We start from the raw sequence: 57,671 nt of genomic DNA on the forward strand, positions 1-57,671 counted from the left end.
CCAAAGAAATGCCCTAAAAACAGTGCATCGCCCGATCTGCCAGCGCCAGCGAACATTTGCGACAGTGACTGTTGACATGATCTTTTAAAGACCATAAGAATCAAATCCACTGAATTGGTATTTGCCAATCAGGGCCGTTGATCAGCAATGGCAGGCGATGTCCGTCCTGGGAGGGAGACGGGCATCGGCACCCACGGGGGGCCGTACGGGGTGCTCGCACACAACAGATCGCAGGCGGTTCCGGATGTCCGGAACTGGTGGCCTGTGCGCGTGTGGGTGGGTTGCCCAACGCCGGATCTGTCATCGCTGATCGATCGGAATGCCAGCCGCGTCGTCGTCCAGCCATTCCACCTCAGGATCTCCCATGTCACCTGTCCCGCGTGCCCCGTTGCGTTGTTGTTCGCCTTCCTCGCTGTCCATTGCCATTGCGCTGTCGCTGCTCGCCTGTGGCGCCAACGCGCAGGCGCAGCAATCGCCGCCGGAAGCATCGGCGCAGATCTCCCAGCTCGACACCGTCAAGGTCACCAGCTCGTACCAGAAGAGCCTGATCACCGCCATGGACAACAAGCGCGACGACGTGCGCATGACCGACGGCATCTCGGCGCAGGACATCGGCAAGTTTCCTGCCGAGAACATCGCCGAAGCGATCCAGCGCATCCCCGGCGTGCAGATCTCCACCATCAACGGGCGCGGCTCCACCATCAGCGTGCGTGGTCTGGGCCCGCAGTACTCGGCCACCACCATCAACGGCCAGGTGATCAAGAGCGCCGATTTCACCGATGGATTCCGCTACGACATCATCCAGCCGGAAGTGGCTGCAGGGATCGAGGTGATCAAGTCGCCGTCGGCGGACATGGACGCCGGTGGCCTGTCCGGCACGGTCAACATCAACACCACCAAGCCGCTGGATTACCAGCAGACCAAGCTGCTGTTTTCGGCCAAGACCCAATATGCGGAATTTGCCGGCGGCTCGCCCACGCCCAAGGGGGTGCTGACCTATATCGACCAGTTCAAGTTCGGTGGCGGCGATCTGGGCGTGTTCCTCAGTACCGGCTACCAGAAGCTCAAGGACCGCGCCGATTATCTGTGGATCGACCGATGGTATACGCAGGACACCGACGCCGGCACCTTGTACATCCCGCGTCGCCCGCGCTATCGCTCGATCGAGCGCGAGACCACGCGCAAGATGTTCAATGGCGGCCTGCAGTGGAAGCCCAACGACCAGCTGGAAATGAACCTCACTGCGCTGTACTCGCAGGACAAGACCGCCAACGACATGAACCAGCTGGTGTATTCGTTCGAGCGCAACCCGCTGACGGTGCTACAGACCAACGGCTTGACCGCCACCCAGGTGTCGGCATCGGACTACTGGCTGGAAAACAATCGCCAGATCGAACAACACGATCTGTCCACGCAATTGTTCACCTACGACTTCAAATGGAAGGGCGATGCCTGGACGCTCGGTGGCGCGGCCAATTACACCCAGGGCAAGACCGACGAGAACGAACGCGCCGCAATCCTGGGCCGGATTCCCTCGGCGACATTGCTGGACACCTCCAATCCCGACGCGATTTCGCTGACCACCGATGCCGACGCCACCGATGCCAGCGCCTGGGACAAGGCCAATCTGGTGCGCAGCGAGTACCCCAACGGTTCCATCCAGTCGCTCAGCAACAAGGAATGGTCGCTGCAGCTGGATGCCGAACGGTATCTGGAGCTGGGTGCATTGAATGCGGTGCGCTTCGGCGCCAAGTACCGCCGCGAGACCTTCGAGCGCGACGTGCGCCGGCGCGACTTCCTGTATCTGCTCAGGACCGGTGCCGTGTCCGGCTTCGACATGTTCCCGGAGTTGTCGGCCGCCAACAGCACGGTCAGCAACTTCCTCGACGGGCAGCTGGCCTCGCAGGACAGCTGGGTCACCCCCGACATCGCGGCCTATGCCCGCTCGCTGGCGGCCGCCGGCATCACGGTGCCGGTGCTGTTCGCACCGCAAAGCAGCTACAGCATCGAGAACGATATTTCCTCGGCCTATGCGATGGCGCGCATCGATACCGACATCGGCAGCATGCGCCTGCGCGGCAACCTCGGCCTGCGGTATGAGAACACCAAGCGCACCACCGACACCTACCTGACCCAGGCGCAGGCGGCCAGCGACGATGCCAATGTGGTGATCGGTACTGCGCGCGCACCCTACGACTATTCCAACTGGCTACCCAGCCTGAATCTGGTGCTGGACATGCGCGAAGACCTGCTGCTGCGCTTTGCGGCCGCCAAGGTACTGGTGCGGCCGATTCTGGACAGCAATACCGCCATCGCCTCGACGATCTCCACCGGCACCAATACCGGCGGCACCACCACCTATGTCGTCACCCAGGGCCAGACCGATCTGAAGGCGCTGACCGCCGACCAGGCCGACCTGAGCCTGGAGTGGTACTACGGCAACGGCGGCGCGCTGACCGTGGCCGGGTTCTGGAAGAACATCAAGAACGGCACCTTCAACAGCATCGTTTGCCCGGGCGCCTTCAACGGCACTGCGCTGTCCAGCAACGCAGCCGGCGACTGCGTGGACAGTGGCGGCGACATCTACGAGATCACCGCCACCACCAACGACCCGAGCAAGGTCAAGATCCGCGGTTACGAGCTGGGCTGGACGCAATCGCTGGATGCCTGGTTGCCGATCGACGGCTTCGGGGTGACCACCAATTTCACCCGGGTGATTCCGCAGCGCGATACCGATTTCCAGATCCGCAACCTGTCCGAACAGACCTGGAACGCCACCGCGTACTGGGAGAGCGCGCATTATTCGGCGCGCGTCTCGCTCAACCATCGCAGCGAGTACGAACAGGACAGCAGCGACAGCTTCTTCGCGCGCGAAGGCCACACCATGAAGGCGCGCACCCAGCTGGATGCGGTGCTCGGCTATCAGGTCAACGACAAGCTGAGCTTCCAGCTCGGTGGTTTGAATCTCACCAACCGCACCGAAGAAGCGTACAAGGACATCGCCAGCCGCTGGCAGATGACCGGTGTCACCGGTCGCAGCTACTACCTGTCGATGCAGTGGGACATGCTGTGATGACGGGCGAGCGAGCGCGGTGCCAGCGCGCATCGCTGCGTGCCGCAGCCAGGAGCGCGTGCAACGCCGTCAGTCAGCGCAACGCCGCAGGCGCGATGGACGCGCGCCATGCGGCGGCCGCGCGGCGTGCGTCACGGGCTGCGCCTGCAGTGCAGGCGAGCGGGCGCTGCCATGCGCAGGCGTGAGTTCATCAAAGGCAGCGTCTGCGCCTCGTCGCTGCTGGGCGTACCGGCGTTGCTGCCAGGCGCGGCGAGCGCTGTCACCGCCCGCGCGAGCAGCGACGGCAAGCCGCGCCCGGCGCCGGCGGGCACCGATGACGGCGGCCAATGGCTGGACCTGGACGAGGGTTGGCGCTTCCATGCCGGCGATCTGCCGTTGCCGCGCCTGCTTGCGCAGGACGAGACCTACGACAATGCCAAGGCCGGCCGCGCCTGGGGTGCGGCGGCACCGGATTTCGACGACACCGGCTGGCGGCAGCTGCAATTGCCGCACGATTTCGTGGTGGAGCAGGCGGTGCGCGCCGACGCCAACATCGCGCAGGGCTATCGCCCGCGCGGCATTGCCTGGTACCGGCGCACGCTGCGGCTGGACGAGTCCGTGCGCGGCCAGGCGGTGGAGCTGCGTCTGGACGGCATCGCCAGCCACGCCACCGTGTGGGTCAACGGCATGCTGATGGCGCGCAGCTGGAGCGGCTACACCGGCCTGGTCATCGACCTCACGCCGGTCGCACGCTACGGCAATGCCTTGAACAGCATCGCCATCCGCGTCGATGCCGAGGCCATGGATGGCTGGTGGTACGAGGGCGGCGGCATCTACCGGCACACCTGGCTGGTGCTGCGTGCGCCCTTGCATATCGCCGGCGATGGTCTGGCAGCGGTGCCGCGCGAAGGGCCGGGCGATGTCTGGCAGGTGCCGGTGCAGCTGGAGCTGGTCAACAGCGGCGAACAGCCCGCCGACGCGTGGGTGGATGTGGCGCTGCACGACCCAAACGGGGTGGTCGTGGCAAGCGGCGGGACGCAATTGCGCGTGGCTGCATTCGGCACCGCGCAGGCGGCCATCAACGTGTCGGTGCCGCAGCCGCAGCGCTGGAGCCTGGACACGCCGGTGCTGTACCGCGTGCAGGCCAACGTGCGCGGCGCAGATGGCCGCAGCGACCGTGCCGAGTGCGACATCGGCTTTCGCAGCCTGCGCTTCGATGCCGACCACGGCTTCTTCCTCAATGGCCGCGCGCTCAAGATCAAAGGCGTGTGCCTGCATCAGGACCATGCTGGCGTTGGCGTGGCGCTGCCCGATGCGCTGCATGTGTTTCGCCTGCAGCGCCTGAAATCGATGGGCTGCAACGCCATCCGCCTGCATCACGCGGTGGCGCCGGAATTGCTGCAGGCCTGCGACCGGCTCGGCATGCTGGTGATGGCCGAGAATCGGCTGTTCAATCCTGCGCCCGAGTATGTGGCGTTGCTGCGCACCATGGTGCGGCGCCAGCGCAACCACCCCAGCGTGTTCCTGTGGTCGCTGCTCAACGAAGAACCGCTGCAGGGCACCGCCACCGGTTACGCGATCATGGCGCGCGCCGCCAGCGCGGTGCGTGCGCTCGACGACAGCCGCCCGATCACGGCCGGCATGAACGATGGCATGTTCGCCACCCGCGGCGCGGCCGACGTGGTGGACGTGCTCGGCTTCAACTATCGCCAGTACAACTACGACCGCGTGCATGCCGCCCGCCCACGCACGCCGATGTTGTCCAGCGAAGACACCAGCGCATTCCAGACGCGTGGTGCATGGTTCACCGACCTGCACGCGCATGTGGTGGCCGAAGACGACAGCCTGGCTGCAGACTGGGGCAACACCCATCGCCGCGCCTGGCAGCTGATTGCCGAACGCCCATTCGTCGCCGGCAGTTTCGTGTGGACCGGCTTCGATTATCGCGGCGAACCCACGCCGTTCGAGTGGCCGTCGGTGGGGTCGTTCTTCGGCATCATGGACCAGTGCGGATTTGCCAAGGGTGCCTATTGGTTGCGTCGCGCGTTGTGGATCGACGATACGCCGGTGTTGCATCTGTTGCCGCACTGGAACTGGCCCGGCCGCGAAGGCCGGCCGATCAAGGTGATGGCATTCTGCAATGCCGGGCAGGTGGAGCTGTGGCTCAACGGCCGCTCGCTGGGGAAACAGGCGGTGGATCGCGCGCAGATGAATCAGTGGCAGCTGGACTACGCGCCAGGCGTGCTCGAAGCGGTGGCCTGGCGCGACGGCCGCGAGGTGGCGCGTACGCGAGTGGAAACCACCGGCGCGCCGGTCGCGTTGCGGCTCACGCCGGACCGCACCCAGCTACGCGACGATGGCCGCGATGCGCAACCGGTGACCTTGGAGGCGCTGGATGCACAGGGCCGCCACGTGCCCGATTGCAATGCGTTGCTGACGCTGCAGATCAGCGGTGGCCGCTTGCTCGGCCTGGGCAATGGCGACCCGAATGCGCACGCCGCCGATCAGGGCACGCACGTGGCCTTGTTCAACGGGCTGGCGCAGGCGATCGTGCAGGCCGGGCGCGGCGCCGGCGTGTTACGGCTGCAGGCGCGCAGCGCAGGCTTGCGCGATGCGGTGCTCGAGATCGCGCGCGTGGCCGTGCCGCTGCCAGCCAGCGTTCCGATCGTGGCGCCGGTGATGGTGGTCGAAAGCTGGCGCCACACCGCCGCCTTCGCGCAGCCGCCGCCGGCGGATCTGTCGCGCCGCCCCAACGACAACAATAGCTGGAGCAACACCTTGCCCGGCACGCTGGAAACCGCGCCCGAACGCGCCGGCTACGTGTTGTACCGCACCCAGTTCACACCGTGGCAAGGCGTGCAGACCCACGGCGGCATGCTCGATCTGGGGCGCCTCAGTGGGCCGGCGCAGGTGTTTCTGGATGGCCGCGCCGTGGCGCAAGCGGCCGCTGGCACGCCGATCAAGTTGGTGCTTGCACCCGCGACCGGCACGCGCACGCTGGCGGTGATCCTGCAGGTTCCCGCCGACCAGCCGTTTGGATTCCACGACGTCGTCACCGTGCACCACCGGAACTCGCCATGATCGCCTCATCGTTCTTACCGTCGTCACCCGCACGTCTATTTGCCGGCGCGGTGCTGAGCGCGCTGCTCGCACTTCCGCACAGCGTGCTGGCCGCACCGCCCGCACAAGCGGTGGTGCAACGTTTGATCGGCCCGCGCGCCGCGCAGTTCGAGATGACCGTGGCGCCGCGCGGCGACGGCGCGGACTGGTACCGCATCGACGCCGGCGGCGACACCGTGCGCATTGCCGGCTCCTCGCAAGTGGCATTGGCACGCGCCGCCTACGCGTATCTCGGCCAGGCCGGCGCGGCCTCGATGAGTTGGGAAGGCGACCGCGTCGCACTGCCGGCGCAATGGCCGGCCTACCACAGCGGCCAGGTGCGTACGCCGTTTGCCCATCGCGCCTATCTCAACACCTGCACCTACGGCTACACCACGCCGTTCTGGGATTGGTCACGCTGGCAGCGCGAGATCGACTGGATGGCGTTGCACGGCATCGACATGCCGCTGGCGATGGAAGGACAGGAGGCGATCTGGCAGGCGCTGTGGCGCGAGTTCGATGTCAGCGATGACACGTTGGCGGAATACTTCTCCGGCCCGGCATTCACCCCATGGCAACGCATGGGCAATATCGAGGGCTATCGCGCGCCGTTGCCGCAGCAATGGATCGACAGCAAGCGCGTACTGCAGACGCAGATCCTAACGCGCATGCACGAGCTGGGCATGCAGCCGGTGTTGCCGGCATTTGCCGGTTACGTGCCCAAGGCGTTCGCGCAGGCGCATCCGAACGCGCGCATCTACCGCATGCGCGCCTGGGAAGGTTTCCACGAAACCTATTGGCTGGATCCGCGCGATCCGTTGTTCGCCAAAGTCGCACGCCGTTTCCTCGAGCTGTACACGCAGACCTACGGCGCAGGCGAGTTCTATCTGGCCGATGCCTTCAACGAAATGCTGCCGCCGGTGGCCGACGACGGCAGCGACGTGGCCGCCGCCAAGTACGGCGACAGCATCGCCAACTCCGACGCCGCACGTGCCAAGGCCGTGCCAGCGGCGCAACGGGATGCGCGCCTGGCCGAGTACGGGCAGGCCTTGTATCGCTCCATTGCGCAGGTCAATCCACAGGCCACCTGGGTGATGCAGGGCTGGCTGTTCGGCGCCGACCGCGAGTTCTGGCAACCGCAGGCGATCGCCGCGTTTCTGGGCAAGGTGCCCGATGCGCGCTTGATGGTGCTGGACATCGGCAACGACCGTTATCCCGGCACCTGGAAGGCCTCGCAGGCCTTCGACAACAAACAGTGGATTTACGGCTACGTGCACAACTACGGTGCCAGCAATCCGTTGTACGGTGACTTCGCGTTTTATCGACAGGATCTGCAGGCCTTGCTGGCCGATCCGGACAAACGCAATCTGCGCGGGTTTGGCGTGTTTCCCGAAGGCTTGCACAGCAACTCGGTGGTCTACGAGTATCTGTACGCGCTGGCCTGGGAAGGGCCGCAGCAATCCTGGTCGCAGTGGCTCACGCAGTACACGCGTGCGCGCTACGGCCGCAGCGACGGGGTATTGCTGCAGGCCTGGTCGGAGCTGGAAGCCGGCATCTATCAGACCCGGTACTGGTCGCCGCGCTGGTGGAACAAGCGTGCCGGTGCGTATCTGCTGTTCAAGCGGCCGACTGCCGACATCGTCGGCTTCGACGATCGCCCCGGCGATCCACAACGCCTGCGCCGCGCGATCGACGCATTGTTGCAGCAAGCAGACCGCTATGCCGATGTACCGCTATACCGCTACGACCTGATCGAAGATGCGCGGCATTACCTCAGCCTGCACGCCGACCGCCAACTGCAGGCGGTGGTGCAGGCCTACACGGCCGGCGACTTCGCACGGGGGGATGCGTTGTTGGCGCGCACGACACGATTGGTGCAAGGGCTCGATGCACTGGTCGGCGGCCAACACGAAACCCTGGCCGACTGGACCGGCCAGGCGGCTGCCGCAGCGGGCGACGATGCCGCGTTGCGTCGCGCCTATGTCGGCAATGCGCGTGCCCAGGTCAGCGTCTGGGGCGGCGACGGCAATCTGGCCGATTACGCGTCCAAGGCGTGGCAGGGCATGTACGCGGATTTCTATCTGCAGCGCTGGACGCGGTTTTTGAGCAGCTACCGTGCTGCGCGCAAGGCAGGCACGCCGTTCGACGCAGCGGCGGTCAATACCCAGCTTGCAGCGTGGGAACGCCAATGGGCCGAGCAGGGTGCGGTATCGAAGCGTCAGCCACCGCGCGATCCATTGACCTTGCTGCGCACATTGCTGGCGCAGGTGGACGCGCAGGATGACGTGCAGAGCGCAGCGGAAAGCGCCAGGCAAAGCGCAATGCAAGGCATCGCCAAGGAAAACGTGCAAGAGATTGCGCACGGCGCCGTGCACAGCACCACGCAAGGAACTGCGCAATGAACAGATCCGGATTGCACATGCTGCTCGTGCTGGAGCGTGGTAGCGCCGCTGCAAGCACGCAGCTCATAGGTGGCACAGACGCATGTCGGCCTCACCGGCAGACCCTGGGCAAGGCACTGCAATGAGCGCGCACACAGTCCCTGCTGCGGCTGGCACCGTACCCACACCGCCAAAGCGTGAACGCTTTCTCTCGCTGGACGTCTTCCGCGGCCTGACCATCTTCCTGATGATCCTAGTCAATACCGCCGGGCCGGGCGCGCAGGCGTATGCGCAGCTGACGCACGCTGCCTGGTTCGGCTTCACGCTTGCCGATCTGGTGTTTCCTTCGTTTCTGTTCGCGGTGGGTAGCGCGATGAGTTTTGCGCTGGCAACCGATACGCCACATTGGCAGTTTCTCGGCCGCGTGAGCAAGCGCGCGGCGCTGATCTTCGTGTGCGGCGTGCTGATGTACTGGTTCCCGTTTGTGCATCCGCAGCCCGGCGGTGGATGGGCGTTCACGGCAGTCGATCAACTCCGCCTCACCGGTGTGCTGCAGCGCATCGCGCTGTGCTATCTGCTCGCAGCACTGCTGGTGCGCTATCTGCCGCCACGCGGCATCGCGCCGGCCTGCGTGGCGTTGCTGCTGGGCTACTGGGCGGTGTTGTATCTGGTCGGCCAGCCCGGGGCGGAGTTGAGCAAGACCGGCAACGCCGGCACCCGGCTGGATCTATGGCTGTACGGGCGCGCGCACCTGTACCGCAAAGACGACGGCTTCGACCCCGAGGGCCTGCTCGGCACGCTGCCGGCCACCGTCAACGTGCTGGCCGGTTATCTGGGAGGACGCTTCCTGCAGCGGCGCGGCAAGACCGCTGCCGCCACGCGCAGCCTGTTGCTGGCGGGCGCGGGACTGGTGCTGCTGGCGTTGCTCTGGCACCCGGCCTGGCCGTTGTCGAAGAAGCTCTGGAGCGGGTCGTTCGTCGCCTGCACAGTGGGCCTGGACCTGCTGGTGCTGGGCATGCTCGTCTACCTGCTGGAGTTGCGCGGCTGGACCGGCGGTAGCGGCTTTTTCACCGTGCTGGGCCGCAACCCGCTGGCGATCTACCTGTTCTCCGAATTGTTCGTGGTGCTATTGCGGCTGCTCCCGGCCGGCGGTTCCGGGCTGGACCTTTACGCCTGGGCCGGCATTCGCGTGTTCCAGACCATCGCGCCGGGCCCGCTCGGTTCGCTGCTATGCGCGCTGAGCTACACGCTGCTGTGCTGGGCCGTGGGCTGGTGGATGGACCGAAGGCGCTGGTACCTGCGGCTGTGATCGCCCGGCCCCGCGCCCAGTGACGCAGCCCCGGGTGCTTGCAGTGCCGGGCTGGTTTTCGGCATGCCCACCCGCAGCTAATGCGCTGCGGTCAAATTGGTACTATATTGGACCTAACGAATCCAAGTCGGTCCGGAGGACAGGCAATGGCCAGACCGAAAACCGAAGCCCGATCTGACACCGATCCGCGGATGGACGCGCTGGCGCTCGATGGCGCCGCGCCGACGCCACTGTATCTGCAATTGGCGAGCAAGCTGGACGAACAGATCCGTGGCGGCCAGTGGAAGGCCGGCGAGGCGCTGCCGGCCGAGCGCCAGCTGTGCGAGCGCCTGCAGATCTCGCGGGTGACCCTGCGTCAGGCGGTGGATGTGCTGGTCGAACAAGGCCTGGTCTCGCGCCGGCAGGGCGCCGGCACCTTCGTCACCACCCAGATCCAGCATCAGCTCAGTGGCCTCACCAGCTTCAGCGAGACGCTGCGCATCAAGGGCTACGAGCCCGGCACGCGCTGGCTGGAGCGGCGGCTGCGCCCGGCACACGGCGAGGAAATCCTGCGGCTGGGGTTGTCGCCGGATGCGGCGGTGGCCTCGCTCACGCGTTTGCGCAGCGCCGACGACCGCGTCATGGCCTACGAGCACGCGGTGCTGCCGCAACGCATCGTCGCCGACCCGCAGCAGATCGGCGATTCGCTGTATAGCTACCTGGATGCGCAGGGCACGCCGGTGGTGCGCGCGCTGCAGTATTTCCGTGCGATCAATCTGCCGGCGCGGCTGGCCGAACACCTGCGCATGAAGACCGGCGAGGCGATCCTGCACGTGGTGCGCGTGGGCTATGCCCGCGATGGCAGCGCGATCGAATTGACCGACACCTATTGCCACAACGATTTCTACGATTTCGTCGCCGAACTGCGCCGCTGACGCCGACGGCATCCCCCACGACAACCTCAGAGCCCGCCGATCCATGACTACCGCCAGGCCCGCAAATCCCGTTGTCTCGATCGCCATCGTCGGCGTGCTGTTTTTCATCATCGGCTTTTTCACCTGGATCAACGGGCCGCTGATCACCTTCGTGCGGCTGGCGTTCGACCTCAACGAGGTCAACGCGTTTCTGGTGCTGATGGTGTTCTACCTGTCGTACTTCTTCCTGGCCTTGCCGTCGTCGTGGATACTCAAGCGCACCGGCATGAAGAAGGGCCTGGCGCTGAGCCTGGTGGTGATGGCGGTGGGTGCAGCCGGCTTCGGCCAGTTCGCCACGCAGCGCTGGTATCCCGGCGCGTTGGCGGGGCTGTTCGTGATCGGTAGCGGCCTGGCCTTGCTGCAGACCGCGATCAACCCCTACATCAGCATTCTCGGGCCGATCGAAAGCGCCGCGCGCCGCATCGCCCTGATGGGTATCTGCAACAAGATCGCCGGCATCCTGGCGCCGGTCCTGATCGGCTCGCTGGTGCTGCATGGCATCGGCGATCTGTCCGCGCAGGTGGCCAGCGCCACGCCGGCCGCCAAGGAGCAGTTGCTCACCGCATTCGCGGCCAAGATCCACGCGCCATATCTGGTGATGTCCGGGGTGTTGCTGATGCTGGCCATCGGCGTGCTGTTCTCGCCGCTGCCCGAGCTCAAGGCCTCCGAAGCCAATGCCACGCCCGGCAGCGCGACCGGCGTGCAGAAATCCAGCATCTTCCAGTTCCCGCACCTGTGGCTGGGAGTGCTGTGCCTGTTCGTCTACGTGGGTGTGGAAGTGATGGCCGGCGATGCCATCGGCACCTACGGCCACGGCTTCGATCTGCCACTGGACAGCACCAAGCTATTCACCTCCTACACGCTGGGCGCGATGTTGCTGGGCTACATCGCCGGCCTGGTGCTGATCCCCAACGTCATTTCGCAGGCGCGTTACCTGAGCGTGTCGGCGGTGCTGGGTGTGCTGTTTTCACTCGGCGCGTTGTTCACCCATGGCTACGTGTCGGTGGGCTTCGTGGCTGCGCTTGGGTTTGCCAACGCGATGATGTGGCCGGCGATCTTTCCGCTGGCCATTCGTGGGCTGGGCCGCTTCACCGAAATCGGCTCGGCACTGCTGGTGATGGGCATTGCCGGCGGCGCGATCATTCCGCAGCTGTTCGCCATTCTCAAGCAGCACTACGACTTCCAGGTCGTGTTCGCTGCGCTGATGGCGCCGTGCTATCTGTACATCCTGTTCTATTCGCTGCGCGGTCACCGCGTGGGCCTGCCGGCCCAGGCCAAGTGAACCAGCCAGCATGATGCGTTCCGACGAACAAGGCACACCCATGCGCAGGCCCACCATCAAAGACGTCGCCGAGCGCGCCAAGGTCTCGTTGAAGACCGTGTCGCGGGTGATCAACAACGAGCCCTCGGTGATGCAGGCCACGCGTGCACGCGTGCTGCGTGCCATTGCCGACCTCGACTACGAACCCGACCCGTCCGCGCGCAACCTGCGCAGCGGCACGCCGTTCGTGATCGGCCTGGTCTACGACAACCCCAACCCATACCACATCATCGGCATCCAGAACGGCGTGCTGGCCGCCTGCCGCGAAACCGGCTTCGGCCTGCAGATCCATCCCTGCGATTCCACTTCGCCGCTGCTGGCCGAAGAACTGGCCGAATGGGTGCAGCGCTCGCGTCTGGCCGGCGTGGTGTTGACCGCGCCGATGTCCGAGCGCCCGGAACTGCTCGCCGGTCTGGCCGCGCGCGGCATCAAGAGCGTGCGCATCATCGCCTCCACCGAAGACCCGGGCGATGGCCCTTGCGTCTACATCGACGACCGCGATGCCGCCTATGAAATCACCGAGCATCTGATCCAGCTCGGCCATCAACGCATCGGTTTTCTGTGGGGCGGCCCGCAGCACCGCTCCAGCGGCGAGCGCTATGCCGGCTACGAAGCGGCGTTGAAGGACTACGGCATCAACCTGGACAAGCATCTGGTGATTCCCGGCGACTACACCTTCGACGATGGCTTCCGTGGTGCGCGTCGGCTGTTGTCGCTGCGCGAACCGCCCACGGCCATCTTCGGCAGCAACGACGAAATCGCTGCCGGCGTGCTGGCCGCGGCCAAGTCCACCGGCATGAACGTGCCGTACCAGCTGTCCATTGCCGGCTTCGAAGACAGCCCGTTCTCGCGCCAGTCGTGGCCGGCATTGACCACCGCCAAGCAGGCCACCGAAGACATCGCGCGGCATGCCGCACGCTTGCTGATCAGCCAGCTGCGCAGCGATGCCTACGACGACCAGCCCGCGCAATTGCAGAACCGCGGCTTCGTGCCGCAGCTGGTGGTGCGCGGCTCCACCGCGCCGGCGCCTGCATCCACCGGCAAACCCCTCCCCCCCGAATCCGCCTGAGCCACGATGAGCCTTCCCACCGAAACCGACACCTTGATGTTCCGCGAGGCGGCGCAGACCGCCGATGTGGTCGCTGCACAGTTCGCGCGCAACGCCAACACCATCGCCGCGCTTGCGCAGTCGCTGCGCGACAACCCGCCACCGTTCGTGGTGACCTGCGCGCGCGGCAGCTCCGATCACGCGGCCACCTACGCCAAGTATCTGTTCGAAACCCAGCTCGGCATCGTCACCGCGTCTGCGTCGCCGTCGGTGGGCTCGGTGTATGCAGCGCCGCTGCAACTGCGTGGTGCGCTGTATATCGTGATTTCGCAATCGGGCAAGAGCCCGGACCTGTTGCGCAATGCCGAAGCGGCCAAGGCCGCCGGCGCGCGCGTGGTCGCCCTGGTCAACGTGGAAGATTCGCCGCTGGCGCAGCTGGCCGATGTGGTGATTCCGCTCGGCGCGGGTCCGGAAAAAAGCGTGGCCGCTACCAAGAGCTATCTCGCCTCGCTGGCCGCGGTGCTGCAGCTGGGCGCCTTGTGGAAGAACGACCCGGCCCTGCTCGCGGCGGTGGATGCGTTGCCGCAGCAACTGCGCAATGCCTGGCAGGCCGATTGGTCGGCACTGACCATCGGTTTGACGCCCGCGCATAACCTGTTCGTGCTGGGCCGCGGCCTGGGCCTGGGCGCGGCGCAGGAAGCGGCACTGAAGTTCAAGGAAACCTGCGGCCTGCATGCCGAAGCCTACAGCTCGGCCGAGGTCAAGCACGGGCCGATGGCGCTGGTGGGCCCGGGCTTTCCGGTGCTGGTGTTCGCGCAGCCGGATGAAACCGGCGCCGGTACCCGCGCGCTGGCCGAAGAATTCCGCGCACGCGGTGCGCAGGTGTGGCTGGCCGCGCCCGATGGCGATCTGCCGCTGGCCGACGCAGCGCATCCTGCCTGCGCACCGCTGCTCACCGTGCAGAGCTTCTACCGCGCGATCAATGCGCTGGCGCTGCAGCGCGGCCATAATCCCGATCTGCCGCCGCACTTGAACAAGGTTACGGAAACCGTTTGAACATGGATGCTCCCCGCACTCAGGCATTGTGCAACGCACGCGTACTCACCGACGACGGCCTGCAGGATGGCCTGGCCGTATTGCTGGACGGTGCGCAGATCCAGGCGATCGTGCCGGCTGATGATGCACGCGTGGCGCAGGCGCACACGCGCGTGGATCTGGGCGGCGCCACCCTGCTGCCGGGCTTCATCGACATCCAGGTCAACGGCGGCGGCGGGGTGTTGTTCAACAACGCACGCGACCCGCAGGCATTGGCCACGATCGCCGCGGCGCATCGCCGCTTTGGCACCACTGGCATGCTGCCCACGTTGATCAGCGACACTGCCGAGGTGATGGCCGAAGCGATCGATGCAACGCGTCAAGCCATCGCTCAAGGCGTGCCTGGTGTGCTCGGCATCCATCTGGAAGGCCCGTACCTCAGCCCAGCGCGCAAGGGCACGCACGACGCGCACAAGTTCCGCGTGCCGGATGCGCACGAGATTGCGGTCGACACCTCGCTGGACAACGGCGTCACCCTGATCACGCTCGCGCCCGAGCGCGTGCCGCTGGACGATATCCGTGCCTTCGTTGCCGGCGGCGCGATCGTGTTCGCCGGCCACACCGCGGCGACCTACGAGCAGGCACGCGACGGGATTGCGGCCGGCGTCAGTGGTTTTACGCATGTGTACAACGCGATGTCGCAACTGGCCGGACGCGAGCCCAACGCGGTCGGCGCGGCGCTGGAAGACCCCAATGTGTGGTGCGGCGTCATCGTCGATGGCGTGCACGTGCATCCGGCCAGCCTGCGCGTTGCCTTGGCGGCCAAACCGCGCGGCAAGGTGCTGCTGGTGACCGACGCCATGCCGATGGTCGGCAGCGACAGCCCCAGCTTCGACCTGTATGGCGAAACCATCACTGCGGTGGATGGCGTGGTGCGCAATGCCGATGGTGCACTCGCCGGCTCCGCACTAGACATGGCCACCGCCGTGCGCAACAGCGTGCAATGGCTGGGCGTGGATCTGGCCGAAGCCGCACGCATGGCATCCACATATCCCGCGCAATGCATCGGCCTGGGCGACCGCCTGGGACGCATCGCGCCGGGCTACCAGGCCGACCTGGTGCTGGTGGACGCAGAGGTACAGGTGCTCGGCACCTGGATTGGCGGGCAGCGGGAGTAAAGCGTTGCGCTTGCGCCGCGCGACCACGCGCGGCGTTCATGGCGTGTCGCATCGTTGCGAACCTTCGCCTACATCGCAGTGCGGCGTCTCTTCAGCGTCGCTACGCATTGCCGACCCTTCATGCACACCACACTGCGCGCGTGCAGACTCTGCGCCGCACCATTCGTGCGCGCAGCGGTGTGGCAACAGGCTGCAAGGCGCAACGGTCGGCACGCGTGCCGAAAGCAGTGAGACGACGGTCACGCGATCATCCAGACATCTGCGCAAAACGCGCTGTTTGACGCATAAAAATCCGCGTTCGTGCAGATGAGTTGACAGTGCCGCTTGCGATAGGCACTTTCACTGATAACGTTGTCAGCGAAGAGATTGCTCCACGTCCGAGAAAACATTGCCGGCCGCGCATCTTGCGGCTTGGTGCTACCCGCGTGCCGTCATCGAATGCGGGTGGTCGCTCGTATCCGGTACAGGGGACGGATTGCGGGCATGACGCGCGCGTCGCGCGTCGTTGCGCAACCAGACGGTTGCCATCCGACAACAGTCATGAGGTCTACGCAATGCTGTCTCCCCGTATGTTCGCTTCGTCCCGTCGTGTGCAAGTGCATGCGTCCATCGCTGCGTTACGCCGCTCTCCATTGAGTGCTGCCGTCAGGCACTTGCTTGTCGGTGGCGCGACCTTCGCCTGCGTTGCAGCGCTTCCAGCATTCGCGCAGGAACAGCCCGCACCTGAACAGCAACAGCTCCCTACACAAACCAATCCATCGGTCTCCACCCTGGATGAAATCAAGGTGGTGGGCTATCAGGCCAGCCTGGGCAAGGCGCTCAACGTCAAGCGCAATGCCGACGCGATCGTGGATGCGATCAGCGCCGAGGATATCGGCAAGTTCCCCGATACCAATGTGGCCGAATCGTTGTCGCGCCTGTCCGGCATCACCGTGGATCGCCAGTTCGGCGAAGGCGAAAAGGTCAGCATCCTGGGTACCGATCCGGCGCTCAACCGCGTGCTGCTCAACGGGCAGACCATCGCGTCGACCAGTTGGGGCGGCGACCCCAACGACCCGGATAGCCGCTCGTTCAACTACAGCACGCTGGCGCCGGAAGTGGTGGGGCTGATGGAGGTCTATAAGACGCCGGAAGCGCGCATCGACGAAGGCTCCATCGGCGGCACGGTGATCGTGCACACGCGCAAGCCGCTGGACCTGGAGCGCAATACGCTGACCGGCACGGTGAGCTACGGCTACAACGACCGTTCCGAGGAAGGCAAACCCAACGCATCGGCGCTGTACAGCTGGAAGAAACAGGACGAAACACTTGGCGTGCTCACCTCGGTGATGCATTCGCAGCGTGTCCTGCGCCGCGACGGTGTGGAGATCTTCGGCTATGACGATGTCGCAGGTGCCGGGTTTCCGCCGGGTGTGGTCGGCAACAACACCGGCGTGTTTCCCACCTCGATCAATACCGCGCTGTTCCAGCAGACCCGCAAGCGCGACGGCGTCAGTGCGGCGCTGCAATGGAAGCCCGATGCCGACTTCGAGCTCAATCTGACCGGTTTGTACGTCAAGGAAAGCTTCGACAACTACAACCAGAGCCGCTATGGCTACTGGGGCTCCAACCCTGGCGATGCGCAGGCACTGGGTTTCGAAAATGGTGTGGCCACCTCCGGGACGTTCGGCGATCAATCCACCACATTCCTGGATGGCTACCTGCGCAACAGCGATGTCACCACCGGCAGCATCCACCTGCGTGCAGACTGGCATGGCGATGGCTGGAATGCATCGAGCCAGGTCGGTTACACCAGCTCACAAGGCGGTGCCGAGCGCATCTACGGCATCCAGTTCCGTAACCTGGCCGGCTACAGCTACAACATCGACGGGCGCCGCACCGCGATGGACTACAGCACCGACCCCACCAATGCAGCGGCGATGCAGCTCAACAACGCCTCGGCCAGCCATAGCCCGCAGTACGACAAGGAGCGTTACCTGCAGCTGGACTTCGACCATGCGGTGGAGTGGGGGCCCTTCACCCAGATCCTCACCGGCATCAAGCTCACCAACCACGCCACCGGGCAATCGTCCTACAGCCGCACCTGGGCACCGAACGATGGCAGCACGCTGGCCGATTTCTCGCCGGGCATCACGCCATCGAGCTACCTGGACGGCCTGTCCACCAGCGCCGACATGCAGCGCTGGTCCACCATCGATCGTGGCGCCATCAGCCAGTACATCAGCGGCCTGGAAGGCGATGACGGCTTGCCGATCAGCTATGCCGGCAACTACAGCATCGAAGAACAGAACCGCGCCTGGTTCCTGCAGGGCAACTTCTCCGGCGCGCGCTATCGCGGCAATATCGGCGTGCGCTACGTGCATACGCGCGACTCCACCGATGGTTTCAGCTACGCACCGGGCGGCAGCTACACACCGGTCAACTTTCTCAGCAGCTACGGCAAATGGTTGCCGTCCTTCAACATCGCCTACGACCTGCGCGACGATCTGCTGCTGCGCTTTGCCGCCTCCAAGGTCATTGCGCGGCCGCGCTACACCAACATGACCCCGTATGTGGCCACCGACGACACCACGCTGACGGCGTCCACCGGCAATCCCGGCCTGAGCCCGTACGAATCGACCAATCTGGGCGCTTCGGTCGAGTGGTACTTCTCCGACAGCAGCCTGCTCAGTGGTGAATTCTTCTCGCGCGATATCTCCAACTACATCCTGACCACGGTGCAGGACCGGGTGTTCTTCAACAACGCCACCGGTGGGTCGAGCACGTACCAGACCTCGGTGCCGACCAATGCAGGCGATGCCAAGGTGCAGGGCGTGGCGCTCAACCTGCAGCACAACTTCGGCAACGGCTTCGGCGTGGTGGCCAACTACACGTACTCCGATTCCAACACCGATGGCGATTACAGCCTGCCGTACAACTCGCGCAACGCCTACAACATCAGCCCGTATTACGAGCAGGGCAAATGGAGCGCGCGGGTCAACCTGGGCTGGCGTTCGGAATACTTCACCCAGATCGGCCGGCTCAACGGCCAGCAGATGACCGATGCGTTTACCCAGGTGGATGCCTCGTTCGGTTACCAGGCCACCGAGCGGCTACGCGTGGCGCTGGAGGCCACCAACCTGCTGGATGAAACCTACTACAGCTATATCGGCAACAAGAACCAGCCCTACTACATCTACAAGAACGGCCGCTCGTTCATGCTGAGCCTGAATTTCAAGATGTGATGGAGACGGAGCGGCTGCACGAAGCAGTCGCTCCAGCGTCGGTGCCGCACAGAGCGCAGGTCACGGCCGGCTCATCGCGTGATCAAAAGCCAGTGACACACCAGCGATGGCGCAGCCCGGCAAGGCCGCTGCGCTACTGCAACCACACAGTCACGCAGTCACGTTGCGCAGCTGCCCGGCACTGCACGGCTGTGCCGCCGAGTGCAGCCAGATCCCTGATGCGCCGCAGCGCCCGATCAAGGTGCGGCAACAGACTCCGTGCCGCCGCCGTGTCTGTCGCCGCCGCGCGCAGCAGCAATCGCGGCGATGCGTGCCCTGGCCAGTGCTTCGCCGACCTGCGGGCCTTGCAGGCCTTCGGCTGCCAGGTCGCGTGCATTGATCGCCAGGGCAGCAGCGTGCAGGCGTGTGAGTTCGGCCCCTTGCGGGTACGGCATGTCGGCGCTGCCCAGCCTGCCGCGCTTGTCGGCCTCGCACACCAGCGCCAGTTGCGCGATGCGTTCGGGCCGCCGGAATCCATCGCAGCGCACCAGCAACTCGTGCACCGTGCGATCGCGCAGTTCCGCCAGACGATGCACGTTGAGATGCTCGCGGCAGGCGGTGACCGCAAGCTGACGATGGTCCTGCGGCACCTTGAGGCGTTCGCACAGCGCCTGCAGCGGCGCGACCCCGCGCTGTTCGTGCATGACGTGGCGCGGCCATTGGTCCGGCGGGGTCAGCGCCTTGCCCAGATCGTGCGTCAACGCGGCAAAGCCGATCAGCGCATCGCCGGGTGCCAGCCGCGCGGCCATGTCGCTGACCATTTCCTGATGCACGCCGGTGTCCACTTCCGGATGAAACTCGGCACGTTGCGGCACGCCGTACAGTGCGTCGATCTCCGGCAGGATCACGCGTAGCGCATGCGTTTCATGCAGCGTGCGCAGAAACGCCGAGGGCCGGGCGCAGATCAGTGCACGGCGCAGTTCCTGCCACACACGCTCGGGCACCAGGGCGTCCAGCTCGCCGCTGGCCGCCATCTCGCGCATCAGCGCCGCCGTTTCCGGGGCGAGGCTGAAACCCAACGGCGCCAGTCGCGCCATGAAGCGCGCGGCACGCAATACCCGCACCGGGTCTTCGACGAAGGCGGGGCCTACATGCCGCAGTACCCGTGCCTGCAGGTCGCGCGCACCGCCGTATGGGTCCACCAGCTCGCCGCTGTCTTCGTCGCGTGCGATGGCGTTGATGGTGAAGTCGCGCCGCAGCAGGTCTTCTTCCAGCGTCACCGATGGATCGGCATCCACCACGAAGCCGCGGTAGCCGCGTCCGGACTTGCGCTCGGTGCGCGCCAGGGCATATTCCTCACCGCTACGCGGATGCAGGAAGACCGGGAAGTCCTTGCCCACCGGTTTGAAGCCCTGTGCCTGCATGTGTGCCTGATCGGCGCCCACCACCACCCAGTCGCGGTCGCCGGGCGGCTGGCCAAGCAATGCATCGCGGACGGCGCCGCCAACGAGATAGATCTTCATCGCCACATGATGCCCGATGCGGTGCTTGCGTCGAAACAAGGCGCGGCCAGCGCTGTCGGGTTTTGCTTGGGTGTGGTGCCCGGCGGGAGCGTCGCGTAGATATCGGTGTCTGCAAGCGATTGCTGCGGATGGATGATGCGCCAGGCGTCTGGTCTGCGACTTGGCTGCAGGGCCCTTGGCCGCCCACCGTCGCGGGACACGCCGTGAATCCGTCCATGGAGGCTCTTCTGCGGCATCCATGCCGCAGAAGGTCCCGCGACGGTGGGCGGCCAAAGGCCGGTCACGATGGTCGGTGCACCACCAAGCAGTGCGTGCATTCATTGCTCTGAGCGATCCGCCCAGTGCCCGGCCCGGTGTTGCCGTCGCATCGGTGCCGCTTGCACGGATGCGTGGCCGTGCAGTTGCAGCGCACCGAGACGATCCGCTGCGTCAGATCTTGGCGCGCTGTTCCCGCAGGCCCGTCAACTGCACGGTCCAGTCGTTCAGGCGGGCACGTTCCTGCTCCACCACGGCGGCGGGCGCGTTCTGCACGAAGGTGGCATTGCCGAGCTTGCCGTTGCACTTGCCGATCTCGCCTTCCACGCGCTTGATCTCCTTGTCCAGGCGGGTGCGCTCGGCTTCCATGTCGACCAGGCCTTCCAGCGGCACCAGCAAGGTGAGCTCGCCGACGATGGCGGTGGCGGCCGGTGGCGTGCCCTGGCCGGCGTCCAGCCAGTCGATCGTCTCCAGCTTGAGCAGGAACGACAGCTGCGAGGCGAAGCGGGCAACGCGCGGGCGGTCCTCGGCGGTGCCGGCCTGCAGCAGCAGGCGCACCTGCTTGGAGGGCGGCACGTTCAATTCGCTGCGCACGCGGCGCAATGCCGACACCATCGACTTCAGCCATTCGACATCGGCGTCTGCGCTGGCGTAGCTGCTGGTGTCCACATCGCCGACCTGCGGGAAAGCCTGCAGTGAGATCGTTGCAGCGGTGATGCCCAGGCGCGGTGCAACCTGCTGCCACAGCTCTTCGGTGACGAACGGGGTCAGCGGGTGCAGCAAACGCAGCAAGGCATCGAGCACGTACAGCAGGGTGTGGCGGGTGCTGGTCGCATCCGCGGCGTCCTCGCCGTTGAGCGCAGGCTTGGCCAGTTCCACGAACCAGTCGCAGAACGCGTTCCAGGCGAACTCGTACAGCGACTGCGCGAGCAGGTCGAAGCGGTAGTTGGCGTAATGCGCATGCGTCTCGGCGGTGACCTTGTCCAGCCGCGCCAGGATCCACTTCTCCGCTTCGGTACGCGGCTGCGGCACGCCGTTGAAGCGTGCGCCTTCGGTATTCATCAGCACGAAGCGCGTGGCATTCCACAACTTGTTGCAGAAGTTCTTGTAGCCTTCGGCGCGCCCCAGGTCGAACTTGATGTCGCGGCCGTGGGTGGCCAGCGCGGCGATGGTGAAGCGCAGCGCATCCGCACCATGGGCGATGATGCCGTCCGGAAATTCCTTGCGCGTGGCTTTTTCGATCTTTTCGGCCATGCGCGGTTGCATCAAGCCATGCGTGCGCTTGGCAACCAGCGCTTCGATGCTGATGCCGTCGATGATGTCCAGCGGGTCGAGCACGTTGCCCTTGGACTTGGACATCTTCTGGCCTTGCGCATCGCGGATCAGACCGGTGATGTAGACATCGCGGAACGGCACCTGGCCGGTGAAGCTGTCGGTGGCCATGATCATGCGCGCCACCCAGAAGAAGATGATGTCGAACCCGGTGACCAGCACGCTGGAGGGCAGATAGCGTTCGAAGCCGCGTTCGGCCATCGCGGCCGCCTCCGGCCAGCCCAGGGTGGAGAACGGCCACAGCTGCGAGGAGAACCAGGTTTCCAGCACATCGCTGTCCTGATGCAACGCGATCTCTGCGCCCAGGCCATGTTTCGCGCGCACCTCGGCTTCGTCATGGCCGACGTAATACTTGCCGGCATCGTCGAACCACGCCGGGATGCGGTGGCCCCACCACAGCTGACGGCTGATGCACCAATCCTGGATGTTCTCCATCCAGTGGCGATAGGTGTTGATCCAGTTCGGCGGCACGAACTTGACCTGGCCGCTTTCGACCAGCTCCAGGCCGCGCTTGGCCAGCGCGTCCATCTTCACGAACCATTGGTCGGTGAGATAGGGCTCGATCACCTGGCCGGTGCGATCGCCGCGCGGCACCTGCAGCTTGTGCGGCTTGGTTTCCACCAGGATGCCGAGGTCTTCCAGCTCGGACAGCACCAGCTTGCGCGCATCGTAACGATCCAGCCCGCGATAACGCTCCGGCGCGTTGTCGTTGATGGTCGCGGTAACGGTGAATAGATTGATCAACGGCAAGTCATGCCGCACACCCACCGCATAATCGTTGAAATCATGCGCAGGTGTGACCTTGACCACGCCGGTGCCGAACGCGCGGTCCACGTAATCGTCGGTGATCACCGGCACCTGGCGGCCGGTGAGCGGCAGCACGATGCGTGCGCTGTGCAGGCTGGCATAGCGCGCATCGTCCGGGTGCACCATCACCGCGGTGTCGCCCAGCATGGTTTCCGGGCGCGTGGTGGCCACCACCAAGTAGTCGCGGGTTTCGCGCAGGGTCTCGACGCCATCGGCATCGTGCTCGACGTGTTCGTAGGTCATGCCATCGGCCAGCGGGTAGCGGATCGACCACAGGAACCCGTCTTCTTCGACGTTTTCCACTTCCAGATCGGAGATGGCGGTCTTCAGCACCGGATCCCAGTTGACCAGGCGTTGGCCGCGATAGATCAGGCCCTGCTCGTACCAACGCACGAACGCTTCGTTGACCGCCGCCGACGGCTGCGGATCCATGGTGAAGGTGCTGCGCGACCAATCGCTTGAGGTCCCCAAACGGCGCATCTGGCGCTCGATGGTGTCGCCGGATTCGGCCTTCCATTCCCACACCTTGGCGATGAACCCTTCGCGCCCCAGCGAGTCGCGCGTTTCACCGTTGCCTTCCAGCGCCAGATTGCGCGACACCACCATCTCGGTGGCGATGCCGGCATGGTCGGTGCCCACCTGCCACAGCGTGTCGTAGCCGCGCATGCGGTGATAGCGCACCAGCGCATCCATCAGCGTCTGCTGAAACGCATGGCCCATGTGCAGCGTGCCGGTGACGTTCGGCGGCGGCAGCAACACGGTGTACGGCTCGCCCTTGCCGGACGGCACGAAATAGCCAGCCGCCTCCCACTGCGCATACAGGCGCGATTCGAAGGAAGCGGGGTCGTAGCTGGAGGCGAGGGTGGTCATAGAGGGGCTGGGATTCGGGAATCGGGAGTCGGGATTGGTTGCGTCATGGGGCCGGCGAGAATCACTGGCCATCCACTCGTTAACGTCAGTGTTGGTGCTGTGGAGCGAACATCGGCCGCGTTGGATTGGTCGTTGGATGTAGCCTCGGGGCGCGCAGCAATCTGCTTTGACGAATCCCCAATCCCAGCTCCCCAATCCCAGCCCCACTCACATGTCGTACTTGGTCAGTTCCAGGCCCAGGGCCTTGTATTGCTTCCAGCGTTCGCGCAGCGGTTCGCGGGCGGCGGGGTCGGCCGGCACCACTTCCAGCACGCGGTCGCAGGCGCCCAGGTACGGGTCGTCGCGCAGGTTGATCACCAGCGGGCGCGAGGGCGCGGCGAATTCGGGCGCGGCGATCAGCACCGGCGCCAGTTCGTCCTCCTCGTCGGTGCCGGCGATCTGGTGCGGCACATAGGCTTCGTCGTCGAACGCCCACAGCAGGTCGTCCAGCGCTTCGGCCTGCGCCGCATCACGGGCCAGGATCAGCGTGGGCAGGTTGGCGTCGTTGGCCTTGCGCGCCAGCTCGCAGACCAGCCGCAGCGGTTCGTTGAGGAAGCGCGGCTTGGCGATCAGATAGAAGTCGGCACGGGGCATCAGAGCAGGGATTCGTTGAGGGGGATTCGGGATTGGTAACAGCGGGTCACTGTTGCCTGCGAGTTGCTAAGGACGGCGGGATGCGTGTGCTTGCACGAATCCCGAATCTCCACTCCCCAATCACGCCGCGCCGCTTGCGGCGCGGTCCAGCAACCACTGCGTCAGCAGCCCGACCGGGCGGCCGGTGGCCATGCCGCGCTTGCCTTCGTCGCTGGCCACGCCGGCAATGTCCAGGTGCGCCCAGCGCTGGTTTTCGGTGAAGCGCGACAGGAAGCAACCTGCCGTGATCGCGCCGCCCCAGCGGCCGCCGATGTTGTAGACGTCGGCAAAGGTGGAATCCAGCAGGCCCTGGTACTCGTCCCACAGCGGCAGGCGCCAGGCGCGGTCGAACACGTGCTCGCCGGCGGCCAGCAATTCGTTGGCCAGGTCGTCGTGCTTGCTCATCAGGCCGGCGGTCTGGTGGCCCAGGGCCACCATGCAGGCGCCGGTCAGCGTAGCCACGTCCACCAGCGCTTCGGGGTTGAAGCGTTCGGCGTAGGTCAGCGCATCGCACAGGATCAGGCGGCCTTCGGCGTCGGTGTTGCCGACCTCGATGGTCTTGCCGGACATGCTGGTGATCACGTCCGACGGGCGGTACGCATTGCCGTCGATGGCGTTCTCGACCGCCGGCACCACCACCACCAGGTTGATCGGCAGCTCGGCCTTGACCGTGGCCACGAAGGTGCCGATGACGTTGGCGCCACCGCACATGTCGTACTTCATTTCCTCGATGCCGCCCTGCGTCTTGAGGTTGACGCCGCCGGTGTCGAAGGTGATGCCCTTGCCGACCAGCACATACGGACGCGCGTCGCCGCCGCCGTTCCACTTCAGCACGATCAGGCGCGGGCGGTTGGCCGAGCCGCGCGCCACCGACAGCAGCGAGCCCATGCCCAGCGCTTCCATCTGCGCCTCGTCCAGGATCTCGGCCTCGGCGCCGGGGAACCTGCCGGCAAACGCGGCCGCGGTGTCGGCCAGGTAGGCCGGGGTGCAGTAGTTCGGCGGCAGGTTGCCCAGCTCGCGGGCGAACTCCACGCCCTCGGCGGTGGCCACGCCCACGGCCAGTGCACGGGCGTCGTCGCCGGCGACGGCCAGGGTGCTCAGGCCGCTCTCGTCGACCTTCTTCTTGCCCAGGGTGGCGGTGTAGCGGTAGGCCGCGTGGTCGCTGACGGTCACCGCCTGGCGGATGTTCCAGGCGGCATCGCGGGCCTTGACGGTCAGCTCGGTCAGGGTGAGCAGGGCGGTGCCGACCGCGCCGGTCTTCAGCGCACGGGTCGCATCGCCGATGGCCTTCAGGTAGGGCGCCACGCCGAACTTGCCGGCTTCGCCCAGCCCCACCACCAGCACGCGCGGGGCGCTGACGCCCGGCAGGTCATGGACCAGCGTGGTGCTGCCGGTCTTGCCGGTCACGTCGCCGCGTGCCACCAGGGCGCTCAGACGGCCCTGGCTGGCGCTGTCCAGCGCCTGGGCGGCAGGCGAAAGGGTCTTGTCGGCGAACACGCCAACCACGATGCAGTCGACGGCAGCGCTTGCCGGCGCGTCTTGGTTCAGGGTGAATTGCAGGGCCATTGATCAGATTCCGTAGGCAAATCCGTACAATCGCGGGCTGTTTACGCCAACCGGACTAGGCTGGCGGCGCCGCGAACGAATCCGAGAGTTTAAAACAAGCCCACCCCATGCCGAAGCTCGATCGATACCTGCTTAGCGATTTCACCCAGAGCTTCCTGGCCACCTTGATCGTGCTGCTGGTCGTCAGCGTCGGCGGTGTGCTGGTGGATATCCTCGGCAATATCGCCGACGGCCGCATCCCCGCTCGCTTGCTGCTGTCGCAGGTGGGCCTGCAGTTCGTGGCCTACCTGCCCATCATCCTGCCGCTGGCGCTGATGCTGGGCCTGTTGCTGGCGCTGGCGCGGCTGTACCGCGATTCAGAAATGGCCGTCATCACCGCCATTGGCGTGGGCCCCAGGCGCTTGTTGCGGCCGATGCTGATGCTGGTGGTACCGGTGGTGGCCATCATCGGGCTGTGTTCGCTGTGGTTGGGCCCCTGGGCCAGCCGCACCGCCGAGACCATGCTGGAAGACGCCAACCGCAGCGTGCTGATGGCCGGCCTGGAGTCGGGCAAGTTCACCCCGCTGTCCGGCGGCGGCGTGGTCTACCTGACCACGATTTCGGCCGACGGCAAGGGCCTGGGCAAGGTGTTCCTGCAGCGCCAGAAGGACGACCGCATCGATGTGGTCACCGCGCAACGCGGGGCGATGTTCTTCGAAGGCAAGACCGACCGCTACCTGCGCCTGGAAGACGGCTACCGCATCGAGGGCCCGGCCGCAGGCGCCACACTGGATTACCGCCTGATGAAGTTCGCCAGCAACGACGTGGCGCTACCCGACCGCACCCAGGTACACGATGCCAACGACCCGGAAGTGATGTGGACCACCCAGTTGCTCAGCGATGAACGCCCGGCCGCGCGTGCCCAGCTGCACGAGCGTCTGGCGCCGCCGCTGCTGGCGCTGGCCTTTGCCCTGCTGACCCTGCCGCTGTCGCGCAGCGCGCCGCGCCAGCAGCGCTATGGCCGGATCATGCTGGCGTTCCTGGCGTACATGGTCGGCACCAATCTGATGATCGTCGGCACCCAGTGGATCGCCAACGGCAAGACCCCGGCCGCGCTGGGCCTGTGGTGGCTGACCCTGCCGCTGCTGGGCGTGGCGATCTGGGCATATGCGCGCGATGGCCGCGTGCGTCGGCCGAGGGTGCGCGCATGAGGCTGATGCCGCGGGTCCACGATTGGTATGTCGGTCGGGTGGTGTTGTTCACCGTGCTGCTGACCTGGGCGGTGCTGTTGGGCCTGGACCTGGTCAATGCGTTTGCCAGCGAAGCCAAGAGCATCGGGCAGGGCAGCTACAGCTTCGGGCATGCGGTGGCCTATGTGGCCTATACCGTGCCGCGCCGGGCCTACACCTTGTTCCCCACCGCCGCCGTCATCGGCGCCCTGATGGGCCTGGGCCAGTTGGCGGCAACCTCGGAATTGACCGCGCTGCGTGCGCTGGGCGTGTCGCGCAAGCGCATGTCCGCCTCGGTGGTGGCCGCAATGGCGCTGCTGACCGCAGGCATGGTGATCAGTGGCGAGACGATCGGGCCATGGGCCCAGAACCAGGCCGACACGCTCAAGACCAGCGCGCGCTACAACAGCAATATGGCGATGGCGCGCTACTCGGGCCTGTGGGCGCGCGAGGGCGACACCTTCCTCAATGCACTCAGCGGCGAAGAAAAGCTGCTCGAGGGCGGCGGTACCGCGCTGGCCCTGCACGACGTGCGCCTGTATCACCTGGACGCCAGCGGCCGCATGCAGCAACTGACCTACGCAGCGGTGGCCGAGCACCGTGACGGCCGCTGGACCTTGCACCAGGTGCGCCGAGATACCTTCCAGGAACGCTCGGTGCAGCGCGAAACCTTCCCGGAACTGCCCTGGCAGTCGCAGCTGAGTCCTGCGGCGCTGGCGGCCGGACTGGCCAAGCCGCGCAATCTCTCGGCCCACGAACTGCAGCAGAGCATCGAGTACCGGCGCCGCAACGGCCTGGACGCGCGCGATTACGAAGACCAGTACTGGAGTCGCTGGTTCTACCCGCTCAACGTGCTGGCGCTGTGCATGGCGGCCATCCCGTTTTCGTTCGGCTCGCTGCGCAGCGGTGGTCTGGGCAAACGCCTGTTCCTGGGCATCCTGTTTGCACTGGGATTCTGGCTGCTGCAGCTGTTCTTCGGCCGCATGGCCGGTGCACTCAAGCTGGACTACCGCATCGCCTACGCATTGCCGCCGATGGTGATGCTGGGGGTGTCGGTGTGGTTGTTCAGGCGACGCAGTAGTTGAGCCGCGCAGCGCAGGCCTTGCCCGATGCCGACCGACGTGCGCTTGCGCAGGCGGTCAGCGAGGTACTGCATTATCTGTGGGATCCGATCGGAGTTGCGGGCGTGCCGCAGGCGCGTGATGAGTACGACAGCTATGTTCCCGAAATATGCACGCTGCTCTGGCAGGGTGCTGATCAGGCAACGGTCGCCACGACCCTGCGTGAGATCTCCGGGCAGCGCATGGGTCTTGACGACACGGACGCTTTAGCCGAGCAGGCGGCCCGCCGTTTGATGGCGTGGCGCGAGGTCATCACCCGTTAGAGGGGTGGGGAAATCCGTCAGGCATACTGGCTGGCCGGTTCCGGCAGCCGACGCGCCGCCGTTCATTAGGTGAGCGCGTGTTCGACCTCGCACGTGCGGGCAGGTCCCCGAGGCGGCTGCGTAGTGCCCTTGCCAGCGCATGCCGTTGACAGGCTCACAGGAGCTCGCTGGTATCCGCAATCGGCATGTCGCAAAACGGCCACTCAGCCGCAGCACATTCCCCTAACTAGCATTAGCTGGCGACGTGTTGGTTGTGGCTAATGCTTGGGAATGCGCTCCAGCCGGGTGCCACTCGCACGGTCATGCCAGGTCAGGCGCTCGCGATCCAGCCATGCCCACCAGAATCCGGCGCCGCCCAGCATCAGCGACAGCGTGCCCACTGCATAACGCATCCAGGCCTGTCGCCAGCTGGGTGATGGCCCTTGCAGCTGCAGTCGCCACGGGCGCATGCCCAGGGTCTGCCCACCGCGCCGCCAGCTCACCGTGGCGTAGATTCCGCCGGCGACCCAGCAGCACAGCCACAGCAGCCACTGCCAGCTGCTGAAGGGAGCGATGTTTTCGCGCGCCGGGTGCCCGGCGAGCGTAAAGCCCAGCGTGAACGCGGCGGAGATCAGCATCGACAGCGCCAGCACCGGCCAGGCGTCGTAGCACAGCGCCAGCAGTCGCCAGCCCACCAGGGCGGGGGGTCGTGCAACGCGAGGCGACGGGATCGAGGTCATGGCGCGAGCATAGCGGCCGGCAGGCACGGCGCAACGCTGCGCTGCGGTGACGGCGATCCGAGCGAGCACGTGCTGCGCCATCGCTACATCGCGCCGCGCCAGGCGTCTCGATCGGGCGCGTGCCTATGCCCAGCGTCTGCCTGCCGTGGTGCCGGCCCGCGGCGCGTAGACCGCCGCATTCCCGCCATACCGCTGCCGGTTGTCGGTCTCTGTGCAGGTGACGCGGTCGGTCAAGCCTGGCAAGGCCGTTTGGCGCAGCGGCATCACGACGCCGCGCTTCCAGGCAGGCTGCGTGCAGGCGACATCCAGCGCAGCGCCCCTCAGCCGCGCCGCCCGTTATGCTGTTGCGATGTCAGCCAGCAGTCCCGCCGAACGCCGCCAGCTTGCCCAGCAGTTGCCACCTGTCCAGGCGGCCGACGCCGCGGCCATCGAGCGCTTTCTGGATCGGTTGTGGGCCGAACAGGGCGTGGCGCGGCAGACCCTGGAGAGCTACCGGCGCGATCTGGAGGGGCTGGCACGCTGGCGCGATGGTGCCGGCGGCGGCCTGCTCGGCGTCGACCGCGCGGTGTTGTTCGACTATCTGCGCTGGCGCACCGAGGCGCGGTATTCGCCGCGCAGCAATGCCCGGCTGTTGTCGACCTTGCGCGCCTTCTACGGCCTGTGCCTGCGCGATGGCGTGCGCAGCGACGACCCCACCACGCTGCTGGACCCGCCGCGATTGCCGCGCTCGCTGCCCAAGGCGCTGACCGAAACCCAGATCGATGCCTTGCTGGCCGCGCCCGACATCCAGACGCCGCTCGGCCTGCGCGACCGCGCCATGCTCGAGCTGATGTATGCGGCCGGGCTGCGGGTCAGCGAGCTGGTCACGCTGCCGGCGGTGGGCGTCAACCTGCGCCAGGGCGTGCTGCGCGTCACCGGCAAGGGCAGCAAGGAGCGCCTGGTGCCGCTGGGCGAGGAATCGCAGCACTGGCTGGAACGCTATCTGCGCGAGGCGCGCACGCTGCTGGCCGACGGGAAGCCGGTACCCGCCGTGGACGGGCAAGTGCCCCTGTTCATCGACGCTGCGCGGCAGCCGCCCAGCCGCCAGCAGTTCTGGTCGCTGGTCAAACGCTACGCGGCGCTGGCCGGCATCGACCCGGCAACGGTCAGCCCGCACGGCCTGCGGCATAGCTTTGCGACCCATCTGCTCAACCATGGCGCCGACCTGCGCGCGCTGCAGATGCTGTTGGGCCACAGCTCGCTGTCCACCACCCAGATCTACACGCTGGTCGCACGGCAGCACCTGCAGACGCTGCATGCCAGGCATCACCCGCGCGGCTAGCCAGGTGTTGCCGGGACGGCGCCGTCGCCTGCACCCGCGTTCCCCGAGGATCGATGGTGCCGGTCGCGCAGTTGGCAGCGCCCGCGGGCCTGCGGTGCATGCCCGGCGTACGAACCCACCGGCTGGCGAACGAACAAACTGTCGCGGCCGCTGCCTGGCTTCATCTGCCCTGTGCGAGAATCCAGCCACCCCATTCCACTGGATGCGTGAATGTATCGTCTTGCCATCGCCGCACTGCTGGGCGCCCTCAGCCTCACCGCCTGCGCGCAATCCTCGCAGCCCGCGGCAAGCAACGCTGGCGCCAAGCCGGCCGCCACCGCGCCTGCCGCCGCCGGCAATGTGGATCAGCGTGTGGGCGCGGCGCTCAAGGCGCTGGACCCGGACTTCAAGCCCGACTACATCGGCGCCGCGCCGTTCCCCGGCTTCCGCGAAGTGGTGGTCGGTGGGCAGGTGCTGTACGTCAGCGATGATGGCCGCTACCTGATCCAGGCCCAGCCGTTCGACATCCAGAACAAGCAGTTCGCGGCCAGCCCGGGCCTGCTGGCCTATCGGCGCAAGCAGCTGGACACCGTGCCCAAGGCCGATCGCATCGTGTTCGCGCCGGCCAACCCGAAGTACACCGTCACCGTCTTCACCGACGTGGAGTGCGGCTACTGCCGCAAGCTGCACAGCGAGATCGGCGAGCTCAACAAGCAGGGCATCGCCGTGGAATACCTGGCGTTCCCGCGCATGGGGCTGGGCAGCCAGGACCACAAGGAAATGATTGCGGTCTGGTGTGCGGCCGATCGCAAGCAGGCGCTCACCGCCGCCAAGTCCGGCCAGTCGGTGGCGTCCAAGGACTGCAAGAACCCGGTGTCGATGGAATACACGCTGGGCCAGCGCCTGGGCGTCAATGGCACCCCGGCGATCTTTGCACCGGACGGGACCCAGCTCGGTGGCTACCTGCCGCCGGCGCAGTTGCGTGAAGCGCTGGAAAAGCGTGCCGTGACCACGGCGGGCGGCAGCCGCTGAGGCGGGCTCAGCCCTGATCATCGCGGCGCCTCGCCGATGGCGCCGTCGCGGTAATGGTCTGTGCAATGACAAAGGCCCGGGTGCGTCCGCATCCGGGCCTTTGCTATTAACGGCGATGGAACGCCATCTGGCCACATCCCCTACTGCGGCCCGCGCAACACACCGGCATGCGCATGGGCATGCGCCAGCGCAAAGGCCTGCCTGACGATTCCGACTCCCGACTCCCGACTCCCGACTCCCCATTCCCCATTCCCCATTCCCCATTCCCCATTCCCGATCCGTAACACCGCACACCCGACCGACGCCGACCCACCGGCTCCGTTACAATCTGCAGCCCCGTTTCTGACACGGTTCCCCGGACATGATGGTCCTCGAGGGCGCTTCCGCCCTTTCGCCGTTCCGCCGCGCTCGGCTCGAAACCCGCCTGCAAACCCTCGTTCCCGCGCTGCGCATCACTGGCGCCTGGCACGTGTACTTCATCCGCGCCGAAGCCGGGCAAGCGCCCGATCAAGCCACCTTGCAGCGGATCCTGCAGGCCGACGCCGCCCCCGCGCCATGCGACGCGGATGCCTCCTCGCGCTATGTGGTCCCGCGGCTGGGCACGCTGTCGCCGTGGTCCAGCAAGGCCACCGAACTGGTGCGCGGCGCCGGGCAGCCGATCCAGCGCGTGGAACGCGGCACCCGCATCGACCTGGCCGGCTGGCCGGAGGACGCGGCCGCGCAGGCTGCCGTGGCCAAGCTGCTGCACGACCCGATGACGCAGTCGCTGCTTGGCTCGGCCGCCGCTGCCGAGGCGCTGTTCAACGTGCCCGACCCGGGCCAGTTGCAACGCGTGCCGCTGGACGCGCTGGAGCAGGCCAACCGCGACCTGGGCCTGGCGCTGGCGCAGGACGAGATCGACTACCTGCGCGAGCGCTTCGCCGCGCTGGGGCGCGACCCGGCCGATGTCGAACTGATGATGTTCGCCCAGGCCAATTCCGAGCATTGCCGGCACAAGATCTTCAATGCCAGCTGGACCATCGACGGCAAGCCGCAGGAGCGCTCGCTGTTCCGCATGATCAAGCACACCCACCAGCAGACCCCGCAGCACACCTTGTCCGCCTACAGCGACAACGCGGCGGTGGTGGAAGGCGTGCCGGCCGCGCGCTATCGCCCGGACCCGGTCAGCGGCGAGTACCGCAGCGAGGCGGTGCTGCCGTCGGCCTTCGCGATCAAGGTGGAAACGCATAACCACCCCACCGCGATCGCGCCATTCCCCGGTGCGGCCACCGGCGCGGGCGGCGAGATTCGCGACGAGGGCGCCACCGGCCGCGGCGGCAAGCCCAAGGCAGGCCTGACCGGGTTTTCGGTGTCGCACCTGCGCATTCCGACCCTGCCGCAGCCGTGGGAAGCGCCGCGCGCGCTGAACCCGCGCATGGCGCCGGCGCTGGACATCATGCTCGACGGCCCGCTCGGCGGCGCGGCCTTCAACAACGAATTCGGCCGGCCCAACCTGCTCGGCTATTTCCGCAGTTTCGAGCTTGCCGAAGGCCCGGGCCTGACCCGCGCCTACGACAAACCCATCATGCTGGCCGGTGGCCTGGGCGCGATCGATCGCAACCAGGTCGAAAAGCTGCGCCTGCAGCCGGGCGATGCGGTGATCGTGCTGGGCGGCCCGGCGATGCTGATCGGCCTGGGCGGTGGTGCGGCCAGTTCGGTAGCGGCCGGCGACAGCGCCGAGGCGCTGGATTTCGCCAGCGTGCAGCGCGAAAACCCGGAAATGGAGCGCCGCTGCCAGGAGGTCATCGACCGCTGCGTGGCGCTGGGCGTCGACAACCCGATCCGCTGGTTCCACGACGTGGGCGCGGGCGGCCTGTCCAACGCCATTCCCGAGCTGCTGCACGACTCCGGCGTGGGCGGCATCATCGACCTGGGCCGCGTGCTCACCGACGACCCCTCGCTGTCGCCGCTGGAACTGTGGTGCAACGAATCGCAGGAACGCTATGTGCTCGGCGTGCCGCAGGCGCGCCTGGAAGAATTCGCCGCCATCTGCGCCCGCGAACGCTGCCCCTTCGCCGCAGTCGGCGTGGCCACGGCCGAGGAGCGGCTGGTGGTGGGGTATGGGACGTTGGACGCTGGAACTCGGGACCCGGGACCCGGGGCCCGGGAAGAGCAAACGCAACAGCTTGCGTCGGAAGGTGCTGCGATACCGACGGCAGCGCGGGACGCCGCCGTTACGGGTCCCGGGTCCCGGGTCCCGGGTCCCGGCTCCTCCAACGATCTCCCCATCGACCTCCCAATGGACGTGCTCTTCGGCAAGGCGCCGAAGATGCATCGCGATGCCGTGCATCCGCCGGCGCCGCAGTGGCCGGTGTTGCAGACCGCCTCGCTGGACCTGCAGCAGGCCGGCCTGCGCGTGCTGGCGCATCCCACCGTGGCGTCCAAGAGTTTTCTGGTCACCATCGGCGACCGCAGCGTGGGCGGGTTGACTGCGCGCGAGCAGATGATCGGGCCGTGGCAGCTGCCGCTGGCCGATTGCGCGATCACCCTGGCCGGCTTCGACACCTTCGAAGGCGAGGTGATGTCGATCGGCGAGCGCACCCCGCTGGCACTGTTGAACGCCGCTGCGTCCGCACGCATGGCAGTGGGCGAGGCGATCACCAACCTGTGCGCTGCCCCGGTGCAGCGGCTGGACAGCATCAAGCTCTCGGCCAACTGGATGGCCGCCGCCGGCCACAACGGCGAAGACGCGCTGTTGTACGACGCCGTGCGCGCAATCGGCATGGAGCTGTGCCCTGCGCTCGAACTGAGCGTGCCGGTAGGCAAGGACTCGCTGTCGATGCAGGCGCAGTGGGTGACGGGCGGGACCCGGGACCCGGGACCCGGGACTCGGGAAAAGCAACCGCAAACGCAAGAGCGTGAATCAGCGTCGTTCGCCGATGGCGCCTCCGTCGCCGCCGATCCTGCTGTTCCGGGTCCCGGGTCTCGGGTCCCGGGTCCCGTCATTACCCACAAGAGCGTTTCACCGGTCTCGCTGATCATCAGCGCCTTTGCGCCGGTCGGCGATGTGCGCCGGCAGTTGACGCCGTTGTTGCGCAACGACGAAGAGAGCGAGCTGTGGTTGATCGGGCTGGGTGGCGGCAAGCAGCGTCTGGGTGGCTCGGTGCTGGCGCAGGTGTATGCCGATGACGCGGCGTTGCCGGCGTTTGGCGGCGAAGTGCCGGACCTGGACGATGCGCAGCGGCTGCGCAGCTTCTTTGAGCTGATTGGCGATGCACGCGAGAGCGGTCTGCTGCTGGCGTACCACGACCGCAGCGATGGCGGTGCGTTTGCGGCGCTGTGCGAGATGGCGTTCGCGTCGCGTCAGGGCCTGGACATCACCCTGGATGCATGGGGCGAGGACGCATTCCGTAGCCTGTTCAACGAAGAGCTCGGTGCGGTGGTGCAGATCGCCAGCGAAGACCGCGCCGCGTTCGCCGATCTGGTCGAGCGCCACGCCTTGACCGAATGCGCGCAGCGCATTGCACGCCCCACCGGCGCGCCGCGCATCCGCGTGAGCGGGCAGGGCCGCGTGCTGGCCGAATGGCGCTGGGAAGAGTTGTTCGACGCGTGGTGGTCGGTGACCCATGCCATGCAGAAGCTGCGCGACAACCCCGATAGCGCCGACGAAGAACGCGCGCTGGCGCGCGATTTCCAGGCGCCCGGGCTGCGTCCGAAACTGGTGTTCGACCCCTCGGAAGATGTGGCGGCGCCGTTCGTGGCCACCGGTGCGCGGCCCAAGGTGGCGATCCTGCGCGAGCAGGGCGTCAACGGGCAGATCGAAATGGCCTACAACTTCGAGCGCGCCGGTTTCCGCGCCTACGACGTGCACATGAGCGACCTGATCGGAGGCCGCGTGGAGTTGAGCGAGTTCGTCGGCTTCGCAGCGTGCGGCGGTTTCAGCTACGGCGACGTGCTGGGTGCCGGGCGTGGCTGGGCAACCTCGATCCTGGAGCGTTCGGCATTGCGCGATGCGTTTGCCGCATTCTTTGCGCGGGGCGATACGTTCGCGCTGGGCGTGTGCAATGGCTGCCAGATGCTCAGCCAGCTCAAGGACATCATTCCCGGTGCCGAGCATTGGCCGCGCTTTCTGCGCAACCGCAGCGAACAGTTCGAAGCACGCACCGCGCTGCTGGAAGTGGTGGAATCGCCGTCGATCTTCCTGCGCGGCATGGCCGGTTCGCGGATTCCGGTGGCGGTGGCGCACGGCGAAGGCCGGGCCGAGTTCGAGACTGCCGTGGACCAGGCCGCCGCGCGCGTGGCCTTGCGTTTCGTCGATGGCGACGGCGCAGCGGCCTTGCGTTACCCGCTCAATCCGAACGGCTCGCCGGACGGCATCACCGGGCTGACCAGCACCGATGGCCGCGCCACCATCCTGATGCCGCATCCCGAGCGCACCCCACGCACGGCGAACCTGAGTTGGCATCCGGCCGACTGGGGCGATGATTCGCCGTGGCTGCGGATGTTCCGCAACGCGCGCGTCTGGTGCGGCTGATGGCTGCACGCCGCGCGCGCTGACCCGGGCGCGCGGCGATCCGGCTGCATTTGGCGCAAGCCGTGCGGCCGGCGCGGGAACCAGCCGCATGCCGGCCGATTGCCGGAACCAGCCGGGTGAGCGACGGACGTCGCCCGCTGCCAGCGCCATCATTCACGGCCGTGTGCAGCCCTGCGCGCGGCCGTTGTCGTTTGTGCGATGGCCTGACATCGGCGTTCGCCAGGCGCGCCGCGTGGTGGCAGCGATGTCCCTGCGCCGGTGATTGATGGCGCCCGCTGGGCGGCCAGCGCGACCGCTGCGCCGTGATACCTGCTGCGCCGGGCCTGGCGCGGGGCCGGCCAGCAGACAGCCGAGCCGCACCCCGCACTCCGCGCCCCACCCCGACCGCCCACGGCCTCCAGCAGATCGAAGCGCAAGCGCGCTGCGCGATGCCGGTCTGCAGGCGCGTGGAGATCGTATGCAAGTAAATAAAAACGCCGGAACGTGGTATTTTTTAAGTAACTAATAAAAATACTAGTTTTTCAGGGGTGGATGGTCGCCACTTCGATAATGCGACGTCTAGCGCATTCGAATACTGTGTTTTTCAATAGATTCATCTGGCGTTATCCATTTGCGGAATTTCCGCATTATCTGCTGCATCCGTTTATTTACTTGATTGAATCTTTTGCGCGGGAGGTTTTCCGCCGCAGAAGGCGTGTGTGCGCATGTCGACAGAGCCTCAGGGGGACCGTGCGATGCAATCGCGCGGTGGCCGGTTTTTTTACACACCAGGCCAATGGGGAGTAAGGCGTTAATGAAACGACATTATCTGCAGGACGGTCTCGAGCAGGGCGCTCTCGACCGAATGGCGGCGCATGCCTGCGCCACCGGACATCACCGGCCAAGCATGCGGCGGGCACAGGCCGGCAGCCTGCTGACGGCATCCATGGGGGTGGTGCTGTTCGGCATGGCGGGCGTTGCCGGTGCGGTCACCGCGCAGGCGGCGCCGGGCGCGCAATGCCGCCTGATCGATGGCCAGCAACACTGCGGTCCCGATGCGGGCATCGATGCCGCTGCCACGGCTGCACCGTTGGAGCGTGCAACCACCCAGCGCGCGGCAACACCCGCGGCCGACAGCGACCTGCCGCCCTTTGCCGACGGGCAGGATGCGCTGGCCCTGGGCAATGCAAGCAATGCCCTGGGCGATGGAACCATCGCGCTCGGCGGCGGCAGCCTGGCGCTGGAGCGCAATGCGACCGCAATCGGCTACAACGCAACGGCAGCCGGAGAATCGGCCGTCGCCCTCGGGGGGGTGGCCACCGTTTACGACTACGACGCGTTCGGGTTCGTCATTGGTCAACGCGAACTGGCCGCGCAGGCGGCAGGCGTTGGCGCCACCGCCATCGGGGGCGGTGCGGTGGCCGCCACGCCATTTGCAAGCGCGCTTGGCAGTGGTGCCAGCGCCGACGGCGTGCAGAGCACGGCGCTGGGCTACCGCGCGCAGACCTTCAGCGATGGGGCGACCGCAGTAGGCGGCCTGTCCACGGCAAGCGGTTTCCTGTCCACTGCCGGTGGCTATCTGTCGCGGGCCAGTGCCGACACGGCAACCGCCTTCGGCTACCGGGCGCGCAGCGATGGCGCCAGCAGCGTTGCGATCGGCGATACCGCTTTCGCCATCGGTGCGCAGAGCGTGGTGATCGGGGGTGTCAGCGATTTCGGCGCGATCACGGCGGCCACCGGGCGTGGTGGCATCGCCTTCGGTGCGGGCGCGCAGAGTCAGTCCGACTACGCCATTGCGATCGGCTACGACTCCAATGTGTTTCCCAATCGACCCGGCAACACCGATTCGATAGCGATCGGGCACTCGGCGGGCACCTTCGCACCGGGCACCGTCTCGCTGGGCGGTTTTGCGTTGACGATGGGCGATGGTGGCATCTCGATCGGCCAGGACAGCGTCACCTATACCGAAAACAGCGTCGCGCTCGGTGCCCGTGCCAGCACCTCGTGGTTCAACGGCAACAACACCGCCATCGGTGCCGATGCGCAGACCAACGGGGTCGATGCGGTGGCACTCGGCTATGGCGCGCGGGTAGGCGACTTTGTCGACGATGCGTGGAACCGTTCTGCCTCCAGCGCAGTGGCGCTGGGCGCGTTTTCCTACGCGGACCGCAGCAACACGGTGTCGGTGGGCAACGTGCAGACCGGCCTGACCCGGCAGATCACCAATGTGGCGGCCGGGACCGAGGCATCGGATGCGGTGAACGTCGCGCAGCTGGACAGCGTGCGCGCGGTCGCTGCACGCCTGGATAGCCATCTTGCGTTGGCCAAGTCCGACACGGACGAGCCGGCGGCCTTTGCCGAAGGCAGCAATGCGATTGCGCTTGGCAGTGCCAGCAATGCGCTGGGCGAGGGAGCCGGCGCGCTGGGATCGGGCAGTGCGGCGATCGGGCGCGACGCCGTGGCGGTTGGCCGCAATGCCAGTGCCTCCGACGCCTCGGCGCTGGCGGTAGGCGGTGTTGCCACGGTGCCGCTGGTGGATGCCGCCGGCTTCATCATCGGCGAGCAGGAGCAGGCCACCACCGCGCAAGGGCGCGGCGCAGTCGCCCTGGGCGGCGGCGCCACCGCCATGCAGGTGTTTGCCACCGCCGTGGGGACCGGTGCCAGGGCACTGGGCACGCAGTCGACCGCGGTGGGTTTCGGCGCGCAGGCGCTGGAGGACACCACCGCCGCGTTGGGAAGTTTCTCGGCCGCACGCGGCGCCGGATCGTCGGCGTTCGGGTTCAATGCCACCTCCGCCGCCAGCCTGGCGACGGCGGTGGGCTTCAATGCGCTGGGTTTTGGCGAAAGCAGTATCGCCGTTGGCAGCAGCGCGGCATCGACCGGCGAGCGCAGCATCACCGTGGGCGGCTTCTCGCTCATCAGCAACACGCTGCGCAGTGCCGGCGCGTCCGGTGTCGGGGGCATTGCCATCGGGGCTGGCGCGCAGAGCCAGGCCGACTATGCAATTGCCCTGGGCTACAACGCCAATGTCTTTCCCAACGGCAGCAATACCGATGCGGTGGCGATCGGCCATAGCGCAGCGGCGTCCGCGCCACGTGCCGTGGCGCTCGGGGGCGCAGCATCGGCCTGGGGCGAGGAAGGCATTGCCATCGGCTACGACGCGCGTGCCGCCAACCGCAGTATTGCCATCGGCAGCGGTGCCGACACCTCGATCGTCCATCGCGATGCCATCGCGCTGGGCACCAACGCCAGGGCCGACGCCGCCGATGCGATTGCGATCGGGCGCGACGCCAGCGTCGGGGTGTTCGTCGGCGACATCGGCAGTGCGGCAGTCGCGGTGGGCGTGCAGGCGCGTGCGCTCGGCAACAACAGCCTGGCACTGGGCCACAACGCCTTTACCCGCGAGAGCGGGCGTAACGCGGTGGCGGTGGGCACCAACGCCGGTGCCAACGGCGCCGATTCCGTCGCGCTCGGCGCAGGTGCACGCAGTGACCAGGCCGAGGTGGTCTCGGTGGGCAATGGCAACGGCCGCGGCGGTCCGGCCAGCCGTCGCATCGTCAATGTCGGTGCCGGTGCGATTGCAGCGGGCAGCACCGATGCGCTCAATGGCGGGCAACTGTTCCAGTCGTTGAGCAATGCGGCCAGCTTCCTTGGCGGCGGTGCGGCGATCGGCGCGCAGGGCGTGTTCGTCGCGCCGACCTACGTGATCCAGGGCGCCAGCTACAACAACGTGGGCGCGGCATTGACTGCGCTGGACAGCAAGGTCAGCGAGCTGGATGCGCGTGGCGGCACGGCAGTGGCGTCACGCGGCAGCGCCGCGCGCGCGGCGTCGGTCCGTGCGTCGTCGGCGGCCAATGCGGTGGGCGGCAGTGGTGCAAGCGACCTTGCCGCTGGCGCACTGGCAACGGACGACACCGGCGCTGTCGCGGCCTCGCTCGCCACGGGGTCGGCCGGCAGTCCTGCGCAGGCCGATGGCGTGCAGGGCACGCCCACCGCTGCCGTGGTCGGCAGCATCACGCCGGCGGCAACGTCCACGGCAGTGGGGACGGCGGCGGTGGCCAACCACGTCACCGGTACTGCAATTGGCGGCAGCGCGTATGCGCACGGCCCCAACGACACGGCGATCGGCAGCAATGCACGCGTCAATGCCGATGGCAGCACGGCGGTGGGCGCCAATACGCAGATTGCCGCGGTGGCCACCAATGCGGTGGCGATGGGCGAGGGCGCGCAGGTCAGCGCGGCCTCCGGCACGGCGATCGGTCAGGGCGCGCGTGCCAGTGCGCAGGGCGCGGTTGCCCTGGGGCAGGGCTCGGTGGCCGATCGTGCCAACACGGTGTCGGTGGGCAGCGTCGGCGGCGAGCGTCAGGTGGCCAATGTGGCGGCCGGCGTGCGCGCCACCGATGCAGTGAACAAGGGGCAGTTGGACAGCGGGGTTGCGGCGGCCAACAGCTACACGGACAGCCGCTACAGCGCGATGGCCGACAGCTTCGAAAGCTACCAGGGCGATATCGAAGACCGTCTGCGTCGGCAGAACCGTCGCCTGGACCGTCAGGGCGCGATGAGCTCGGCGATGTTGAACATGTCCGCCAGCGTGGCGGGTATCGCGTCGCAGAACCGCATCGGTGCCGGTGTGGGATTCCAGAACGGCGAATCGGCGTTGTCGGTGGGCTACCAGCGTGCGATCAGCCCGCGCGCCACGTTGACGGTGGGCGGTGCGCTCAGCGGCGACGACAGCTCGATCGGCGTGGGTGCCGGTTTCGGCTGGTAACGCAGGCCTTGCACGCGTAGCGGTGGCATGTGCGGCCGCTGCGCGCTCACTCATTCGCCATGCATTTCATCTTGAAGAGGACGTCATCGTGATTCAGACCCATCATTCCCGCGCGCTTGCCATCGCCTGCAGCGCCGTACTCTTGCTGTCCGGCGGCAGCGCCCTTGCGGCTGCCGCCGATGCCGGCATGCGCACCGTGCAACGTCAGCAGGCCCTGCGCGATGCGCCGGTCGACGGCATCATCGTCAAATATCGCAGCGGCACGGTGGCCGCGCGCAGTGTCGGCGCCGCGTCGGTGGCCACGATCACCGCGGCCGCGTCACGCGCTGCCGTGCAGTTGGCTCCGGCCGCGCGCAGCGGCGTGCATCCGGCGCCGACGCATGTGCGGACGCTGGCAGTGGGCAGCGAGTTGATCAAGTTGCCCACTCGACTGCGCCGCAGCGACGCCGATCGCCTGGTACGTGCGTTGCAAGCGGATCCTGCGGTGGAATATGCGCAGATCGACACGCGCATGTATCCGTTGCAGAACAGCGGTGGCAGCCTCCCCAACGACCCGTTGCTGGCGAGCAATCAATGGCATCTCACCGATCCGGTCGGCGGCATCGATGCGCCGGCGGCGTGGAAGACCGCGCAAGGCGAGGGCGTGGTGGTGGCCGTGATCGACACCGGCATCTTGCCGGGGCACCCGGATCTGGCCGGCAACCTGTTGCAGGGCTACGACTTCATCACCAACGCCGACACCTCGCGACGCGCCACCGATGCGCGCGTGCCGGGGGCGCTGGATTACGGGGATTGGGAAGCGACGGACGGCGAATGCGGCATTTTTTCAGCGGCCCGCGACAGTTCCTGGCACGGCACGCACGTGGCCGGCACCATTGCCGAAGCCACCGGCAACGGCATCGGCGGCGCCGGCGTGGCCTACAAGGCCAAGGTGTTGCCGGTGCGCGTGCTCGGCCATTGCGGGGGTTCGTCTTCGGACATCAGCGATGCCATCGTGTGGGCGTCCGGCGGGCATGTGGATGGCGTGCCGGACAATCGCGATCCGGCGGAAATCATCAACATGAGCCTGGGCGGCTTCGGTCCCTGCGATTCGGTGACGCAGGCGGCGATCAACGGCGCGGTAGCGCGAGGCACCACCGTGGTGGTGGCGGCCGGCAACGACAGCTCGGATGTATCCAGCGCGGTGCCGGCCAACTGTGCCAACGTGGTGTCGGTGGCGGCCACCCGCCTGACCGGCGGGTTGGCGTACTACAGCAATTTCGGCAGCTTGATCGATCTGGCCGCACCCGGCGGCGGCGCGCGCAATCTGGAAACCGACACCTTGTACGACGGCCTGATCGGCAGCTGGATCTGGCAGACCGGCTACACCGGCAAAACCACGCCCACGTCCGGGCAATTCACCTATGTCGGGCCTGGTTTTGCCGGGACCTCGATGGCCTCGCCGCATGTGGCCGGGACCGCCGCACTGGTGCAAAGCGCCTTGATCGCCGACGGCAAACCGCCGTTGACACCTGCGGCGCTGGAACGCCTGCTCAAGCGCAGCGCGCGCGCCTTTCCCGTGCAGTTGCCGCTGACCACGCCGGCCGGCAGCGGCATCGTGGACGCCGCCGCGGCCATCGATCGTGCACTGCGCCGCTGCGACAGTGGCGACCTGAGCTGCCAGCTGGACGCGCAGACGCTGCGCAACGGCGTGGCCGAACGCGGTCTGTCGAACGTGGCCGGCGATGCCGGCGTCTTTGCCTTCGAAGCGAATGCCGGCGCGGTACTGAGCTTCATCAGCTTCGGCGGCAGCGGGCAGACCGCGCTGTATGTCGCGTTGGGCCGCGCGCCGACCGCGACCGATAACGACGGCATGTCCAGCCGCAGCGGAACCAGCCAGACCGTGCGCTTCACCGCGCCACGCACCGGAACCTATTTCCTCCGGCTCGATGGCAGTGGCTTCGATGGGGTGAGTCTGCTGGCGCGTCAGTGATCCGACACGCGGCAGCGCAAGGGAGCGCTGTCGTCGGTTTCTTGGCGCAGTTCTGTAGGTAACACCTGTCTCGGCGACGAGGGCGCAGCCTGAGGACGGCGGCGCGGGAGCGCGCTGACCGGCCTTCTGACCAGTTCCGCGTACGGTTTTGCGCAACCAAGCCCGCTGGCGTCCTGCCAGCGGGCTTTTTTGTCCTCACCAGACACGGCTATTCAGGATCCGAATGTCTCGTGAGACACGATCTAGGTCGCTGTTTTCCAAAGAATTATCAAAAAAATAATAAAAGCAAGCAGAAGTGTGACCAAATGCGCGCTTATCTTCGCTTTCTGTCAAAAACTTGACGCCTGATTTGACGACTGTTAACACTTCGCGCAGTTCTATGGTTGGGTAGCGTTCACTTTTTGACTATCCAGGGTGCAGGCGCGAGCCGCCCATCGCCGCAAGGTCCATAGCGCAACCAACCGCGGGGAATCGCCTGGCCGAACGGCCTTCCGATGGTGGGTGTTCGCCAAAAACCAGTCCAAACAACTCAGGAGTCGTGCGTCGATGAATCGGATTTATCGCAAGGTCTGGAACAAATCACTGGGCGTATGGGCCGTGGCATCGGAATTGGCCAGCGGTGACAGCCCCGGAGCCGTCGCTCCAGCCTCGCTCATCGACCGCCGCCAGAGCCTGGCCCTGGCCGCCGCCATCACCCTGGCGCTGGGTGGCGCCGGACTTGTCACGCCGCTCCCCGCCACCGCGCAGTCGGTCGAAGTCGGCCGCGGCGCTGCTGCACCCGCCGCCAAGGCGACCGCCATCGGCGCAGGCAGCCATGCCAGCGCGACCGGCGCAGTGGCCACCGGCGCCGACAGCAGCGCCAGCGGCGTGAACAGCAGCGCGATCGGGCGCCAGACCAATGCGATCGGCGAAAACGCCGTGGCCATCGGCTACAACAGTTTCGTGCGTCAGGCCGGCGAAAACGGCGTGGCGCTGGGCGCCAATGCCGGCGTCACCGGTGCAAATTCCGTGGCGCTGGGCGCAGGCTCGCGTACCCACGAAGACGACGTGGTGTCGGTGGGCAGCGGCAACGGCCGCGGTGGTCCGGCCACGCGCCGCATCACCAACGTCACCGCCGGCGTCAACGCCACCGACGCGGTCAACGTCGCGCAGCTGCGCGACGTGGCCGACGTGGCCGAAGACACCGCAACGTTCTTCAAGGCAAGCCCGGGCGAAGACAGCGTCGGCGCCTATGTCGAAGGCGAGCGCGCCCTGGCTGCAGGCGATGGCGCCAATGCAGTGGGTGCCGCCGCCACCGCGCTGGGCAGTGGCGCCAATGCCGTGGCCGAGAACGCAACGGCAGTGGGGTTCAATGCACTGGCATCGGGCCAGAACAGCGCGGCCTTCGGCCATAACGCACAGGCCACTGGCCCGGCCAGCGTGGCCGTTGGCGGCGCGGCCGTGAACGAAGACGGCCAGCCGTTGATCACCAACGGCGGCGTGCCGGTCGATACCGGCGCCACCAGCGCCGGCGTCGGCGGAACCGCGGTTGGCGCCAGCGCCAATGCCGATGGCTTTGCCGCGTCCTCGTTCGGCGTCGGCGCGTATGCGGCCGGTGCGCAGTCGTCCGCGTTCGGCGCGGTGGCCAATGCGGCCGGCGATTACGCCACTGCCGTGGGCACGCAGACCAGCGCCAGCGGCACCAGCAGCACCGCTGTCGGCGGCCCGGTGGACCTCATCCCCGGCCTGGGTTTCTTCGTGCAGACCCAGGCCAGCGGCGAAGCGGCGACTGCGCTCGGCGCTGGTGCGATCGCATCCGGCACCTACACCACGGCCGTCGGCACGCTCAGCGAAGCCTCCGGCACCGAAGCCACCGCCGTGGGCTACTTCGCCTACGCACCTGGCGAAGGCGCCACCGCGGTTGGCCCGGAATCCTGGGCCAGCGGCGAACTCAGCACCGCGCTCGGCTACTACAGCACTGCACGCGGCGCCAACTCGGTCGCGTTGGGTGCCAACTCGGTCGCCACGCGCGCCAACACCGTATCGGTGGGCGCGGCCGGCGATGAGCGTCAGATCACCAACGTGGCCGCTGGTACCGAGGGCACCGATGCGGTGAATCTCGACCAGCTCACCGCGGTGTCCGACGTTGCATCCACCACCGCGCGTTCCTTTGTCGCCACCGGCGATGGCGCCGCCGTTGCAGAAGGCGTCGACAGCGTCGCTGCCGGTTCCAATGCATCGGCCTTCAGCGATTACAGCACCGCGCTGGGTTCGAGCAGCGCGGCATCTGCGCAGGGCGCAACCGCCGTTGGCAGTGGCGCCAATGCCACCACCGACAACGCTACGGCGGTGGGTTTCAACAGCGCCGCAATCGCCGAAAACACCACCGCGCTCGGCGGCAACAGCAGCGCTTCGGGCGAGTCCAGCACCGCAGTGGGCGGCGCAAGCCAGGCCACCACCAGCGGCGCGACCGCCCTGGGTTACGAAAGCATCGCCAACGGTGCCGATTCCACTGCGCTGGGTGTGGGCAGCGTGGCCTTCGGCGACACCAGTACGGCCGTGGGCGGCGCAAGCGTCGCGTTCGGCGATGACAGCGCCGCCTTCGGTGCCAATGCGGCCGCCGGTGGCAGCGCATCCACCGCGATCGGCGCAAGCAGCAGTGCCTTCGGCGAGCGCACCGTTGCGCTGGGTAACACCAGTAACGCGTCGGGCGACGACGCCATTGCGGTCGGTGCAGGCAGCCAGGCCTCCGCGCTGGGCACCACGGCGGTCGGCAGCAATGCCAACGCCAGCATTGCCAATGCCACTGCGATCGGTTTCAACAGCAGTGCCGGCGACGACTACGCCACTGCGCTCGGCGGCGACAGCAATGCATCGGGATATTTCAGCACTGCCATCGGCGGCAACAGCATTTCCAACGGGCGTGGTGCAACGGCAATCGGTTACGAAAGCATCGGCAACGGCAGCGCATCGACTGCGCTGGGCTTTGCCAGCGTGGCATGGGGTAACGGCGGCACCGCCATCGGTACCGAAAGTGTGGCCTATGGCGATGACAGCACGGCAGTGGGCGCGAACGCGTTTGCGGCCGATACCGGCGGGATTGCGGTGGGCACCTATGCAAATGCGTATGGCCCGCGTGCCATTTCGCTCGGTGGCCAATCCAGCGCGACTGGCGATGAGAGCATCGCGCTGGGCTGGGAAGCCACTGCGGTGGGCGCGCAGAGCATCAGCCTCGGCGGCGGCGCGCTGGCATCTGCCGACAACAGCGTTGCGCTGGGTGCAGGCGCCGTCGCCGATCGCGCCAACACGGTGTCGGTGGGCACGGCCGGCAGCGAGCGCCAGATTGCCAATGTTGCGGCCGGCACCGAGGGCACCGATGCGGTGAATCTCGATCAGCTCAACGCCGTGGCTGGCGCTGCGGAAAATACCGCGCGCCTGTACGCGGGCACCGGTGACGGCACCGCCCTCGCACAGGGCGACGACGCGACCGCGGCCGGTTCCAATGCCACCGCGGACGGCGATTACAGCAGCGCGTTCGGTGCCGGCAGCCAGGCCACCGCAATCGGTGCGGTGGCCATCGGCAGCGGTGCCAGCGCCACGGCGCAGTACGCCAATGCGGCCGGTTACAACGCCGCGGCCAGCGGTTTCGGCAGCGTGTCCAATGGCGCCTTCAGCCAGGCCAGCGGTGACTACGCGGTGGCCGTGGGTGGCGAGAGCGAAGCAGCCGGCGCACAGAGCACCGCGCTCGGCGCAGCGGCAGGCGCCTATGGCGATGGTTCGCTGGCGGTCGGCGCGTTGAGCGAAGCGCAAGGCAGCGAATCCACCGCGATGGGCTATTTCGCCAGCGCCAGCGGCGAGTCGGCCACCGCGGTCGGTGCGGAAAGCGTCGCCAACGGCACCAGTGCGGCGGCCTTCGGCTTCGGTGCCGAAGCCACCGGCAACTACACCACCGCCTTGGGCGGCTATTCCACCGCCAGCGGTTTCAACAGCACCGCGCTGGGTAATTTCAGCACGGCCAGCGGTTCCAACACGCTGGCCGTGGGTAGCGATGCAGCCGCCACCGGTGCCTACAGCGTTGCGGCCGGCCAGGGCAGCGTGGCCAGTGGCTACAACAGCGTGTCGGTCGGCGGTGCGGTGCTCGGCCTGTTGCCGACCGAAGCCTCCGGCGATTTCTCCACGGCACTCGGCGGCGCAGCGTGGGCGCCGGGCCTCAACAGCACCGCGCTGGGGAATTTCTCCGAATCCACCGGCGAAAGCAGCGTGGCGTTGGGCGCCGATTCGGTAGCCGATCGCGACTTCGCGGTGTCGGTGGGCAGTGCCGGCAACGAGCGCCAGATCACCAACGTGGCAGCCGGCACGCAGGGCACGGACGCGGTGAACCTGGATCAGCTCAACGCGGTTGCCGAAGCCGGCGCCTCTACCGGCAAGTACTTCCAGGCCAGCGGCAGCGACGACAGCGACGCCGGCGCGTATGTGGAAGGCGACAACGCGTTGGCGGCAGGCGAGGGCGCCAATGCCACCGGTACCGGCACCACCGCATTGGGCGCAGGGGCGCAGGCAGTGGTCGACAACGCCACCGCAGTTGGCGTCGCCGCGTTGGCTGGCGGCATCGGCGCGGTAGCGGTGGGCAACAACGCTCAAGCAGTGGGCGAAAACAGCAGCGCGGTCGGCAGCAACGCATTGGCCAGCGATATCGGCGCCACCGCGAACGGTGCCGGCGCGCAGGCGATTTCCACCTACACCACCGCACTCGGCAGCGAAGCGGTGGCCTCCGACAACCAGGCCACCGCTGCGGGTTTCCGCAGTGCCGCCTCCAATGTCGGCAGCGCCGCATTCGGTGGCTACAGCGAATCCAGCGGCCGCCTGTCGTCGGCACTGGGCTACGGCGCAGTGGCTTCGAGCGACTACAGCACCGCCGTCGGCGCTGCCTCGCTGGCCTCCGGCGCCAGCGCCGTGGCCGTGGGTGAATTCAGCGAAGCCACCGGCGACGAAAGCGTGGCGGTGGGCGGCAGCACGTTCTTCGGGTTCATTCCGGCGCGTGCGTCCGGCACCGGCGCGGCCGCCTTCGGTGCAGGTGCGTGGGCAACCGCGGACTACACCACCGCAATCGGCTGGAATTCCTATGCCGACGGCGCCAATGCGACTGCACTGGGCCAGAGTGCAGCCGCGCTTGCCGACAACACGCTGGCCTTGGGTGGCGGCAGCCGCGCCGATGCAATCGGCGCCAGCGTGGTCGGTGTGGATGCATCGGCCACCGGCATCAACAGCACCGGCGTCGGTCGTCAGGTCAACGTCATCGGCGAAAACGCGGTCTCGGTTGGCTACAACTCGTTCGTGCGCCAGAGCGCGGTCAACGGCGTGGCCCTGGGTGCCAACGCCGGTGCAACCGGTGCCGATTCGGTCGCGCTGGGCTCCGGTTCGCGGACCTATGAAGCCGACACGGTGTCGATCGGCAGCGGCAATGGGCGCGGCGGTCCGGCCACGCGTCGCATCGTCAACGTCAGCGATGGCCAGGCGGCGACCGATGCGGTCAACAAGGGCCAGCTCGATGCGCTGACGGCCGATGTACAGAACACCAGCAGCAAGTTCAAGACCACCGGCGATGCAGTGGCTTCGGCGACCGGCGAGCGCAGCACCGCTGCCGGCTCGGGCGCCGCCGCCACCGGCGCACGTAGTGTGGCCATCGCCTCCGGCAGCAGCGCGTCGGCCACCGGTGCCAGCGCGATGGGCGTGGACAGCAGTGCCAGCGGCGTGAACAGCACCGCGATGGGCCGTCAGACCAGTTCCATCGGCGAAAACGGCGTGGCGCTGGGCTACAACTCCTTCGTGCGCGAAAGCGGCAGCAATGCCGTGGCATTGGGTGCCAACGCCGGCGCCAGCGGTGCCGATTCGGTAGCGTTGGGCTCGGGCTCGCGCACCTACGACGCCAACACGGTGTCGGTGGGTAGCGGCAATGGGCGCGGCGGTCCGGCCACGCGCCGCATCGTCAACGTCAGCGATGGCCAGACCGCCAGCGATGCGGTCAACAAGGGCCAGCTGGATGCATTGGCGGCCGATGTGCAAACCACCAGCGGCATGGTCAAGACCACCGGCGACGGCGTGGCCGTGGCAACCGGTGACCGCGCGACCGCCGCGGGTGCGGGCGCCACTGCCACTGGCGCACGCAGTGTGGCCATCGCCTCCGGCAGCCGCGCGTCGGCCACCGGTGCCAGCGCGATGGGCGTGGACAGCAGCGCCAGCGGCGTGAACAGCACTGCGATGGGCCGTCAGACCAGTTCCATCGGCGAAAACGGCGTGGCACTGGGCTACAACTCCTTCGTGCGTGAAAGCGGCAGCAATGCCGTGGCATTGGGTGCCAACGCCGGTGCCAGCGGCGCCGATTCGGTGGCATTGGGCTCAGGCTCGCGCACCTACGACGCCAACACGGTGTCGGTGGGTAGCGGCAATGGGCGCGGCGGTCCGGCCACGCGCCGCATCGTCAATGTGGGCGCCGGTGCGATTGCCGATGCCAGCACCGATGCCATCAACGGTGGCCAGCTGTTCCAGTCGTTGAGCAATGCGGCCAGCTTCCTGGGCGGCGGTGCGGCGATCGGCGCGCAGGGCGTGTTCGTTGCGCCGACCTACGTGATCCAAGGCGCCAGCTACAACAACGTGGGCGCGGCGTTGACTGCGCTGGACAGCAAGGTCACCGAACTGGATGCGCGTGGTGGCAGCGCGGTTGCCGGCACGACGGCCGGCACCGCGTCGCTGCGGACAGCAACGGTGCCCGCGGTTGCCGCAACTGTCACGAGCGATGCGGCGGGCAACGTGAGCGCCTCCACGGCGACGAGCGGCGTGCAGGGCACGCCCACCGCCGCCGTGGTCGGCAGCATCACGCCGGCGGCAACGTCCACGGCGGTCGGCACTGCGGCGGTGGCCAACCATGTCACCGGTACTGCAATTGGTGGCAGCGCGTATGCGCACGGCCCCAACGACACGGCGATCGGCAGCAATGCACGCGTCAATGCCGATGGCAGCACGGCGGTGGGCGCCAATACGCAGATTGCCGCGGTGGCCACCAATGCGGTGGCGATGGGCGAGGGCGCGCAGGTCAGCGCGGCCTCCGGCACGGCGATCGGTCAGGGCGCACGTGCCAGTGCGCAGGGCGCGGTGGCCCTGGGGCAGGGCTCGGTGGCCGATCGTGCCAACACGGTGTCGGTGGGCAGCGTCGGCGGCGAGCGTCAGGTGGCCAATGTGGCGGCCGGTGTGCGCGCCACCGATGCGGTGAACAAGGGGCAGTTGGACAGCGGGGTTGCCGCAGCCAACAGCTACACCGACAGCCGCTACAGCGCGATGGCCGACAGCTTCGAAAGCTACCAGGGCGATATCGAAGACCGCCTGCGTCGGCAGAACCGCCGCCTGGACCGTCAGGGCGCGATGAGCTCGGCGATGTTGAACATGTCTGCCAGCGTGGCGGGCATCGCGTCGCAGAACCGCATCGGTGCCGGTGTGGGGTTCCAGAACGGCGAATCGGCGTTGTCGGTGGGCTACCAGCGCGCGATCAGCCCGCGCGCCACGTTGACGGTGGGCGGTGCGCTCAGCGGCGACGACAGCTCGATCGGCGTGGGTGCCGGTTTCGGCTGGTAACGCGGCACACGCACGCGCAGTTGCATCACACGCGGCGGCGCGCACATGCGCCGCCGCGGCAAGGCAAGGCCTGAGGGGGCGGGCAAGGACCGTGGCTAGGCCAGCCAACGGATTCGCATGGAGTGATGGCCGTACCAGGAGCGATCCACAGCAACAGCGCAGGCCGTTTGACGGCTGCGCGCCGTTGCCGACGTCGTTCCAAGCCTGATTCACGAAAAACACGAAGAGGATTTCACCGTGATCGACAAGACCTTCCGCCTCACCCCGCTGACCGGCGCCATCCTGATGATGGCCCTGGGTGCATCCGGCACCCTGGCTGCCGCACCGAAACTGCTGGTCAAGGAACCGACCCAGGCAGCTCCGGCCGGCGCCGCATTCAGTAGCCGCCTGATCGTGCGCTACAAGGACAACACTGCTGCTGCGACCGATCGCAGCAGCAAGCTCAATGCCGTGCAGGCCGCTGTCGGCCGCGTTGGCGCCAGCACCGGCGCACGCAGCGCTGCCGCCGCTGCCAAGGCGACGTATGTGCGCAAGCTGGGCATCGGTTCGGACCTGATCAGGCTGTCCAGCACGCTGACTGCCGCACAGGTGAACAAGGTGGTGGTGGAGCTGAAGAACGACCCGTCCGTGGCCGACGTGCAGATCGACCGCATGCTGCGTCCGATCGACATCCAGAAGAACGTGCCGGCCACCGACGTGAGCCCGCAACTGGTGCCCAACGACCCGCTGTACGCGCAGTACCAGTGGCACCTGAGCAACCCGACTGGCGGCATCAATGCGCCGGCGGCATGGGACCTGTCGCAGGGCGCCGGCGTGGTGGTGGCAGTGCTGGACACCGGCATCCTGCCGGGCCACCCGGACTTTGCCGGCAACCTGCTGCAGGGCTACGACTTCATCACCGACGCAGAAGTCTCGCGCCGCCCGACCGATGCCCGCGTGCCGGGCGCGCTGGACTACGGCGACTGGGAAGAGGCCGACAACGTCTGCTACACCGGCTCGGTGGCACAGGAGAGCTCCTGGCACGGCACCCATGTCTCGGGCACCGTGGCCGAGGCCACCAATAACGGCATCGGCATGGCCGGCGTGGCGCCGAAGGCGACCATCCTGCCGGTGCGCGTGCTCGGCCGTTGCGGCGGCTACACCTCCGACATCGCCGACGCCATCGTGTGGGCGTCCGGCGGCACCGTCGAAGGCGTGCCGGCCAACACCAATCCGGCCGAAGTGATCAACATGAGCCTGGGCGGCGGCGAGCCGTGCGACTCGGCCACCCAGCTGGCGATCAATGGCGCGGTCTCGCGCGGCACCACCGTGGTGGTGGCGGCCGGCAACAGTGGCGAAGATGCAGCCAACCATTCGCCGGCCAGCTGCAACAACACCATTACCGTGGGCGCCACGCGCATCACTGGCGGCATCACCTATTACTCCAACTACGGCAGCAAGGTCGACCTGTCCGGCCCGGGTGGCGGTGGCAGCGTGGACGGCAATCCGGGCGGCTACATCTGGCAGGCCGGCTACGACGGTGCGACCACGCCGACCTCCGGTTCCTACATCTATATGGGAATGGGCGGCACCTCGATGGCGTCCCCGCACGTGGCCGGCGTCGTGGCGCTGGTGCAGAGCGCGTCCATCGGTCTGGGCGATGGCCCGTTGACCCCGGCCGCGGTGGAAGCCCTGCTCAAGCAGACCAGCCGCCGTTTCCCGGTGACCCCGCCGGCCAGCACCCCGATCGGCAGCGGCATCGTCGATGCCAAGGCCGCACTGGAAGCGGTGCTGGTGGAGCCGTGCGACCCGTCCACCGAGAGCTGCGCGCCGACCGCCATCGCCCTGACCAACAAGGTGCCGGTGACCGGCCTGAGCGGCACTGCCGGCAGCGCCACGCTGTACAGCTTCGAGGCCAAGGCCGGCGCCGTGCTGAGCTTCATGACCTATGGCGGCACCGGCGACGTCTCGCTGTACGTCAGCCATGAAGCCGAGCCCAGCGCCACCAGCTTCGATGCCAAGTCGACCCGCCCCGGCAACAGCGAAACCGTGCGCTTCACCGCGCCCAAGGCAGGCACGTACTACATCAAGTTGGTTGGTGCGTCGGCCTATGCGAAGGTGACGCTCGTTGCGCGACAGTAAGCGCATGCAATAGTGTGACCGATGCCCCCGGCTCATCACCGGGGGCATCGTTTTTCAGGGGGATTCAGATGCGTGCGGTTGATCGTCGCGGCAAACTGCTACAGTCGGCGCCGGACCAGTGGAGACGAGTGTGAACGCGGTTGCCGTCGATCCAATTGAGCAGCGAAGTGCCGAAACGCGCATCGTCGAAGCACTGCTTGAACGCCGTCGTCTGAAAGACTCCGACCTGCTGCGCGCGCGCCAGTTGCAGGCCGAGTCAGGCATGGGCCTGCTGGCCCTGCTCGGCCGTCTGGGCCTGGTGTCCGAACGCGATCACGCAGAGACCTGCGCCGATGTGCTCGGCCTGCCGTTGGTGGATGCACGCCAACTCGGCGATACCCCGCCGGAAATGCTGCCCGAGGTGCAGGGCCTGTCGCTGCGCTTCCTCAAGCAATTTCATCTGTGCCCGGTGGGCGAACGCGATGGCCGGCTGGAGCTGTGGATCGCCGACCCCTACGACGATTACGCCGTGGATGCCGTTCGCCTTGCCACCGGCTGCGCATTGTTCCTGCAGGTCGGCCTGCGTTCGGAAATCGACGATCTGATCGAGCGTTGGTACGGCCAGGGCCGCAGCGCGATGGGCACCATTGTCGAAACCGCCGATGGCGATGCCAACAGCAACGACGACATCGAAGCGCTGCGTGATCTGGCCTCCGAAGCGCCGGTGATCCGGCTGGTGAACCTGGTGATCCAGCACGCGGTGGAACTGCGCGCCTCCGACATCCATATCGAACCGTTCGAAAGCCGGCTCAAGGTGCGTTACCGCGTCGACGGCGTGCTGGTGGAGGGCGAGAGCCCGCCGGCCAAGCTCACTGCCGCGGTGATCAGCCGCATCAAGATCATGGCCAAGCTCAATATCGCCGAGCGCCGCCTGCCGCAGGACGGCCGCATCATGTTGCGCGTGCAGGGCAAGGAGCTGGACCTGCGCGTCAGCACCGTGCCCACCGCGCATGGCGAAAGCGTGGTGATGCGCCTGCTCGATCGCGAAACGGTGGTGTTCGACTTCTACAAGCTGGGCTTCACCGAAGAGTTTCTGCCGCAGTTCCGCAAGGTGCTGGAGCAGCCGCACGGCATCATGCTGGTCACCGGCCCCACCGGCTCGGGCAAGACCACCACGCTGTACACCGCGTTGAGCCAGCTCAATACCTCCGACGTCAAGATCATCACCGTCGAAGACCCGGTGGAATACCAGATCGAAGGCATCAACCAGATCCAGGCCAAGCCGCAGATCGGGCTGGATTTCGCCAATGCGCTGCGCAGCATCGTGCGCCAGGACCCGGACATCATCATGATCGGCGAAATGCGCGATCTGGAGACCGCGCGCATCGCGATCCAGTCCGCGCTCACCGGCCACCTGGTGCTCTCCACGTTGCACACCAACAACGCCGCCGGCGGCATCACCCGCCTGCTGGACATGGGCGTGGAAGATTACCTGCTGACCTCCACCATCAACGGCATCCTGGCCCAGCGGCTGGTCCGCAAACTCGACCTGGCCAACGCCGAACGCTATGCCGCATCGCCGGAGGAGATCGACAAGTTCGATCTGCGCCGCCTGCAGCCGGAGGGCGAGATCTACCTGTATCGCCCGCGCCCCTCCGCCGCCGCACCCACCGGTTACCTGGGCCGCACCACCATCGTCGAGTTTCTGGTGATGAACGACGAACTGCGGCGTGCGGTGATGCGCCGCGCCGGCATGGGCGAGATCGAACAACTCGCACGCCAGGCCGGCATGCGCACCATGTACGAAGACGGCCTGTCCAAGGCCCTGCGTGGCGAAACCACCATCGAAGAAGTCCTGCGCGTCACGGAGGATGCGTGAGAGGGCCGGGACCGGGGACCCGGGACCGGGGGCCCGGGAACAGCCAAGGCAAGGGCGCAGTGGGGTGCTTCGTATTCGCTGACCAAGGCGCTGGCGCGTTTCGGTGCGGCAGTGGAGTGCTGCTGTCGGGACCCGGGAACAGCCTCGTCAACGGCGCTGTTGGTGAGGCCGCATGCGCCGACCAACGCGCTGCCAAGTCTCAGTGCTGCATCGTGCTGCGTTTCCCGGGTCCCGTGTCCCGGGTCCCCGGTGCCGGTCATTCCTGATGCCCCTCTACCGTTACAAGGCCCTGGACGCCCATGGCGAAATGCTCGACGGCCAGATGGAAGCGTCCAGCGATGCCGAGGTGGCGTTGCGCCTGCAGGAGCAGGGCCATCTGCCGGTGGAAACACGCCTGGCCACCGGCGAGAACGACTCGCCATCGCTGCGCATGCTGCTGCGCAAGAAGCCGTTCGACAATGCGGCGCTGGTGCAGTTCACCCAGCAGCTGTCCACCCTGATCGGTGCCGGGCAGCCGCTGGATCGCGCGCTGTCGATCCTGATGGATCTGCCCGAAGACGAAAAAAGCCGGCGCGTCATCGGCGACATCCGCGACACCGTGCGTGGCGGTGCGCCGCTGTCGTCGGCGCTGGAACGCCAGCATGGCCTGTTCTCCAAGTTGTACATCAACATGGTGCGTGCGGGCGAGGCAGGCGGCAGCATGCAGGACACCCTGCAACGCCTGGCCGATTACCTGGAGCGCAGCCGCGCGCTCAAGGGCAAGGTGATCAACGCGCTGATTTACCCCGCGATCCTGCTGGCGGTGGTCGGCTGCGCATTGCTGTTCCTGTTGGGCTACGTGGTGCCGCAGTTCGCGCAGATGTACGAAAGCCTGGATGTGGCCTTGCCCTGGTTCACGCAAGCGGTGCTGAGCGTCGGCCTGTTGGTGCGCGACTGGTGGATCCTGCTGATCGTGGTGCCCGGCGTGCTTGGGCTATGGCTGGATCGCAAGCGCCGCAACGCTGCATTTCGTGCGTCGTTGGATGAGTGGCTGCTGCGCCAGAAAGTGGTCGGCAGCCTGATCGCGCGGCTGGAAACCGCACGCCTGACGCGCACGCTGGGCACCTTGTTGCGCAATGGCGTGCCGTTGCTGGCGGCCATCGGCATCGCACGCAATGTCATGTCCAATCTGGCGCTGGTCGACGATGTGGCCACTGCGGCCGACGACGTCAAGAACGGGCATGGCCTGGCGATGTCGCTGGCGCGTGGCAAGCGCTTTCCGCGCTTGGCGCTGCAGATGATCCAGGTCGGCGAGGAATCCGGCGCGCTGGACACGATGTTGCTCAAGACCGCCGACACCTTCGAGCTGGAAACCGCGCAAGCCATCGATCGCGCACTGGCGGCATTGGTGCCCTTCATCACGCTGGTGCTGGCCTCGGTGGTGGGGCTTGTCATCATCTCGGTGCTGGTGCCGCTGTATGACCTCACCAATGCGATCGGCTGAGCGCAATGACCAACATCGCTGCAGCGCCGTCAGCCGGACCCGAGCGGGGCTCGGCATCGGTACGCATCGCTCGTACACTTCGGTGGCAATGCACAGCTCCCTGACCGCAGTAACGGCTTCACGACAACTTTCCGGTGACCGCACGACACCCATGCGGGAACCAATGCAATGGCCGCCGTGTCCTTTGTTGGCGGCAGCATCCTTCATCGACGTGCAAGGAAATCGTTCATGATCAAGCGCTCCATCACCCGTAGTCCGTCGCGCGCAGGCCAGGCCGGCATGAGCCTGCTGGAAATCATCATCGTCATCGTGCTGATCGGTGCAGTGCTCACCCTGGTCGGTAGCCGCGTGCTCGGTGGTGCCGATCGCGGCAAGGCCAATCTGGCCAAGTCGCAGATCCAGACCCTGGCCGGCAAGATCGAGAATTTCCAGCTCGACACCGGCAAGTTGCCGGGCAAGCTCGATGACCTGGTGACCCAGCCCGGTGGCAGCAGCGGCTGGCTGGGCCCGTACGCCAAGCCGGTGGAACTCAACGACCCGTGGGGCCACACCATCGAATACCGCGTGCCCGGCGATGGCCAGCCGTTCGATCTGATCAGCCTGGGCAAGGACGGCAAGCCCGGTGGCAGCAGCTACGATTCGGACATCAAGTACCAATAAGCCCTCGCCATGCGCGTTGCGTGTCAGCCGTTGCGTCATCGGCATGGAGTGGTCGGCCCTGGTCGTCCGCGCACGCGTGGCACATCGTTGCTGGAAATGCTGCTGGTCATCGCGTTGATCGCCATGGCCGGTGTGCTCGCGGCGGCGGCATTGAACGGTGGCATCGACGGTATGCGCCTGCGCACCGCCGGCAAGGCGATCGCCTCGCAACTGCGCTACACGCGCACCCAGGCGATTGCCACCGGCACGCCGCAGCGGTTCCTGATCGACCCGCTGCAACGTCGTTGGGAAGCCCCCGGCGGCCATCGCGGCGACCTGCCGTCGTCGCTGCAGGTGCGTTTCACCGGCGCGCGCCAGGTGCAGTCGCGCGAAGACCAGGGCGCCATCCAGTTCTTTCCCGACGGCGCCTCCACCGGCGGCCGCATCGATCTGCAGGTCAAGGACGCGCGCTGGCGCGTGGACGTGGGCTGGATCACCGGCGAGGTGCGTTCGGGCCCATTGCGGACGCCGTCGCCATGAGGCGCCAGCGCGGTTACACCCTGATCGAAGTGATCGTCGCCTTCGCGCTGCTGGCGCTGGCCTTGAGCCTGTTGCTGGGATCGTTGTCGGGTGCGGCGCGGCAGGTGCGTGCGGCCGACGACAGCACCCGCGCCACGCTGCACGCGCAATCGTTGCTCGCCCTGCAGGGCATGGACAAGCCGCTGGTGCCCGAGCAGCAGCAGGGCAGCTTCGAGAACGGGCATTTCCGCTGGTCGATGGATGTGCGCCCGTACGACGAACCGCGGCGCAACCCGCAGGCGCCGGTCGCGCCGGGCGCGCACAAGCTGCTGCAACTGACCCTGGTGGTGCGCTGGGGCGAGCAGTCCAATCAGATGCTGCAGTGGCGCACCTTGCGGCTGGTGGCCGCCACCGCGCAGGACGGCGCCTGATGCGCCGTTCGCGCAGTGCAGGGTTCACCCTGATCGAGGTGCTGCTGGCCACCATGCTGCTGGTTGGCGGCCTGGCGTTGGCCTTTGCCACGCTGCGCTCGGCCAGCGCAGTGAGTCAGCGCGGCGAGGCGATTGCCCAGCGCAGCGAGCGCGTGCGCGCGGTGGAAGAATTCCTGCGCCGCCGTCTGGCGGCCGCGTTGCCGCTGGCGATGAGCATCGATCCGCAGAGCCAGCAGCCGATGCTGTTCGTCGGCGAGCCGCAGCGCATGCGCTTTGCCGCCGACGTGCCGGATTACCTGGGGCGCGGCGGCCCGTATCTGCATGACCTGTCGGTGGTCGGCGACGGCGAGCAGCGCACCTTGCAGATTGCCCTGACCATGCTGCAGTCGGGCAAGTCGATCGAAGAAGGCAGTGCGCTGCCGCCGGAGCCGCTGGCGCAGGACGTGCAGCAGGTGAGCTTCCGCTATCGCGGCATGGATCCGCAGACCGGCCGCCTGAGCGCGTGGTTGCCGCAGTGGGAATGGCACGACCGCCTG

General features: G+C 67.1%; 30 protein-coding genes and 2 pseudogenes (1 of these 32 only partly in view). 27 read left to right on the top strand and 5 right to left on the bottom strand.

What is annotated here, in order from left to right:
• Window positions 1-364: 364 nt before the first annotated feature.
• From ACCQ12_RS03650 to ACCQ12_RS03695, 10 genes are all read left to right on the top strand, one after another.
• Window positions 365-3,073, top strand: a complete 2,709-nt coding sequence (locus ACCQ12_RS03650) for a TonB-dependent receptor (RefSeq protein WP_166750330.1) — start codon at window positions 365-367, stop codon at window positions 3,071-3,073.
• A gap of 171 nt (window positions 3,074-3,244) precedes the next feature.
• On the top strand, window positions 3,245-6,133 hold the full coding sequence (gene galA, locus ACCQ12_RS03655) for a beta-galactosidase GalA (protein ID WP_372382972.1): 2,889 nt from the start codon (window positions 3,245-3,247) through the stop codon (window positions 6,131-6,133).
• On the top strand, window positions 6,130-8,553 hold the full coding sequence (locus ACCQ12_RS03660) for an alpha-N-acetylglucosaminidase (RefSeq protein WP_372382973.1): 2,424 nt from the start codon (window positions 6,130-6,132) through the stop codon (window positions 8,551-8,553). Before galA ends, ACCQ12_RS03660 begins: the two co-directional genes overlap by 4 nt.
• Window positions 8,554-8,674: 121 nt before the next feature.
• Complete coding sequence (locus ACCQ12_RS03665; RefSeq protein WP_372382974.1) at window positions 8,675-9,841, top strand: acyltransferase family protein; 1,167 nt, start codon at window positions 8,675-8,677, stop codon at window positions 9,839-9,841.
• Window positions 9,842-10,032: 191 nt separating this feature from the next.
• Window positions 10,033-10,755, top strand: a complete 723-nt coding sequence (locus tag ACCQ12_RS03670; protein WP_047697111.1) for a GntR family transcriptional regulator — start codon at window positions 10,033-10,035, stop codon at window positions 10,753-10,755.
• Between the two features lie 43 nt (window positions 10,756-10,798).
• Complete coding sequence (locus ACCQ12_RS03675; RefSeq protein ID WP_372382975.1) at window positions 10,799-12,076, top strand: sugar MFS transporter; 1,278 nt, start codon at window positions 10,799-10,801, stop codon at window positions 12,074-12,076.
• Window positions 12,077-12,116: 40 nt separating this feature from the next.
• Window positions 12,117-13,184 carry a LacI family DNA-binding transcriptional regulator gene (locus ACCQ12_RS03680; RefSeq protein WP_039414088.1) on the top strand — a complete coding sequence of 356 codons (1,068 nt, stop codon included), beginning with the start codon at window positions 12,117-12,119 and terminating at the stop codon, window positions 13,182-13,184.
• A gap of 6 nt (window positions 13,185-13,190) precedes the next feature.
• On the top strand, window positions 13,191-14,219 hold the full coding sequence (locus tag ACCQ12_RS03685) for an SIS domain-containing protein (RefSeq protein WP_372382976.1): 1,029 nt from the start codon (window positions 13,191-13,193) through the stop codon (window positions 14,217-14,219).
• Window positions 14,220-14,221: 2 nt separating this feature from the next.
• Window positions 14,222-15,376 carry an N-acetylglucosamine-6-phosphate deacetylase gene (gene nagA, locus ACCQ12_RS03690; RefSeq protein ID WP_372382977.1) on the top strand — a complete coding sequence of 385 codons (1,155 nt, stop codon included), beginning with the start codon at window positions 14,222-14,224 and terminating at the stop codon, window positions 15,374-15,376.
• A 554-nt stretch (window positions 15,377-15,930) separates the two neighbouring features.
• Window positions 15,931-18,600, top strand: a complete 2,670-nt coding sequence (locus tag ACCQ12_RS03695) for a TonB-dependent receptor (RefSeq protein ID WP_372382978.1) — start codon at window positions 15,931-15,933, stop codon at window positions 18,598-18,600.
• Between the two features lie 236 nt (window positions 18,601-18,836).
• On the opposite strand, the gene ACCQ12_RS03700 is transcribed toward ACCQ12_RS03695, so the two are convergent.
• The 4 genes from ACCQ12_RS03700 to ACCQ12_RS03715 form a co-directional block, all read right to left on the bottom strand.
• Window positions 18,837-20,102: a multifunctional CCA addition/repair protein gene (locus ACCQ12_RS03700; protein ID WP_372382979.1), complete on the bottom strand. Its 1,266-nt coding sequence runs from the start codon at window positions 20,100-20,102 to the stop codon at window positions 18,837-18,839.
• A gap of 429 nt (window positions 20,103-20,531) precedes the next feature.
• A complete protein-coding gene (locus tag ACCQ12_RS03705; protein WP_372382980.1) occupies window positions 20,532-23,366 on the bottom strand; it encodes a valine--tRNA ligase in 2,835 nt (944 codons plus the stop codon).
• A gap of 207 nt (window positions 23,367-23,573) precedes the next feature.
• The gene (locus tag ACCQ12_RS03710) at window positions 23,574-23,999 is read right to left on the bottom strand and encodes a DNA polymerase III subunit chi (protein ID WP_047697096.1); all 426 of its coding nucleotides are present in this window, start codon (window positions 23,997-23,999) and stop codon (window positions 23,574-23,576) included.
• Window positions 24,000-24,119: 120 nt separating this feature from the next.
• Window positions 24,120-25,604: a leucyl aminopeptidase gene (locus tag ACCQ12_RS03715; RefSeq protein ID WP_372382981.1), complete on the bottom strand. Its 1,485-nt coding sequence runs from the start codon at window positions 25,602-25,604 to the stop codon at window positions 24,120-24,122.
• Window positions 25,605-25,711: 107 nt separating this feature from the next.
• Here ACCQ12_RS03715 and lptF point away from each other — a divergent pair, with 107 nt between their 5' ends.
• The 3 genes from lptF to ACCQ12_RS03730 all read left to right on the top strand — a co-directional run bounded on the left by lptF (window position 25,712) and on the right by ACCQ12_RS03730 (window position 28,196).
• Entirely contained in the window at window positions 25,712-26,794 is a 1,083-nt protein-coding gene (gene lptF / locus ACCQ12_RS03720) for an LPS export ABC transporter permease LptF (protein ID WP_372382982.1), read from the top strand.
• Window positions 26,791-27,897: an LPS export ABC transporter permease LptG gene (lptG, locus tag ACCQ12_RS03725; protein ID WP_047697090.1), complete on the top strand. Its 1,107-nt coding sequence runs from the start codon at window positions 26,791-26,793 to the stop codon at window positions 27,895-27,897. Before lptF ends, lptG begins: the two co-directional genes overlap by 4 nt.
• A gap of 101 nt (window positions 27,898-27,998) precedes the next feature.
• Window positions 27,999-28,196 carry a hypothetical protein gene (locus ACCQ12_RS03730; RefSeq protein ID WP_184390042.1) on the top strand — a complete coding sequence of 66 codons (198 nt, stop codon included), beginning with the start codon at window positions 27,999-28,001 and terminating at the stop codon, window positions 28,194-28,196.
• 257 nt (window positions 28,197-28,453) lie between these two features.
• Here ACCQ12_RS03730 and ACCQ12_RS03735 read toward each other — a convergent pair whose 3' ends face one another.
• The gene (locus ACCQ12_RS03735; RefSeq protein WP_184371619.1) at window positions 28,454-28,915 is read right to left on the bottom strand and encodes an RDD family protein; all 462 of its coding nucleotides are present in this window, start codon (window positions 28,913-28,915) and stop codon (window positions 28,454-28,456) included.
• Window positions 28,916-29,264: 349 nt separating this feature from the next.
• Here ACCQ12_RS03735 and xerD point away from each other — a divergent pair, with 349 nt between their 5' ends.
• From xerD to ACCQ12_RS03805, 14 genes and pseudogenes are all read left to right on the top strand, one after another.
• Window positions 29,265-30,236: a site-specific tyrosine recombinase XerD gene (gene xerD / locus ACCQ12_RS03740; RefSeq protein WP_047697277.1), complete on the top strand. Its 972-nt coding sequence runs from the start codon at window positions 29,265-29,267 to the stop codon at window positions 30,234-30,236.
• A gap of 210 nt (window positions 30,237-30,446) precedes the next feature.
• The gene (locus ACCQ12_RS03745; protein ID WP_047697084.1) at window positions 30,447-31,247 is read left to right on the top strand and encodes a DsbC family protein; all 801 of its coding nucleotides are present in this window, start codon (window positions 30,447-30,449) and stop codon (window positions 31,245-31,247) included.
• 361 nt (window positions 31,248-31,608) lie between these two features.
• Window positions 31,609-35,760 carry a phosphoribosylformylglycinamidine synthase gene (gene purL / locus ACCQ12_RS03750; protein ID WP_372382983.1) on the top strand — a complete coding sequence of 1,384 codons (4,152 nt, stop codon included), beginning with the start codon at window positions 31,609-31,611 and terminating at the stop codon, window positions 35,758-35,760.
• 925 nt (window positions 35,761-36,685) lie between these two features.
• Entirely contained in the window at window positions 36,686-40,507 is a 3,822-nt protein-coding gene (locus ACCQ12_RS03755) for a YadA-like family protein (RefSeq protein WP_506191675.1), read from the top strand.
• Window positions 40,508-40,595: 88 nt separating this feature from the next.
• Entirely contained in the window at window positions 40,596-42,479 is a 1,884-nt protein-coding gene (locus ACCQ12_RS03760) for a S8 family peptidase (protein ID WP_506191670.1), read from the top strand.
• A 546-nt stretch (window positions 42,480-43,025) separates the two neighbouring features.
• Window positions 43,026-43,382, top strand: a pseudogene (locus ACCQ12_RS03765) (ESPR-type extended signal peptide-containing protein); the annotation flags it as partial.
• A gap of 9 nt (window positions 43,383-43,391) precedes the next feature.
• Window positions 43,392-50,084, top strand: a pseudogene (locus ACCQ12_RS03770) (ESPR-type extended signal peptide-containing protein); the annotation flags it as partial.
• 237 nt (window positions 50,085-50,321) lie between these two features.
• Window positions 50,322-52,205: a S8 family serine peptidase gene (locus ACCQ12_RS03775; protein WP_184371632.1), complete on the top strand. Its 1,884-nt coding sequence runs from the start codon at window positions 50,322-50,324 to the stop codon at window positions 52,203-52,205.
• Window positions 52,206-52,335: 130 nt separating this feature from the next.
• Window positions 52,336-54,063 (top strand): type II secretion system ATPase GspE, encoded by a 1,728-nt coding sequence (gspE, locus tag ACCQ12_RS03780; protein ID WP_184439412.1) that lies wholly within the window; start codon window positions 52,336-52,338, stop codon window positions 54,061-54,063.
• Between the two features lie 265 nt (window positions 54,064-54,328).
• Window positions 54,329-55,546, top strand: coding sequence for a type II secretion system protein XpsF (gene xpsF / locus ACCQ12_RS03785; RefSeq protein WP_372382986.1), 1,218 nt, complete (start codon window positions 54,329-54,331; stop codon window positions 55,544-55,546).
• 228 nt (window positions 55,547-55,774) lie between these two features.
• On the top strand, window positions 55,775-56,206 hold the full coding sequence (gene gspG, locus ACCQ12_RS03790) for a type II secretion system major pseudopilin GspG (protein ID WP_039408341.1): 432 nt from the start codon (window positions 55,775-55,777) through the stop codon (window positions 56,204-56,206).
• Window positions 56,207-56,215: 9 nt separating this feature from the next.
• Window positions 56,216-56,725, top strand: coding sequence for a type II secretion system protein XpsH (gene xpsH / locus ACCQ12_RS03795; RefSeq protein WP_039408337.1), 510 nt, complete (start codon window positions 56,216-56,218; stop codon window positions 56,723-56,725).
• Entirely contained in the window at window positions 56,722-57,135 is a 414-nt protein-coding gene (gene xpsI / locus ACCQ12_RS03800) for a type II secretion system protein XpsI (protein WP_184375821.1), read from the top strand. The genes xpsH and xpsI overlap by 4 nt, the downstream gene beginning before the upstream one ends.
• A protein-coding gene (locus tag ACCQ12_RS03805) for a type II secretion system protein J (protein ID WP_104579104.1) crosses the window boundary here: on the top strand, window positions 57,135-57,671 show its 5' portion. Its footprint extends 99 nt past the window's final position; only the first 537 of its 636 coding nucleotides appear in the window; the start codon lies at window positions 57,135-57,137; the stop codon falls past the right edge of the window. Before xpsI ends, ACCQ12_RS03805 begins: the two co-directional genes overlap by 1 nt.

The sequence above is a fragment of the Xanthomonas sp. NCPPB 1068 genome, assembly GCF_041479385.2.
Classification (GTDB): Bacteria; Pseudomonadota; Gammaproteobacteria; order Xanthomonadales; family Xanthomonadaceae; genus Xanthomonas; species Xanthomonas cannabis.

Excerpts from the sequence above, each read along its gene's own strand:
- ACCQ12_RS03650 (WP_166750330.1), top strand. The coding sequence starts at position 365 with ATGTCACCTGTCCCGCGTGCCCCGTTGCGTTGTTGTTCGCCTTCCTCG.
- galA (WP_372382972.1), top strand. The coding sequence starts at position 3,245 with ATGCGCAGGCGTGAGTTCATCAAAGGCAGCGTCTGCGCCTCGTCGCTG.
- ACCQ12_RS03660 (WP_372382973.1), top strand. The coding sequence starts at position 6,130 with ATGATCGCCTCATCGTTCTTACCGTCGTCACCCGCACGTCTATTTGCC.
- ACCQ12_RS03665 (WP_372382974.1), top strand. The coding sequence starts at position 8,675 with ATGAGCGCGCACACAGTCCCTGCTGCGGCTGGCACCGTACCCACACCG.
- ACCQ12_RS03670 (WP_047697111.1), top strand. The coding sequence starts at position 10,033 with ATGGACGCGCTGGCGCTCGATGGCGCCGCGCCGACGCCACTGTATCTG.
- ACCQ12_RS03675 (WP_372382975.1), top strand. The coding sequence starts at position 10,799 with ATGACTACCGCCAGGCCCGCAAATCCCGTTGTCTCGATCGCCATCGTC.
- ACCQ12_RS03680 (WP_039414088.1), top strand. The coding sequence starts at position 12,117 with ATGCGCAGGCCCACCATCAAAGACGTCGCCGAGCGCGCCAAGGTCTCG.
- ACCQ12_RS03685 (WP_372382976.1), top strand. The coding sequence starts at position 13,191 with ATGAGCCTTCCCACCGAAACCGACACCTTGATGTTCCGCGAGGCGGCG.
- nagA (WP_372382977.1), top strand. The coding sequence starts at position 14,222 with ATGGATGCTCCCCGCACTCAGGCATTGTGCAACGCACGCGTACTCACC.
- ACCQ12_RS03695 (WP_372382978.1), top strand. The coding sequence starts at position 15,931 with ATGCTGTCTCCCCGTATGTTCGCTTCGTCCCGTCGTGTGCAAGTGCAT.
- ACCQ12_RS03700 (WP_372382979.1), bottom strand. The coding sequence starts at position 20,102 with ATGAAGATCTATCTCGTTGGCGGCGCCGTCCGCGATGCATTGCTTGGC.
- ACCQ12_RS03705 (WP_372382980.1), bottom strand. The coding sequence starts at position 23,366 with ATGACCACCCTCGCCTCCAGCTACGACCCCGCTTCCTTCGAATCGCGC.
- ACCQ12_RS03710 (WP_047697096.1), bottom strand. The coding sequence starts at position 23,999 with ATGCCCCGTGCCGACTTCTATCTGATCGCCAAGCCGCGCTTCCTCAAC.
- ACCQ12_RS03715 (WP_372382981.1), bottom strand. The coding sequence starts at position 25,604 with ATGGCCCTGCAATTCACCCTGAACCAAGACGCGCCGGCAAGCGCTGCC.
- lptF (WP_372382982.1), top strand. The coding sequence starts at position 25,712 with ATGCCGAAGCTCGATCGATACCTGCTTAGCGATTTCACCCAGAGCTTC.
- lptG (WP_047697090.1), top strand. The coding sequence starts at position 26,791 with ATGAGGCTGATGCCGCGGGTCCACGATTGGTATGTCGGTCGGGTGGTG.
- ACCQ12_RS03735 (WP_184371619.1), bottom strand. The coding sequence starts at position 28,915 with ATGACCTCGATCCCGTCGCCTCGCGTTGCACGACCCCCCGCCCTGGTG.
- xerD (WP_047697277.1), top strand. The coding sequence starts at position 29,265 with ATGTCAGCCAGCAGTCCCGCCGAACGCCGCCAGCTTGCCCAGCAGTTG.
- ACCQ12_RS03745 (WP_047697084.1), top strand. The coding sequence starts at position 30,447 with ATGTATCGTCTTGCCATCGCCGCACTGCTGGGCGCCCTCAGCCTCACC.
- purL (WP_372382983.1), top strand. The coding sequence starts at position 31,609 with ATGATGGTCCTCGAGGGCGCTTCCGCCCTTTCGCCGTTCCGCCGCGCT.
- ACCQ12_RS03755 (WP_506191675.1), top strand. The coding sequence starts at position 36,686 with ATGGGGGTGGTGCTGTTCGGCATGGCGGGCGTTGCCGGTGCGGTCACC.
- xpsF (WP_372382986.1), top strand. The coding sequence starts at position 54,329 with ATGCCCCTCTACCGTTACAAGGCCCTGGACGCCCATGGCGAAATGCTC.
- gspG (WP_039408341.1), top strand. The coding sequence starts at position 55,775 with ATGATCAAGCGCTCCATCACCCGTAGTCCGTCGCGCGCAGGCCAGGCC.
- xpsH (WP_039408337.1), top strand. The coding sequence starts at position 56,216 with ATGCGCGTTGCGTGTCAGCCGTTGCGTCATCGGCATGGAGTGGTCGGC.
- xpsI (WP_184375821.1), top strand. The coding sequence starts at position 56,722 with ATGAGGCGCCAGCGCGGTTACACCCTGATCGAAGTGATCGTCGCCTTC.